The organism is Streptomyces sp. NPDC001941, from assembly GCF_040296945.1.
GTDB lineage: Bacteria > Actinomycetota > Actinomycetes > Streptomycetales > Streptomycetaceae > Streptomyces.
Genome location: NZ_JBEOYE010000050.1, coordinates 1 through 57535, shown reverse-complemented (window position 1 = coordinate 57535; position 57535 = coordinate 1). Strand labels below are relative to the sequence as shown.

Genomic DNA, 57535 nt, shown 5'->3' with positions numbered 1-57535 from the left:
ACCACCGGCAACCGTTACGCCATCGACCGCATCCTCCGGGCCGACCTCTGCGACTCCGACGGCAACCAGTGGTCCTGGCTCGTGGATCCCGGGCCCGAGCCCGATTCCGTGGCGGCCGAGAAGAACCACGGGATCTGCGTTCCCCACGCCAGGGAGCACGGAGTTCCCGCCGCCCGCGCCCTCGCGGAACTGGCGGACCTCCTCGCCGCACACCTCGCGGCCAAGGAGCCGCTCGTCGTCTGGCACGCGCCCTTCGTACTCACCACCCTGGAGGCCGAGTTGCGCCGACACCGGGTCGGCGCGTTGTCCGATCAGATGTCCGGCGGCCTCGCCCCCGTCTGCGATCCGCTCCTCCTCGACCGGCACGTCGACCCGTACCGCTCCGGCGGGCGCTCGCTGGAAGCCGTCACCGCGTGGTACGGCGTGCCGCACACCGACCCCCGGGACCCCAATGATCCGGGGGACGACGCCGTCGCCGCTCTCGTCCTCGCCCAGGTCATCGCCGCCTGTGAACCCTCCGTCGGGCGGCTCTCGCGGCCCGGGCTGCACCGTGAGCAGGTGAGCTGGCACGCCGAGCAGTGGGAGGAGGCCGAGAGGCGGAACCCTAGGCCGGGGCGTGATCGTCACTGGCCGGTGGAGACGGGGAAGGACCAGCCGTTGCCGTGGGAAGCCCACCGGGAGCGGTGAGCCCGTCCCCGTCCCGCACTACGCCGCGCAGAACTCGTTGCCCTCCGGGTCGCGCATCACCCACCAGTGGCCCGCCGGGCCCTTGTCGAACTCCTCCACGCGCGTGGCGCCCAGGCCCTCCAGGCGGGTCACCAAGGCGTCCAGGGTGCCCGGGGTGGCGTGGACGTCCAGGTGGAGGCGGTTCTTCGTCGTCTTGGGTTCCGGTACGTCCTGGAAGAGCAGGCGCCGGCCCCGGCCCACGCCGCTGGTCTCGTCGTAGGGGTCTTCCGGGTGTCGGATCGCCGCGTAGCCGCGGAAGTTCTTCGTGCCCCGGTGCTCGATGACCGCCGCCTCGGGCAGTTGGCCCGCCGCGAGCAGTTGTCCGATGAGTGCGCTGGGGTCCTCCACCTCGTACCCCAGGGCCTCGGCCCAGAAGTCCGCCAGGGCGGGGGCGTTCGTACTGTCGATGACCAGCTTCCAGCTCAGTGTCGTCATGCGACCAGTTATAGCCGCAGTCATAGCCGTACGCGGTCGGGGCCCCGGGGGGCATCGAGGACGTGCCGGGAGCAGGTGCGTGCCGTCATCACGCGCCTGCTCCCGGACCGGTCGGTTCCCACCCGTACGCCGTTCAGGCCCCCAGCACCACCGTCTGCGACGGTGCCGGTGCCGGCAGGACCTCGCGGGAGGTGTCGTGCGTGCGGAACTCCTGCGGGCTCATCCCGCGCACCCGTTTGAACGCCGTGCTCAGCGCGAACGCGCTGCTGTAGCCGACCCGCCGAGCCACCGTGCCCACCGTCGAGTCCGGCTCGCGCAGCAGGTCCGCCGCCAGGGTCAGCCGCCAGGTGGCGAGGTACGCCATCGGGGGTTCGCCGACCACCGCGGCGAACCGGCGGGCCAGGCCCGCGCGGGAGACGCCCACCTTGCGGGCCAGCGACTCCACCGTCCAGGCCTGGGCCGGGTTCTCGTGCAGCAGGCGGAGCGCCGGGCCGACCGTGGCGTCGGACTGGGCCCGGTACCAGGCGGGGGCGCCCGCACCGGGCTCGGCGAGCCAGGCGCGCAGGACGCTGACGAAGAGCAGGTCCAGGAGGCGGTCGAGGACCAGCTCCTGGCCCGGCTCGTCGCGGCCCATCTCCTCGGCGAGGAGCGGCACGAGCGGGTTGTCGTCCAGGTCCGCGCGGCGCACCAGGAGCGCGGGCAGCGCGTTGAGCAGGCGGCGGCCGACCTCGCTGGGCGCCTGGTAGGTGCCGCTGAGCATCACGTACGAGCCCTCGCCGACGGTGTCGCCCCAGGTGCGCACGCCCAGGGCCATCGAGTCGGTGACGTCCTCGCCGTCGTTGGTGTTGCAGCGCTGTTCGGGGCCGACCGTGATCTGCACCGGTGTCCCGGTGCTGTCGGCGATGGTGTACGCGTCGGGGCCCCGCAGCACCGCGACGTCGCCGGGGCGGAGCAACGCCGGGGTGCCGTGGTCGGGGATCACCCACGCGTCCCCGTGCACCATCGTGACCAGGGAGATCGGGGCGTGGTCCTCCACCCGCAGGGCCCAGGGCCCGTTGAAGACCGACTTGAGGAGGAACGCGCCGCGTGCCTTGGGGCCCTCCAGGAGCCCGGTGAGAACGTCCATGTGATGACCCGTCGGATATGCGGACATGGGGACGAACGCGCCCGCTCTCCGTGCGGGGGACTGACGGAGAGCGGGCGCGGCTGGTGGGGGTCAGTGACGCGAGGAGGCCAGGGCCCTGCCCAGGCAGATCAGGGCGGCGGTGCAGGCCACCGTCCTCGCCGCGTTCGACGGAACCCAGGTGTTCTTGAACTTGGCGCGCAGCTCGGCGAGTTCGGCCGCCGTGCGGCCGGCCGCGAGCCGCTTGTTGAGCGGTACGTTGATCTTCATCGTGAGCACCACCGCCGCGGTGTACAGCGCCAGTGCCGCCCAGGTCCAGCGCGCCGCGGTGCGCCGGCCGATGCGCTGGAGCTGGCCTCCGGCCACGCCGGTGGCCAGGAACGCCCCGAAGAAGACGAGTCCGAAGAAGCCGTTCTCGATGGCCTCGTTGATGTGGTTCATCGCGGACGCGTACGTCTCGTCGTCCGCGCGGTCGAGCCCCGGCATCACCGAGACGTCGAACGCGAAGTACAGCCCCGCGCTCAGTCCCATGGCGATGGTCGCCGCGGTCAGGGCGGGCTGGGCCGCCGTCGCTCTGGGTGCCTTCGACATGCCCAGTCCTCCCTCGGGTTCGATGGATCCGGTGCGATGGATCGGGTTCGATGGGTCGGGTTCGATGGATCGGCCCCGCTGCCGGTCAGACCGGGTTGGTGATCGCCGTCAGCGTGCGTTCGTACCTGCGCTTGAGCACGGTGCGCCCGAGCAGCCGCACCGGTGGCGGCATCGTCGCCGCCACCAGCGACACCGAGCGCTTGTCCGCGCCGTCGAACATCCACGGCGGCAGCGTGGTGAGCACCCCGGCCGGCGCGGTGCGCACCAGGCGCTGCTCCAGGTCGAGGTACTCGCGCGCGCCGAGCCGGTCGAAGACCGGGAACACGGTCTTCTCCTCGTCGGCGAGGTGGTCGTGCAGCACCCCGCTGAAGGTGGCCGCGGCGGGGGCGACCCTCGCCGGGTCGCCGCCGGGGCGCAGGGCGTCGGTGACGGCGTCCATGGCCCGGTCGAGTTCGGTGTGGTCGCCCGCGAGCTGCTGCGCCTGCCCCTTGAACTCGGGGAGCTTGCGCAGGAGTTCGGGCCAGAGGAAGTCGTCCTCGCTGTGGTGGTGCCAGTCGATCACGTCGCGCAGCTGGCGCCACCAGCGGCCGGCGGGGCCGAGGCCCGCGGCCGAGAGCCTGGGGGCGGCGGCCACCAGCCGCCGTGCGTCACGGCGCATCGCCACGTGCATCAGGGCGAAGCCGTGGAAGTGACCCGGCAGGGTGTCGAGCCGCTCGCTCGACATGCCCGGTGCTGTGCTCATGGCCGCCTCCTGGTCAGGCGCGGGGAGAGGGAGGGGTACGGTGGCGTGCGGCGGCGGGTGCGTCCGTGGACCACCGCCGCACGCCTCCGGTCGCGCGTGGTGCGTGGTGCTCACTGCCTGTTGCGTACTGCCTGTCGCGAACTAGGTGTTTCCTGAACTGCTCTGTGCTGTGCGCTGGCTGACAGGTTGTCAGACAGTCCAGACGCCGCTGGCGGCCGCCTCGCGGGCGAAGTCCGCGAAGCGCTTCGGCTTGCGGCCGAGGGCCTCCTCGACACCGCTGGTGACACTGGCGTTGCGGCCGTCCAGGATCAGCCGGAACAGGTCGGCGAACTCGAGCGGGAGCCCCAGCTTCGCCAGTTCCGCGCGGTACTCCTCGGTGGTGACCGGGATGTACTGGATCTCGCGCCCGGTGACCTCGGTGAGGATCTTGGAGACCTCGTGGAAGGTGAGCAGGTCCGGGCCCGACACCTCGTACGTCTTGCCGATGTGCTTGTCGTCGGTGAGCGCGGCGACCGCCACGTCGGCGATGTCGTCCGCGTCCACGAACGGCTCCACCGCGTCCGCCGTCGGCAGCGCGAGGACCCCCTCGCGGACCGGGTCGAGGAAGAAGCTCTCGTTGAAGTTCTGGTTGAACCAGTTGGCGCGGATGACGGTCCAGTCGGCTCCGGACGCCTTGAGCGCGTCCTCGCTGACGATGGCGCCCTCCTCACCGCGGCCGGAGAGCAGCACCAGGCGGCGCGCCCCCCGCTCGACGGCGAGCTTGGCGAAGGCGCCCACGGCCTCGGCGGCCCCCGGGAAGGCGAGGTCGGGGTAGTAGGTGACGTAGACGGCGCCGACACCCTCCAGGGCGGGACCCCAGGTCGCGGGATCCTCCCACACGAAGGGGGGCTGGCCGTTGCGTGAGCCGGCCCGCACCGGGAGGCCCTTGGCGGACAGCCTCTCGGCAACTCGGCGTCCGGTCTTGCCGGTTGCGCCGATGACCAGCGTCGTCTTCGTCTCGGTCGTCTGTACGTTCTGCGTGTTCGTCATGTGGATTAGTCAACTCCAGTGCGGTGAGACGAGCCATAGCCGCAGCGCTCAACTCCATAAGCGTGCGTCTACGGTTTCCGTAGAACGCGGCTGAACGGGAGGAGCGGGGCCGAAGCGAGAACACCGCCAGCGTGGCAGCTTTACCGAACCCTTGCCATCGCGGCGGGGGCCCGCTCCACCGCGACGCGAGCGGGACTCTAGCGGACCGGAGGTTTCCGGCCAAGCGTCGTGCGAGGGGGATTTCCGGGGGCCTCCGCGCCCTCGTCACGCTCCGCCTGGGCCGCGTACACGGCGAGGAACACCGCCAGGTCACGGACGGTGGGGCGGGTGAAGAGCGCCGTCAACGGCACCTCCCGGCCCAGTCCCGCGCAGAGCGCGCTGTGGGCGCGCAGGGCGGCCGCGGACGTGGCTCCCGACTCGAAGAGCCGGCGGTCCCCGTCGACGCCCGCGAGGCCCAGCGCCTCCGACCAGGCACGCGCCACGACCTCCGCGACCGGGGCGGCCCCGGCGACGGCGGCTGGTTCCGCGACGGGGACGGGAGCGGCCCCGGCGACGGGGGCTGGTTCCGCGACGGCGACGGGGGCGGGTTCCGCGACGGGCGGCGCGGTGGCGGCGGGTTCCGCGCGGTGCGCGGCTGGCTCCGTGCCCCGCGCGACAGGCTCCACGCAATCCCTGACGGGGTCCTGCTGAGAGTCCGGCATGGGCCCAGGATCCCGCTCTCCTCTCGTACCGGACTCGATCCCCTGCCCGCTCCGCATCCCGGCTGTGGCGGGGCTTGAGCGGCCCTCCAGGCCTTCGAGCGAATCTCAGGTCATTCACCGGTGGGTCTAAGGAGAAACGAGATGGATTGCACCACAGGACCGCTCCGGCACGAACTCTCCAGCTGGCGCGGAACCGGTGGCACCGGGGAATTCCCTTACGCGTCCGTGGTCGCGCACCTGCGTTCCGTCGGGAAGCACTTCCTCTCCGAGGAGGTGCTCGACGCGCTCGACGCGTGCCGTACCGCACTGGTCGGGCGCCATCCGGAAAAGGCCGCGGATTCCTTTCTCGGCCGTTTCCTCGACGTCGTGCTCGACAAGTTCGACGGGCGTTACGACTACCCCAGCTACACCGCCCTGCCGCTGCTCGGCACCGCGCCGGACGCGGACCCGGGGGGCCTGCTGCGGCGCCGTGACCGCACCGTGCTGCTGCTGCTCGCCGACCTGATCGCCTTCGAGCGCAAGGCCCTCGCGGGCACCCCCGAGGACCCCCGTGAGATGCCGCCGCCCGCCGCGCTCCAGCACAAGCGGCTGCGGCTGGCCGCGCGGGTCATGGAGCCCGCGGCGCTGCGCGAGCTGGACGGCGTCGTCGATCCGGCCGCGGTCGCCGCGACGCCCGGGCGCACGCCCGCCGGGACGCTGTCCGAGGCGGTGCTCGGCTCGGCCGGTACGGAGGAGCTGCTGCGGCTGCGCACCAGCGTCCAGCCGGTGTACGTGCTGCACGACGAGTACCTGTTCCTGCGGGTGCTGCAGTCCTTCGAGGCCACCTTCGCCTTCATGTCGGCGACCCTGGACCGCGCGGTGGGCGTGCTGCACGGCGAGGAGCCGGGCGACGCGGCCTCGCTGGTCGCGTCGGTGGCCGACGTGCTGCGCGAGTCGCTGCCGCTGTTCTCGCTGCTCGCGACCATGCAGCCGGCCTCGTTCCAGGACTTCCGGCAGTACACGGACGGTGCCAGCGCCATCCAGTCCGAGGGCTACAAGACCTTCGAGTCGTACTGCTCCACGCCCGCGCGCGCCCGGCTCGACGCACCCGCCTTCGCCTCGGTGCCGCGGGTGCGCGACGCCGTGCTCGCGGGCCGCGAGACCGTGCAGGGCACCTGGGAGGACGTCATCGCCAGCGGCTGGCTCACCGAGCCGGACGCGGCGGCGGTGCGGGCCGCGGCGCTCCAGCTGGAGGCCGTGCACCAGCGCTGGAAGCAGACGCACTACCGGCTGGCCGTGCGCATGATCGGCACCCGCACCGGCACCGGCTCCACCGAGGGCGTGCCGTACCTGGAGTCGGTCATCGCCAACCGGCTCTTCCCCGCGATGGCGGACGCCCTTGCGGGGCAGCCCGCCGCCGGCTGACCGCGTTCCACGACCGGAGGACACCGAGCTCATGAGCAAGCGAGCCAAGACCGGACGCCCGGGGGCCGCCCGCCGGGCCCTGAACCCGCAGGCCGCGGACCACCTGCTCGTCTTCGAGTACGACCGGGGCAGCAACTACGAGGCCGACACCCGGCTCACCACGGCACTCTCCGCGCTGCTCACGGAGGACGAACTCGTCCACCCCGACCAGCGGTTGTTCCAGTCCGTGCACCTGATCACCGAGTACGCCTGGGTGGCGATGCACTACGAGATGGGCCGGGCGGCCGGGCTCCTGGACGACGGGGACCCGCTGCTCGCCGCGCAGGTCCTGGAGCGCGCGGCGTCGCTGGGCGCGATCCCGGTGCAGGCGCTGCGCACGCTGACCGACTTCCTGCCGCAGACCGGGCTGCTCACCATGCGCGACACGTTCCCGGAGAACACCACCGGCCTGGACTCCCCCGGGGCCCGCAACCTGCGGCGCGCGGCGCAGCCGCTGTGGCGCTCCTTCACCCGCGCCCTGGAGCGCGCCCGGCTGGCGCCGGAGGACCTGATCACCGCCCAGGGGCGTACCTCCGTGCCCGGCGAGGACGACCGGGCGGCGGTCGAACTGGCCCTGGTGCGCCAGGGCCTGATGCGGCTCGACGGCGCGGTCGGCGACTGGAAGCAGCTCCACCTGCGCATGGTGTGGGGCCAGTTGGGCGGCCACCCGGAGGCGGAGCCGCACCCGACCGCGGCCGCGCCCGGCTGTCCGATGGGGCCGACCAGCCTGCGCGGCGAGTCGACGCTGAGCCTGGCCAAGATGGCGGAGCGGACGCTCTTCCCGCAGCTGTGGGACGCGGTCGACACCGTCTACCGGCGCATGGTGCGCCCCGCGCCCGCCACCGAACCGTCCGCCGTGCCCGTCGACGCGGCGTCCTGACCCCACGGCCACCCCTAGGAGCCCGCCATGACCTCTTCCCTCCCTCCCCAGCCGAGCACCGCGGACGTGGCCGGTCTGGTGCGCACCGCCTGGGCCGACGGCCTGGGCCACGCCGAGTTCCACGACGACGAGCACTTCTTCCAGGTGGGCGGGCACTCGATGTGCGCGGTGCGGATCGTCCGGGCGCTGAAGAAGGAGCTGGACATCCAACTGACGGTGCGTCAGTTCTTCGCGCACCCGACCGTCGCCGAACTGGCCCTCTTCCTGCACGAGCTGGTCTCGGTGCCGGACGCCCGCACGGAGGCCGGAGCGTGATACCCGCCTCCCCCGCCCAGCTGGAGATCTGGCTGGCGGACCGCTGCGAGCCCGAGTCGGGCCGCTACAACATCCCGCTCGCCCTGGAGTTCCGCGGCGCCCTGGACACCGGCGCGCTGCGCGCCGCCCTGGCCGACGTGCTGCTGCGCCACCCCGCGCTCGCGGGCCGCTTCGAGACCTCGGGCGGCACCCTGCACCAGGTCCCCGAGCCCACCGCGGTCGTCCCGCTGGGCGTGAGCGACCGGCCGGGCCCCTACGACCGGGAGGCCGCGCTGACGGCCGCCGCCGCGTCCGGCGCCCGCCCGCTCGACCCGGCGACGGCGCCGCTGCTGCGCGCCGAGGTGCTGCGGTACGAGGACGGGGCCCTGGTCGCCCTCACCGTGCACCACATCGTCGCGGACGGCCGGTCGGCGGAGGTCCTCGCCGAGGACCTGGTGACCGCCTACCGCGCCCGGCACCGGGGCGGCCTCCCCGGCTTCGCCCCGGTCACCGCGCCGCCCCCCGCTCCGGTGGCCGCGGGCCTGGACCCGTACTGGACGCGGCTGCTCGACGGCGACCCCGCGCTGCTCGCGCCGCTGGCCGACCGGGTGCGCCCCGACGACGGGCTGCGCGGCGCCGCCGGCTGGACCGAGCGGGCGCTGACCGCCGGGCGCCTGGCGGACCTGCGGGCCTTCGCCGTCCGCGAGGGCGTCAGCCCCGCCATGGCGCTGCTCTCGGTGTGGAGCCTGCTGCTGCACGCCTGGTCGGGCGAGGACGACGGACTGCTCGGCATGCCGTTCGCCGGGCGCGACGAGCCGGGCACGGAGGACGCCGTCGGCCTGTTCACGCGCGTCCTGCCGGTGCGTACGACCCTGGTGGCGGACCGGGTGTTCGCCGACTACGCGGGCGACCTCGGCGAGCAGGTCCTCGCCTCGATGGAGGCGCACGCCGAGGCGGGCGACCCGCCGCCGGGCAGCGTCCCCGCCGTGCAGGCCGTCTTCCTGCACCAGCCGCAGGCCGCCGCCGGGTGGCAGGTGCCGGGCGCCGAGGTGCGGGTGCTGCACCCGGAGGCCGCGTCGGCCAAGTACGACCTGGCGTTCGCGGCCGTCGAGGCCCCCGACCGGCTGGTCCTGCGCGTCGACTACGACCGCGCCCTGTACTCCCCGGCCACCGCCGCGCTGATGGCGGAGCAGATCGACGAGCTCCTCGCGGCGGCGGCGCAGCGGCCTGGGGCGACCTGCCGCGAGCTGCTCGCCGGCCTCGCCCGCCCCGCCCCGGCCGCCGGGGCGCCCTCGGAGCCCGCCGCGCCCACCGTCCCCGAGCTGGTGCTCGCCCAGGCCCGCCGCGACCCCGACGCGGTCGCGCTCACGCACAACGGCCACCGGGTGACCTACGGCCGGCTGGTGCGCGACGCCGTGCGGATCGCGCACTGGCTGCGCACCCGGGGCGTGCGCACCGACGACGTGGTCGCCCTGCTGCTGCGCCCGGGCCCGGACACCGTGGCCGTGATGCTGGGCGTGGGCCTGGCGGGCGCCGCGTACCTGCCGCTGGACCCCGCCTACCCGGACGCCCAGCTGGAGCTGGTCGTCACCGACGCCCGGCCGCGGCTGATGATCGCCGAGCAGGGCGAGGAGGAGCGGGTGCACGGGCTGCCGGTGCACGGCGTGCGCGCGGTGCTCGCCGGATCGGCGCCGATGCCGGTGGTCCCGCCGGTCACCTCGGCGGGCCCGGACACCGCGTTCAACGTGCTGTACACCTCCGGGTCCACCGGCCGCCCCAAGGGCGTCGTGCTCCACCACGGCGGCGTGCTGCGCATGATGCACCGCCCCGAGTTCCTGCCGCTGGGCCCCGACGACACGCTCTCGCACCTGTCCCCGCTGAACTTCGACGGCGCGACGTACGAGATCTGGGGCGCCCTGACCCACGGTGCCACGCTGGCGGTCCTGGACAAGGAACTCGTCCTCAGCCCCCGCGAACTACGCACCGCAGTGCGGGAGCTGGGCATCACCACGCTCTTGGTGACCACCCCGCTGCTCAACCGGATCATCGAGGACGCCCCGGACCTGCTCCAGTCGCTGCGACGGGTCTACTTCGGCGGCGAGATCATCTCGGTCCCGCACGTGCGCAAGGCGCTGCGCTGGGCCAGGCCCGGCACGCTGCTGCACAGCTACGGGCCCACCGAGAACTCCTTCACCTCCTCCTGGCACGCCATCGAGGAGGTCCCCGAGAGCGCCCGCACCGTGCCGATCGGGCGGGCCGTGCCGGACACCCGGCTGCACGTGGTCCTGGAGGGCACCCTGGTGCCCGCGCCGCCGTACGTGCCCGGCGAGCTGGTGCTCGGCGGGACCGGCGTGGCCCGCGGCTACCTGGGCGACCCGCGCCGCACGGCGGAGCGCTTCGTGCCGGACCCGTTCGGCGCGGAGCCGGGCGCCCGGCTCTACCGCACCGGCGACCGGGTGCGCTGGACGGCCGACGGGCAGCTGGAGTTCATCGGCCGCGCCGACAACCAGGTCAAGATCCGCAGCCAGCGGGTGGAGCTCGGCGAGGTCGAGTCCGCGCTGCGCGACCACGCCGAGGTGCGCGGCGCCTTCGTGACCGCGCGGGTCAACGCGCGCGGCGAGAAGGAGATCGTCGGCTACGCGGTCCTCGACCGGCCCGCCGCGCTGGACGCCGTCAGGGCCCATCTGCGCGCCGTGCTCCCGCAGTTCGCGGTGCCCTCCCACCTGATCACGGTCGGCGAGCTGCCGCTGACCGCCAACGGCAAGATCGACCGCAAGCGCCTCCCGGCCCCGCCGGACACCACCGCCACCACGACGGCGCCGTCGGCCGCCGCCCCGGCGCCCGCGCCGCGCGCGGCGGTGACCTCCGAGGCCGCCGGGGTCAGCGGCGCGGTCCTGCGCGCCTGGCAGGAGGTGCTGCCCGGGCGGGAGTTCGACCGGGACACCAACTTCTTCGAGGCGGGCGGGCACTCGCTGCTCCTGGTCAAGCTCCAGGACGCGCTGCGCGCGCACACCGGCACCGGGCCCGGCATCGCCGACCTGATGCGGCACACCTCCATCCGCGCCCAGGCCCGCCTGATCGGCGGGTCCGCCGCCGACCGGGAGCCCGAGGCGCCGGCCCGCGCGCCGCGCCCCGCCGTGCGCGCCGAGGACGACGCGATCGCGGTCGTCGGCATGGGCGCCCGGTTCGCCGGGGCGGGCGGCCTGGAGGAGTTCTGGGCCAACCTGGAGGCCGGCCGGGACTGCTTCACCGAGGGGACGGGCCCGCTGGTCACCCCGTACGAGGACGGCACCCGGCGGGTCGCCCGCTGGGGCATGCTCGAAGGGGGCCCGGCCTACGACGCGTCCCTGCTCGGCTTCAGCGGCGACGACGTGGCCTCCGGCGACCCCCAGCAGGGCGTCCTGCACGAGGTGTTGTGGGCGGCCGTGGAGGACGCCTCGCTGCGGCTCTCCGACATCGCGCACCGCACCAGCCTGTACGCGGGCTGCCCCAAGGTGGTGCGCACCGACGGCGAGGCCCGCGTGGACGACGTCGTCAACGCGGACCCCACCTTCGTCGCCTCCCGCTTCGCCTACCTGCACGACCTGTGGGGCGAGGCGCTGCTCCTGGACACGGCCTGCTCCACCGGCCTGTACGCGGTGCACCTGGCCTGCCGGGCGCTGCTGTCCGGCGAGAGCGACTACGCGCTGGCCGGGGCGGTCTCGCTGGACGGCGACTTCGACGGCGCGTACACCTTCAGGCCCGGCATGCTGTACGCGAACGACGGCGTCTGCCGCCCCTTCGACCGGCGGGCCACCGGCACCGTCGGCGGCTTCGGCGCCGGGGCGCTGCTGCTGCGCCGGCTCTCCGACGCCGAGCGCGACGGCGACCCGGTGCACGCGGTGATCCGCGGCAGCGCGGTCAACAACGACGGCCGCGCCCGGGTGGGCTACTCGGCGCCCGGCGTCGAGGGCCAGGCCCGGGTCATCCGGCGCGCCCTGGAGGCCGCGGGCGTGACCGGCACGGACGTCGGCTACGTGGAGGCGCACGGCACCGGCACCCGGCTCGGCGACGCCATCGAGGCGACCGCGCTGGGCGAGGCGCTCGGCACCACCGGACCCGACGTGGCGGTCGGCTCGGTGAAGGCCTCCATCGGCCACTGCAACACGGCCGCCGGGATCGCCGGACTGATCAAGGCGGTCCTCGCGGTACGGCACGGCGTACTGCCCGCGACCCCCAACGTGGGCGAGCCGATCGACGAACTCGCCCGGCTCGGCGGCCGGTTCGCGCTGCTCCCGGAGAGCAGGACCTGGCACGAGCCCACCGGCCGCCCGCGCACCGCGGGGGTCAGCTCATTCGGAGTAGGCGGCACCAACGCCCACGTGGTGGTGCAGGAACACGTACTGGAGAGGGTGTGAGCTTGCCATGGCGAAGCTGACCGACCCGGACGCCCCGCGCGTCCTGGCCGTCTCGGCCCGGGACCCGCAGGCGGCGGTGCAGGCGTGCGTGCGCCTGGCCGAGCGCCTGGAGCGCTCCCCGGGCCTCGACCCGGACGACGTCGCCGCGACCCTGGCGCACGGCCGCGAGCGGTTCGCCGTGCGGCACGCGGTGGTGGGGGCCGACAGCGGCCAGCTGGCCCGCGCGCTGCGCAGGTCGGCGCTCACCCCGCGCCCCCTGCCCGGTGCCGGGGCCGACCTGGTGATCGACCTCGGGGACGGCTCCGGGCTGCGCGGCACCCCCGACCTGCCGCAGGTCGCCGAGGCCATCGCCTACGCGGGCGACCTGGACTTCCCGGCCGGCGCCGACCGGCTGGCGGCGGGCGAGGCCGCAGTGCTGCACGGCACCGTCCAGTGGCTGGCGTCCCTGGGCGTGCGCCCGGTGACGGTACGGGGACGGGGCACCGCCGCCCCGGTCGCCGCCGCACTGCGCGGCGAACTTCCGTTGCGCGAGGCCCTGTTGGCGGCGGCAACGGAGACCCCGGCGCCGGCGGCCCCGTCGGTCGCGGCGGACGCCGTCGTGCTCCACCTGGGAGCCGGACCCGAGGAGGCACTCGTGCTCGACCCGCTGTCGCCCGCGTCCGTCGCCCACGCCTTCGCGGCGCTGTGGGAGCACGGCGCCGACGTGGACGCCTCGCTCGGCCGCGAGGGGCGGCGCGTACGGCTGCCCGGCTACCCCTTTCAGCGCGGGCGGGCCGTCGACGAGCCCGCCCACGGGCTGCGCCCGCTGACCGCGCACGAGCAGCGCTGGCTCTTCCACGACCTGGTGCGCTCCGGCAGCGCCGCCGAGCACACCCTCGCGGCGACCGCCTCCTTCCGGGGACCGGTGCCCACGGCCGCCGAGGCCGACGCCGCGCTCGCCGCGCTCCTTGAGCTCCATCCCCGGCTGCGTACCCGCTTCACCCGGCACGCCGGGCGCTGGTTCGCCCGGGACGCCGTCGAGGCGCTGGCCGTCACCGTCGTGCCGGACGCGCCCGGCTCCCCGGCCGGGGAGCGGGTGCGCGCCGCCGTCGTCGGGGCGTCGTTCGCCGGCGAGGACCTGCCGCTGGTGCGCTGCGCCCTGTCCCCGGCCGGGGACGGCTGGGCCGCGGCCCTCGCGCTGTACGCGCCCGTCGCCGGGGACGCGGCACCCCAGGAGCTGCTCGCCTCCTGGGCTGCGCTCGCCCGGGACGCCCACGCCGACGGCGCCGCGCCCGCCGCACTCGCCACCCTCTGACCCGCACCCGAAAAGGACCCGCCATGACCCTCATCCAGGACCACACCACCGTCCCCGCCGACTGGGCCGGGGCCGCGCCCGCCCCGGTCGGCGTCGACCAGGCGTACAACGGCTACGTCGCGGCCACCGTCATCAACGCCCTCGACCGGCTGGGCATCTGGGAGCGCCTCGCCCGCACCCCGCTGCTCGACCTGCGCGCGTACGCCGCCGAGGCGGGCCCCGGGGTGCGCGAGCGGATGCTGCGCGAGCTGGTGCGCGCCGCCGCCACCTGCGGCTGGGTGCGCCTGCAGGACGACGGCGCGAGCGTGCTGCTCACCAGCGCGGGCGCCGAGGTCATCCGGATGCGCGGCTACTTCACCTGGGGCGTCGGCGGCTACCACGACGTCTTCGGCCAGGCCCACCAACTGGTGTCCGGGCAGGCCGACTTCGGCACCGGGGTGCTGCGCGACGAGGCGATGGTGGCGCTCGGCTCGGGACAGAACGACCGCTCCTTCATGGCCGGCACCCTCGACGCGGTCCTGGCCGACGTCGACTTCTCCGTCCTGGCCGACCTGGGCAGCGGCATCTCGGCCCGGGTGAGCCGTGTCGTCGGGCAGCGCCCCGGCACCAAGGGCCTGGGCCTGGACATCAGCGGCCCGGCCACCGAGCTCGGCCACCGCACCATCGCCGACGCGGGCCTGAGCGACCGCGTGCAGGCGATCAGGACCGACGTGCTCGACGTCTGCCACCGCGACGCCCACCGCGACAAGCTCGCCGAGGTCGACACGGTGATGAGCTTCTTCCTGCTGCACGACCTGCTGGCCGACCCCGAGACCCGGCCGCACACCTTCACCCGGCTGCGCGAGGCGTTCCCCTCGGCCACCACCTTCGTGCTCGCCGACACCATGCTGCGCCCGGACGCGGAGGACTCCGAGACGCTGCCCGTCTTCTCGCTGGGCTTCGAGCTGGCGCACGCCCTGATGGGCGTACCGCTGCACACCAAGGAGACGTACGAGGAGCTGTTCGCCGCCGCCGGTCTGGTGCCGCGCCGCACCGTCGCCTTCGGCACCCCCCACTCGTGGCTGTACGTACTGGAGGCACGCTGATGGCCAACCCCCTCGCCCTGTGGCGGGAGTTCACCCCCCGCACCCGCACCGTGCTGGCCGTCAACGCGGTCAGCTCCTTCGGCGGCGGCCTGGTGCTGCCGTTCCTGTGGATCTACCTGAGCGACGTGCGCGGGCTGCCCGCCTGGGTGCCCGCCGCCACGCTCGCCCTGCAGGCCGCGACCGCCGTCGTCGGCGGGCTGCTGTGGGGCGCGGTCCTCGACCGCTTCCCGCCGCGCACCACGGTGCCGCTGGTGATGGCCGTCGCGGGCGCGGGCACCGCCCTGTACGCCCAGGCCACCGGCGCGCCGTCGGCGATGGTCGCGGCGCTGGTGTACGGCTTCGGCATCAGCGGGGTCGGCACGGTGCTGCGCTTCCTGTACGCGGGCGCCGCCACCTCGCGCGAGCGGGGCCTTGCCTACTCGGCCGACTACGCCGTGTTCAACGCGATGACCGGCCTCGGCGTGCTCGCCGGCGGCGTGGTGGCCGCCCTGGACGTCGGCTCGCGCGCCACCCGCTTCGCCGCGCTGTACCTGGCGGACGGCGCCACGTTCCTGATCGCGGGGGCGGCGCTGTTCTGGCTGCTGCCCCGGGTGGTGCAGCAGACGTCCGCCCCGGCGAAGGAGGCTCGGGCGAGCTACCGCGAGGTCCTGAAGCAGCGTCACATTGCGGCGCTCCTCGGCGCGTTGGTCATCTGCTCGCTGGTCTCCTACGGCCAGTTCCGCTCCGGCCTGCCCGGCTACCTCACCCAGGGCGGCGCGCTCGGCCCCGAGGGCATCTCGGGCGCCTTCGCCGTCAACATCGTGGTCGCGGTGGGCGCCCAGTTCCTGCTGGCCGACCGCATCCAGCGGGTGCGCCGCAGCACCGTCCTGGCCGTGTCGGGCGCCGTCTGGGCGGTGGCCTGGGGCCTGGTCCTGGTGGCCGGCACCCAGCGCGGCACCTCCGCGCTCGCCTGGGCCGTCGCGGGCGTGGTGCTGCTCTCCGTCGGCGAGGCGCTGGTCTTCCCGGTGGTGACCTCGCTCCTGAACGACCTGGCGGCCGAGCGGGTACGCGGGCGGGTCAACGCCCTGCTCTCGGTGGCCGTCTCCACCGGCTCGGTGGCGGGCCCCGCGCTCGCGGGCGCCACCCTGCCGTGGGCCGACGGCATCGCCCTGATGATCGTCCTGCTCGCGGGCTGCCTGCTCGTGGTGGGCGTGGCGCTGCGCCTGCGGGCCTCGCTGACCGCGTCGGCGGACGTGCCCCCGGCCGAGGAGCCCGGACCGGTGACCGCCACCGCCGCCGCCACGGCCCCGGAGCCGGTGGCCGCGTGACCCCGGGACCCGAGCGGTCCCTCCCGAACCCGACGAGGTGCGACCCGATGATGAACAACTGGCCCCAGACCCGCGTCCGTGTCCGGACCGACCGGATCGAACTGCGCTTCCCCACCCCGCAGGACCTGGACGCGCTCGCCGACCGCGCGGTGGAGGGGGTGCACGCGCCCGGCTTCATGCCGTTCTTCTCCCAGTGGACGGACGGCACGCCCCAGGAGGTGGCGCGGCGCGTGCTCCAGCGGCACTGGAACGCGATGGCCAACTGGACGCCCGAGGACTGGACGCTCTACCTGGTGGTCGTCCACGACGGCGAGGTCATCGGCTCGCAGAGCCTGGGCGCCCGGGACTTCGCGGCGACCCGGGAGGTCCTGCTGACGTCCTGGCTCTCGCTCGGCAGGCAGGGCGGCGGGCTCGGCGGGCACGCCAGGGCGGCCGCCCTGGAGCTGGCGTTCACCGGTCTCGGCGCCGAGCAGGCGTTCTCCGTGGTCCGGCAGGGCAACGAGGCCTCCCAGGGGGTGTGCCGCAAGTTCGGGTTCGAGCACGACGGCGTGCAGGTGAACGCGGTGCGCGGGGAGCGCGTGGTCAGCGACCGCTTCCGGCTCGGCCGCGCCCGCTGGGCGGCCCACCGCACGATCGACGCGCACGTCTCCGGGGTGTCCGGCGCCCTGGCCGAGTTCGGCGCCCCCGCGGCCGCCCGCGCCCCGCTGACGGTGCCGGTGGTGCCGCTCTCCAGCAGGCTCTCGGGCGTGCACTACGCGGAGGAGTCCGACCAGCCGGCCGCCTGACGGGCACGACCGCGCCCGACCCGACGCACGGTCCGCCTCCCGACCCGACGCACGTACCGCCTCCCGCACCGTCGCACGGCCCGTCGCCCGCGCCCGGCCCGCGGCCCGCCCCCGGCGCCGTCGCACGTACCGCCGCCCGACCCGACGCACGTACCGCCGCCCGCGCCCGATGCCCGGCCCGCCGCGCCGCCCCACCCCGCGCACCGCCTCCACGTCCGCCCGGCAGTTCACCTCCAAGGACCCGACATGCCCGCACGCCCCGTCATCCTCGTCGTCTACGACCGCGGCTCCGCCTCCCTCCTCGACATCGTCGACGGCCTGGAGCCGCTGGGGACGCCCGTCCTCGCCCTCTGGCCCTCCCCGCACACCGAGGAGATCGCCCCGTTCGCCGAGGAGCTGGCCCGGGTCGTGCACCTCGATCCGTACGACCACGACGCCTCCGCCGAGCGGCTGCGCGCCTGCGCGCCGGACGCGATCGTGACCTTCTGCGAGTCCCGCCAGCCCGAGACGGCCGCGCTGGCCGAGCGGCTCGGGCTGCGCTACCACACCCCGGCCACCGTGGAGCTGCTGCGCGACAAGTACGCCCAGCGGCGCCGGCTGCGGGAGCGGGGCGCCGACTCGGTCCGTACGCACCTGCTGGCCTCGCCCGCCGACTGGGCGCCCGCGCTCGCCGCCGTCGGGCTGCCCGCCGTCCTCAAGCCCGCGCGCGGCGAGGGCAGCCGCAGCACCCACCTCGTACAGACGCCCGCGCAAGGGGCCGCGCTGGCGCGGGAGCTGCTCGGCGACCCGGCCGAGGGGCCGCTGGTCCTGGAGGAGTTCCTGGTCGGGCAGGACCGCCTGCCGTTCGGCGACCACGTCTCGGTGGAGTCCGCCGTCACCGCGGGACGGGTCCACCACTGGGCCGTCACCGGCAAGTTCCCGCTCGCCCCGCCCTTCCGCGAGGTCGGCCACCTGCGCCCGGCGCCGCTGGCCGACGACGAGCGGGCCGCGTGCCTGGACGTGGTGACCGCCGCGCTGACCGCCCTGGGCATCACCACCGGCATCACGCACACCGAGCTGAAGCTGACCGCCGACGGGCCGCGCCTGATCGAGGTGAACGGCCGACTCGGCGGGTTCCAGACCCAACTGGCAGCACTGGAAGGCGACTTCGACGCCATCACGCTGGCGGGCCGGGTCGCGCTCGGCGAGGACGTCTCGGACGTACGGGCCCGGGACGAGCGGGTCGTCTTCGCCCGCGCCGTGCCCTCGCCCGCCGAGGGCGGCACCTACGGCGGCGTGCGCGGGCTGCGCGAGGCGCTCGCCGTGGAGGGCGTCACCAACGTCATCACGCCCTACTCCCCCGGCGCCCCGCTCCCCCCGGGCGTGCACACGGGCGAACTGGCCTGGATCGAGGGCGCCGTCACCGACCACGCCACGATGTTCGCGGTGATCGAACGGACCCTGGGGGCCCTGTCGTTCCTGGTCGAGGGCCCCGACGGCGCGTACGTCGTCGAGGCGGCGCCCGCGCCCGCCGCCTGAGACCCGGTCCACACCGGTGGCACGGACCGGTCGGCTCCCGGCGGAGCGGGACCGTGCTCCAGTGCCGCTCTAGCGAGATCGTCCACGCTCTCCAGTGAACGCCACGCTCTCCGGGAACCGGGAGTGCCGTAGCCGGAAGGGAAGTGCCCCCGTGGCCACCGCGCAGATCCGTACCGACGTACCCCAGTTCCTGCCCGTCGCGGGCCACCACGACCCGGCCCCCTTCTACCTGACGTCGGACATGTTCGGCGGCGTCCCGGTGCAGCTCGCGGGCGGTCCGATCGACCACCTGGTGGGCAGGCCCGTCGCGGACCCGCACCGCCACGACGTCGACGAGATCTACTTCCTGGTCTCGCCCCGCCCGGGCGGCGCGCGCATCGAGGTCACCGTCGACGGCGTGGTCCACGAACTGTCCTCCCCCGCCCTGCTGAACGTGCCCGCGGGCGCCGAGCACCGCTTCCTCACCCTGGAGGCGGAGCCGGGCAGCTACTGCTTCGGCATCCTGCTGGGGGACGCCGCATGACCACCGCCGCCGTCCGCACCGGGCCCGCCCGGCTGCACCTGAGCGAGAACCCCTACGGCCCCAGCCCGCGCGCCCTGCGGGCCGCCCAGGAGGCCCTGGACCCGGCCGTCTACCCCGACCCGGCCCGCTCCGCCCCGCTGGCGGCGATCGCCGACCGGCTCGGGGTGGCCGAGGACCAGGTCGCGGTGGCCAACGGCAGCGACGAACTGGTGCTGCTGACCGCGCTGTCCCTGGGCGACCGCACCCGCCCCGGCGCCACCACCGCGGGCACCTTCCCCGGCTACCGGGTCTGCCTGGAGACGGCGGGCCGCGGCTGCGAGGAGGTCCCGCTGGACGGCGCGCACACCGACGTACGGGCCGTGTGCGCCGCGATGGAGCGCGCGGGCGTCGTCTACCTGTGCCACCCGCACAACCCCACCGGCGCCGCCCTGGACCGCGAGCAGCTCGACCTGCTCGTGGAGCGGGCGGCGGTCACCGGGACGCCGCTGGTGGTCGACGAGGCGTACGCCGAGTTCGCCCCGGCCGGCACCCCGCAGCTGCGCGACTACCTGGGCAGCGGCGCGCCGCTGCTGTCCCTGCGGACCTTCTCCAAGGCGTACGGCCTCGCCTCGCTGCGCGTCGGGTACGCCGTCGGCAGCGCGGAGCTGGTCGCCCGGGTCCGCGCGGCCCAGGGCGCCGTGCCGTTCAGCGTCAACTCGGCCGGCCAGGCCGCCGCGGTGGCCGCGCTGGCCGACCGCGAGCACCTGGACGAGGTGCGGCGGCAGAACGCGCTGCGCCGGGCCTGGTTCCGTACCGAACTCACCGTGCGCGGACGGCGGTCGCTGCCCTCCACCACCAACTTCGTCGCGGTGCCCGTCACCGACTCCGCGCACGCCGAGGCGCTGCTCGCCCGCGACCACGACATCCTCGTGCGCGACGCGGGCCGCTTCGGCTTCACCGGACACCTGCGGGTCTCGCTCGGCCCCGTCGAGGACCTGATACGGCTGCTCGACGCCCTCGACGTGATCGACCCGGTCCGGTGACGGACCCCACCCCAGGAGACCCCGTGTCACACGCAGTCATCGTCAACACCCGCCAGCAGTACGCCCTGTGGCCCACCGGCAGCGAACTTCCCGACGGCTGGGCCAGCACCGGCTGGACCGGCGCCGAGCAGGCCTGCCTGGACCGGATCGCCGGCCTGTGGAACGACGGCAGGCCCGCCTCGGTGCGCCGCGCCGCCCAGGAGGACGCGGCCCGCGCCGCCGTGCGGCTGCACGCCACCGCGCGGCTCTGGCTGCGCGAGGTGCTGCCCGAGGAGGCCCGGGAGATCCGCGAGGGCGGCACCGCCGGGCTGCAGTGGCTGGGCGACGAGCCCAGCGCCGAGAGCCGGGTGGCCGCCCGGATGCTGGTCAAGGGCGCCGACGCCGGACTGCACGCGCCGGGCTGGGGCATGTACCTGCTCTTCCGCGCCTCCGACGCGCGGGTGGTCGGCGCGATGGGCTTCCACGGCCCGCCCTCCGAGGGCTCCGTGGAGATCGGCTTCGACCTCAACGAGGCGGCGCGCGGCAAGGGTTACGCCACCGAGGCGCTGGCCGAGCTGGCGCACTGGTCGCTGCGCCAGGACGGCGTGGGCACGGTCGTGGCCACCACCACCGAGGACAACACCGCCTCCCAGCACGTGATGGAGCGGGCCGGCTTCGCACTGCTGCCCGAGCGGGACCCCGAGGGCCTGCTCGTGTACCGGCTCACGCACTGAGATCCGTACGAACGCCACCCACGGAAGACCACGAGGAGCATGGTGTCCCGTTCCCTGCGCGCCGAGACCCGTTCCGAGGACACGGCCGCCGAGCCCCTCCCCCAGCCGTACGCCTACCGCCGCCACGAGGCCGTGGAGCCGGAGTGGCGGCGGTTCCCCGGCTGGCGGGACGTGACCGAGGCCCAGTGGCGCGACGCCCAGTGGCAGCGCGCCCACTGCGTCAAGAACGTCCGCCAGCTGCACGAGGTGACCGGCGGCGCGCTCGGCGAGGTGTTCTACGCCGACCTGGAGTCCGACCAGCGCGACCACGCCACCATGTCCATCCTGCTGCCGCCGCACGTCCTCAACACCATCGCGCCGTACGGCGAGTTGGAGACGACCGCCTGGTACGACGACCCGGTGCGGCGCTACATGCTGCCGGTCGCCTCCGACCGGCACCCGCTCTGGCCCGACCACCCGATGGCCTCGCGCGACTCGCTGCACGAGGCGGAGATGTGGGCGGTGGAGGGCCTCACCCACCGCTACCCCACCAAGGTGCTGGCCGAGCTGGTCACCACCTGCCCGCAGTACTGCGGCCACTGCACCCGGATGGACCTGGTCGGCACCTCGACGGCGCAGGTCACCAAGTACCGCTTCGTGCTCCGCCCGGCGGACCGGCTCGACCGCATGATCGACTACCTGCGGGCCACCCCGGCCGTGCGGGACGTGGTGGTCTCCGGCGGCGACGTGGCCAACGTGCCCTGGCCGCGCCTGGCCTCCTTCGTCGACCGGCTCCTGGAGCTGGACTCGGTGCGCGACATCCGGCTCGCCTCCAAGGGCCTGGTCGGACTGCCCCAGCACTGGCTCGCGCCCCAAGTCCTCGACGGCATAGCGGACTTGTCGGCCAAGGCGCGCGCCCGCGGGGTGTCGCTCGCCCTGCACACCCACGCCAACGCCGCCCAGCAGGTCACCCCGCTGGTCGCCGAGGCGTCCCGGGCGCTGCTCGCGGCGGGCCTGCGCGACGTGCGCAACCAGGGCGTCCTGCTCGACGGCGTGAACTCCACCCCCGAGGCCCTGCTCGACCTGTGCTTCGCACTGCTCGACTCAGCCGGCGTCATGCCGTACTACTTCTACCTCTGCGACATGATCCCCGGCGCCGAGCACTGGCGGCTCCCGCTGCACCGCGCCCAGGCGCTGCAGCGCTCCATCATGGGCTACCTGCCCGGCTTCGCCACCCCGCGCCTGGTGTGCGACGTGCCCTACGTCGGCAAGCGCTGGGTGGACCAGGTGGACGGCTACGACCGCACCCGCGGCATCTCGTCGTGGACCAAGAACTACCGCACCACCGTCGACCACACCGACCCCGCCGCCCTGGACCAGGTGCACCACTACTACGACCCGGTCCACACCCTGCCCGAGCAGGGCCAGAAGTGGTGGACCAGCGCCCGCACCCTGATCGGCGGCCCGGCGTGAGCACCACCACCGCCTCCCCGCTGGGGCTGCACCGGGTGCGCGCCCCGCACGGGGTGCTGCCGCAGGCCGCGCTGCGCCTGGACACCGACCCGCGCCTGGCGCCGGACGAGGTGCGGGTGGACGTCAGCCGCCTCAACCTGGACGCCGCGTCCTTCCGCCAGCTGCGCGAGGCGCACGACGGGGACGGCGCGGCGGTACGGGACGCGGTCCTCGCGCTCGTACGCGAACGGGGCAAGGTCCACAACCCGGTGACCGGCTCCGGCGGCATGCTCATCGGCACCGTCGCCGAAGCCGGACCCGACTCCCCGCTCGGGCTGCGCGCGGGGATGCGCGTCGCCACCCTGGTGTCGCTCACCCTGACCCCGCTGGAGATCACCGACGGGCTGCGCGACTGGGACGGCCGGTCCGAGCGGGTCCCCGCGCGCGGCCACGCGATCCTCTTCGGGCGCTCCATCGCGGCCGTGCTGCCCGAGGACCTGCCGGAGGAGCTGGCCCTCTCGGTGTTCGACGTGTGCGGCGCCCCGGCGCTGACCACCCGGGTCGTCTCCTCCTACGCCTCCCCGTCCGTCCTGGTCCTGGGCGCCTCCGGCAAGTCCGGCTCGCTGTCGCTGGCCGCCGCCCGCCGCGCGGGCGCCGCCCGGCTGACCGGCGTGGTGCCCGACGCGGCCGAGGAGGCCGCCCTGGCCGCCGCCGGCCTCGCGGACGAGGTCGTGCGGGCCGACGCGCGCGACGCGGTCGCCCTGGCCGCCCTGGTGGACGAGGCGGACGTCACCGTGGTCTGCACCGACGTGGCCGGCTGCGAGCACGCGGCGATCCTGGCGACCCGGGACGGCGGCACGGTGGTGTTCTTCTCCATGGCGACCTCCTTCAGCGCCGCGGCCCTGGGCGCCGAGGGCCTCGCCCGCGACGTGACCATGCTGATCGGCAACGGCTACCAGCCGGGGCACAGCGCGGCGGCCCTGGAGCTGGTGCGCGGGGTCCCGGGCGTGCGCGCCCTGTTCGAGCGCGCCGGAGCGCACCGGGGGGCCCGATGACACCGCTGCTCGCCGGGGCGCCCGCCACGGCCTCGCCCGTACCGCGCCCGGAGCCCAAGCTGGGCCTGGACCCGCGCACCGTCGCCCGCGCCCGCGCCCTCGCCGCCCGCGCCGGGCGGCCCGTCGTGGACCTGGCCCGCTCGCACACCACGGTCGCGGTGGAGCGGGCCACGCTGCGCCTCGCCGGGCTCGACGGCGCTGACAGCGAGGGCATCCCCTGGGTCAACCGGCTCGTCGACGCGGTCGCCGACACCGTGGGCCTGGAGCACGGGGTGTGCCTGCCCGTGTGGGACGCGCTCGGCAGCGGGGAGTACCGCGGCCTCACCGACCTGGCCGCCCGGGCCGCGGCGCGCACCGTGCCGTTCCGGGTCCCCGCCGGGTCCGAGGCGCGCACGGCCCTGGGCGCGGCCCGCGCCGCGGTGGCCGGGGGCATCGCGACGATCGACGCGCGCCGGGCCGAACGGGACCGCCTCGCGGGCCTGTTGGGCGATCCACCCGCGCCCTGGATCTACCTGATCGTGGCCACCGGCGACATCTACGAGGACATCCGCCAGGCCCAGGCCGCGGCGCGCGGCGGCGCCGACGTGATCGCCGTCATCCGCTCCACGGGCCAGTCGCTGCTCGACTACGTGCCCGAGGGCGCCACCCGCGAGGGGTACGCGGGGACGTACGCGACCCGCGAGAACTTCCGCCTGATGCGCGCCGCCCTCGACGAGGTCTCCGCCGAACTCGGCCGCTACGTACGCCTGACCAACTACGCGTCCGGACTGTGCATGCCCGAGATCGCCGCGCTCGCGGGCCTGGAACGGCTCGACATGATGCTCAACGACTCGATGTACGGGATCCTCTTCCGCGACATCAACCCGGTGCGCACCTTCGTCGACCAGCGCTTCTCCCGCCAGCTGCACGCCCGCGCGGGCATCCTCATCAACACCGGCGAGGACAACTACCTCACCACCGCCGACGCCGTCGACGCCGCGCACACGGTGACCGCGAGCCAGCTGCTCAACGAGTACTTCGCCAAGGAGGCCGGGCTGCCCGACGGGCAGCTGGGCCTGGGCCACGCCTTCGAGATCGACCCGGACCGCCCCGAGTCGTTCCGCATGGAGCTCGCGCACGCGCTGCTGGCCCGCGAGGTGTTCCCGGACGCGCCGCTGAAGTGGATGCCGCCGACCCGGCACATGACCGGCGACGTCTTCCGCGGCTACCTGCTCAACGGGTTCTTCAACCTGGCGGGCGCGCTCACCGGCCAGTCCATCCTGCTGGTCGGCATGATGACCGAGGCCGTCGTCACCCCCTTCCTGTCCGACCGCGACCTGGCCCTGCAGAACGTGCGCTACGTCCTGGGCGCCGCCGGCTCGCTGGCCGAGGACTTCCGCCCGGCCCCCGACGGCTTCATCGTCCGCCGCGCCCACCAGGTCCTCGACGAGGCCGTCGACCTGCTCGGACAGCTCTGCGACGAGGGCCTCCTGGAGGCCATCGGACGCGGCACCTTCGGCGGGATGAAGCGTCCCGCCGACGGCGGGCGCGGGGCCGACGGCGTCGTGGCCCGCGCCCCCGGTTACCGCAACCCGGCCGCCGACATCCTGGAAGGAGACCAGGCCGATGAGCAGCACTGAACCCACCACGGGGACCGTCCGCCCGTACGGCGACACCACCGGCGACGGCATGGTGCAGCTGTCCTTCACGCTCCCCCTGCCGCTCGGCCCGCGCGCCGAGGGCGCGGCCCTCCAGCTCGCCCGCCGCATGGGCATGGACCGCCCCCTCCTGGTGCACAGCAAGGCCGTCGGGGGCACCGACTTCAGCTTCTTCGTCGTGTACGGCGCGGTGACCCACGCCGTGGAGCTGTCCGAGGTCGAGGTGGCCGAGCGGGACTACCCCCTGCTGTCGGCCAAGGAGTGCGACGCGGCCATCGACGTGCGGCTCGGCCGTCCGCTGGTCGTCCTGGGCGCCTGCATCGGCACCGACGCGCACACCGTCGGCATCGACGCGATCCTCAACATCAAGGGCTTCGCGGGCGAGAAGGGCCTGGAGTACTACAAGAAGATGCGCGTGCTCAACCTGGGCGCGCAGGTCGCGGTCGGCGACCTGGTGCGCCGGGCGCGCGCCGAACGGGCGGACGCGGTGCTGGTCTCCCAGGCGGTGACCCAGCGCGACGCGCACCTGACCAACGTACGAGAACTGAGCGCCGAGTTGCGTGCCGAGTTCGCCGAGGACGAGCGTCCGCTGCTCGTCGTCGGCGGCCCACGGTTCGACGCTTCTACGGCGGCGTCCCTGGGCGCCGACCGGATCTTCGGCCGAGGTACCACGCCCGGGGACGTGGCCAGCTACCTGGTCCACGCCCTGGCGTCCGAGGCCGCGGCGGTGCCGGCGGCCGTACTGGAGGGCGTCGCGTGAACAGCGTGGACGGGACGCCCGCCAGCACTCCGAGAGGGACCCGAGGGAGGACCCGATGAACGCCCACATCGGCACCGGCGACGACCGGCTGCCAGAACTGGACCGGCTGGCCGGCGAGGTCGACGCGCTGCTCGGCGCGATCGGCCTGGCCCGCCCCGCCGACCGCATCGACACCCGGTTCGCGGCCACGGCGTCCCGCAACGCGGCGCGCACCGCCACCTGGGACGCCGAGGGGAAGGTGACGTACCTCGAACTGGAGTGGATGGCCGACGAGATAGCCCGCCGCCTGGAGGGCCGCACGGGCCCGGGCCGGCTCGTGGCGCTGCGCGCGTCCCGCGGCCGGTACGCGCCGGGCGGCGTCCTGGGCATCCTGCGCTCCGGCGCGGCCTACCTGCCGGTGGACCCGCACTACCCGGCGGCGCGCCAGGAGTTCCTGCTCTCCGACTCGGGCGCGGACCTGGTGCTCTCCGACTCGGGGCTGCTCGCGGACGAGGTGCCGATCGCGAAGGCGGGCCCGTTCGTCCTGGCGACGCGGCCGACGGCGACGGCGACCGTGGTGCTGCCGGAGGACGCGGCGTACGTGATCTACACCTCGGGCTCCACGGGGTTGCCGAAGGGCTGCGTGGTCGGCCACTCCCAGGTCCTCGCCCTGCTCGACTCCACGATCCCGATCCTGGACACCGGGCCCGAGGACGTCTGGACGCTGTTCCACTCGCTGAGCTTCGACTTCAGCGTGTGGGAGCTGTGGGGCCCGCTGCTGTACGGCGGGCAGCTGACGGTGGTCGACCGGGAGGCGGCGACCGACCCGCTGGAGTTCGCGCGGCTGGTCGCGGAGCGCGGGGTGACGGTGCTCAACCAGGTGCCGTCGGCCTTCAGCAACCTCACGGCCGAGGCGGTGGCGGAGCGGATGCGCTTCCCGGCGCTGCGCCGGGTGGTGTTCGGCGGGGAGGCCCTGGTCCCCGACGACATCCGCACCTGGTGGGAGCGGCAACTGGCGCCGAACGCGGCGCTGGTGAACATGTACGGGATCACCGAGACGACGGTCCACGTGACGTTCTGCGAGCTCACGCCCGAGACGCTGGCCTCCCCGCACACCCCCGTCGGCCGTCCGCTGCCGCACCTCACGCTCACGCTGCGGGACGAGGACGGCACCGAGGTGGGCCCGGGCGAGCCGGGCGAGGTCTGGGTGGGCGGCGCGGGGGTCGCGTACGGCTACCTGAACCGCCCGGAGCTGACCGCGGCGCGCTTCGTGGACGGGGAGTACCGCAGCGGCGACTGGGCGGTGGCGGACGAGGACGGCGCCCTGCACTACATCGGCCGCCGGGACGGCCAGGTGAAGGTGCGGGGCTTCCGCATCGAGCTGGGCGAGGTGGAGTCCGTACTGCGCACCCTGCCGGGCGTCAGCGCGGCGGCCTGCGCGGTGCCCGCGGAGACGGGCGCGCTGACGGCGTACGTGGTGGGCGACCCGGAGACGGCGTCGTCCCGCGAGATCCGCGCGTCCCTCTCGGCGGAGCTCCCGCCGCACATGGTCCCCCAGGTGATCCACCACCTGCCCCGCCTCCCCCTGACCCCGCACGGAAAGCTGGACAGGGCGTCGCTGCCGGTGTGACGGCGCACCGGACGGCGGCGGGGCCCGGACCTCCTGGTCCGGGCCCCGCCGCCGTCCAGCGCCAGGAGTCAACGCCGCTGCAGCAGTAGGCAGAGCACGCTGACCACCGCGATCCCCACGAGCAGCGCGACTCCGAAGGCGGGGTGGAGGAAGGCCACGTAGGTGGCACCGGCTCCTGTCAACAACAACACCAGGGCACTGACGTCCATACGACCGTCCACGGTCCGTCCTCCTCGATTCCGGTGCCCATCGGCACTTTCCGGCGGACCTTCAGGGTCGAGGTGGGTAAGAGTGTTGCCAGAGGGCAACACCGCGAGCCGGTGTTGCCGACCCGTGCAACACGTCGTGGGGGGGCGCGTGAACGACGGAAGCGATCGTCCCGGAGCGGAAGTCGAACGGCGGGCTGCCGCAGTCCAGCAGACACGTGCCCGGGCCGATTCCGAACGACTGCGCCGGCAGCAGCACCGGCGGGAAGTCGAAGCCGCTTGCGATGCACTGGCTGTCGAACTACGCACGCTCGTGGGTGGTTTGGAGATCAGCCAGAACAGGCTGGCCCAGCGCCTTCACATGAACAAGGGCACTCTCTCCAGGTATCTGAGCGCCAGTCAGGTACCCGACTGGAACGTCGTGCTCGGGATCTTCGAGGAAGTGGCGCACGAGCGCGGCGTCCCGATCACCCGCGAATCATGGCAGCGGATTCACGACGCCCACCGGGTCGCGCTGATGCTGAAGCACCCCATGGCCTACGAGGTCCACGTCGCTCGCGATGAACTTGCGGCCGGAGAAAGAGAGCTGCGGTCACTAAAACTACGCGAAACTGCACTGAACGCCCACATCGGCGACCAGGTCGAGAGGATCGGCCAGCTGGAGGCCGACAAGCAGGCGCTCATCATGGAGAACGTCCAGGACCACGGCCGTACACGTGAGGAACGCCGCCGTCTGCAGGAGCAGATCGACGCCCTCCAAGCGGCTTACGCGGAACAACAGGACGAGCTTCGAGTCCTGCAGGAGGACCTGCGAAGGACTCAGGAAGAGAAGCGGATCGCAGAACGACGCTGCGAGGAACTGGACCAAAGGCTCGCCGAGGCGGAGGAACGCGGGGCGGACGAGTCCGCGGAGGACACCCCGGCCGACCGAGCCCTGGAGGACCCGACCACACGACGGATCAGGATCGGTCTCAGCTGGCAGTACGGACGAGCCGGGCAAGCTCTTGAGTACCTCACCGGCGGCTGCCGGCCCGACGAGATCGATGGGGAGATGCTGTGGGCCCTGGCCTCCTCCCTGAACGCCAATGAGCTGGCCCACTTGTTCCTCCTGCTGCACGAGGACCACGAGTTCGACCCGATGTTCCAGACGCTCTCCCGGGAGATCGTCAACGTCTACGACCACGTTCAGGATCGCTATCTCGGGATCTATGCGAAAGCGCAGGAAGTCGCGAACGCCCTGCAAGCGATCAGCGCCCCCCAGGTCGCGGAGAGAATCGCGGTGATCGTCACCGGCATCACCGACCCGGACGCGGCCGTGGAGCACATGAACGAGCGGGTCACTCCGTGAACAGGCGGATCGCCGGAGCCCGCAGCGGGCCTGGCGCCCGCCCCGGTGTCGCCGTGGGAAAACCGAGTACCGAACGCACGACGCGCCTAGTAACCTCCCCCGCCATGACCACCCGACGCCGCCGCAAGAAGCTCGACCACCGCCTCTACGGGGCCGTCCTCGGCGGCAGCGTCCCCGCCGTGCGCGCCGCGCTGCGGGCCGGAGCCGACCCGCACGGCCCCTACGCCGACGGCACCACACCGCTGTACCAGGCCGCCGTGCAGGGCAACGGCGGAGTCGTACGCCTGCTCCTGGAGCTCGGGGCCGCCCCCGACACCGAGAGCCACGGCCTCGGCGCCGAGGGCACGCCGCTGTGCGCGGCGGCCTGCTGGGGCCACGAGAGCGCGGTCCGCGCCCTGCTGTCCCACGGCGCCGACCCCAACCTCCCCGAGGACGCCGGCACGGGCCTCACCCCCCTCCAGTGGGCCGCCCGCGGCCCACACGACGGGACGGTGGAGCTGCTGGTGGCGGCGGGGGCGGTCGACGCCGCCGGCTGAGCGGCGGCGCGGCTACCCCAGGGCCCGCGATTCCGCGCGGACCAGGTCCTCCGCCTCCACGCCGTACACGGCCGAGCGCGCGAGGAGGCTGAACGCCTTCTCGTACGAGGCCAGTTGCCCGGGGTCCGTCTGCGTTGGGTAGTCGCCGAACAGCTCCACTTCCACCCGCTGACCGTCGAAGACCGAGAACGAGTTGCCCGGGTAGATCCACCGCTCCGACCGGTCCGGGATGATGCCCAGCCGCAGGCCCTCCAGGTCGAAGGAGTTCAGCAGGTGGTCGAGCTGGGCGCGCATCACCGCCCTGCCACCGATGTTCGTGCGCAGCGCCTGCTGGCCCAGCAGCACGTGGTAAGTGCGGCCTCCGGTACCGATGTACCGGGCCCTCGCCGTGCGCGCGGCGACGCCCGCCTCGATGTCCCTCGGGGTGTCGAGGAAGTCGACCACCAGGCGCAGCATCGCGCGTACGTAGTCCGGGGTCTGGAGGTTGCCCCAGATCACCTCGGGACAGTAGTGGCGGGAGTGCGTCGTCGCCCTGACCAGGTCCAGGAATGCCTCCTGCGTCGGCCCCATTCCCTCGCGGTGCAGCTCTTCCCACGGCTTCTCGGTCACTGTTCCTCCTCCGGTGCGCGTCCCGCCATGCCTGCCCACGCAACCCGCCGCCCAACGCGCCCGCACGCGGAAAGCCGGAACCCGTCGGGGTTCCGGCCTTCCGTGCGATGTGGGGCGGGTGGCGGTCAGTAGCGGTAGTGGTCCGGCTTGTACGGGCCGTTGACGTCCACGCCGATGTACGACGCCTGTTCCGGGCGCAGTTCCGTCAGCTTGACGCCCAGGGCCGACAGGTGGAGGCGGGCGACCTTCTCGTCCAGGTGCTTGGGGAGCACGTAGACGTCCGTCGGGTACTCCTCGGGCTTGGTGAAGAGCTCGATCTGGGCCAGGGTCTGGTCCGCGAAGGAGTTCGACATCACGAAGGACGGGTGGCCCGTCGCGTTGCCCAGGTTCAGCAGCCGGCCCTCGGACAGGACGATCAGGACCTTGCCGTCCGGGTACGTCCAGGTGTGGACCTGCGGCTTGACCTCGTCCTTGACGATCCCCGGCGTCTTGGCCAGGCCCGCCATGTCGATCTCGTTGTCGAAGTGGCCGATGTTGCCCACGATCGCCTGGTGCTTCATCCTGGCCATGTCGCTCGCCATGATGATGTCCTTGTTGCCCGTCGTGGTGATGAAGATGTCGGCCGTCTCGACGACCTCCTCCAGCGTCGTGACCTGGTAGCCGTCCATCGCCGCCTGCAGGGCGCAGATGGGGTCGATCTCCGTCACGATCACCCGCGCGCCCTGGCCGCGCAGCGACTCCGCCGAGCCCTTGCCCACGTCCCCGTAACCGCAGATGACGACGGTCTTGCCGCCGATCAGGACGTCGGTGGCGCGGTTGATGCCGTCGACGAGGGAGTGGCGGCAGCCGTACTTGTTGTCGAACTTCGACTTCGTCACCGCGTCGTTCACGTTGATCGCCGGGAAGAGGAGCGCCCCCTCCTTGTGCATCTCGTACAGGCGGTGCACGCCCGTCGTGGTCTCCTCGGTCACGCCGCGGATCCCGGACGCCACCTCCGACCACTTCAGCCCGGTGCGGCCGAGCAGTTCGAGGATGACCTGGAACTCCTCGTTGTCCGCGGTCGACGGGTCAGGGACCGCGCCCGCCTTCTCGTACTCGACGCCCTTGTGGACGAGGAGCGTGGCGTCACCGCCGTCGTCCAGGATCATGTTCGGGCCCGGCTGGCCGGGCCACGACAGGGCCTGCTCGGTGCACCACCAGTACTCCTCCAGCGTCTCGCCCTTCCAGGCGAAGACCGGGATCCCGGCGGCCGCGATCGCCGCCGCCGCGTGGTCCTGGGTGGAGAAGATGTTGCAGGACACCCAGCGGACCTCGGCGCCCAGCGCCACCAGGGTCTCGATCAGGACCGCCGTCTGGACCGTCATGTGCAGGGAGCCGGTGATCCGCGCGCCGGCCAGCGGCTGCCGCTCCGCGTACTCCTTGCGGATCGACATCAGGCCGGGCATCTCGTGCTCGGCGAGGGTGATCTCCTTGCGGCCGAAGGCGGCCAGCGAGATGTCCGCGACCTTGTAGTCCGTGAAGTCAGCTGCTGGCTGCGAGGACATGTGCGCTCCTTGTCGATGTGCTCGGGGAAGTGGTGCCCAGCGGTCCGCGCGTGGGGCCCACGATGTTCTCGTGGATCTCCAGCGTCGCCGTCGAGCGGTTCAGCGTGATGTAGTGCAGGCCCGGCGCCCCTTCCGCGAGCAGCCGGTCCGCCATCTCCGTCGCGTACGCCACCCCGATGCGCCGGCCCTCCGCCGCGTCCTCGCGCGCCGCCTCCAGGCGGGCGGCGAGCTCGGCGGGGAAGGTCGCGTGGGACAGCTCGGCGAACCGGGCGATCTGGCGCACGTCGGTGGCCGGCATGATCTCGGGGATGACCGGGGTGGCGCAGCCCGCGGCCGCGACCCGGTCCCGCAGCCGCAGGTAGTCCTCCACCCGGAAGAACATCTGCGTGACCGCGTAGTCCGCGCCCGCCCGGCACTTGGCGACGAAGTGCCGGATGTCGCTGTCCCAGTCCGGGGAGCGCGGGTGCTTCTCGGGGAAGGCCGCCACGCCCACGCTGAAGTCGCCCAGCTCACGTACCAGGGTGACCAGTTCATGGGCGTGGGTGAAGCCCTCGGGGTGCTTCTCCCAGGGGGCGTTGGGGTCGCCCGGCGGGTCGCCCCGCAGGGCCAGGACGTCCCGGACGCCCGCGTCCGCGTACTGGCCGACGATGTGGCGCAGTTCCGCGACCGTGTGGCCGACGGCGGTCAGGTGCGCCACCGGGCGCAGGGTGGTCTCGGCGGCGATCCGCTTGGTCACCTCGACGGTGCGGTCGCGGGACGAGCCGCCCGCGCCGTACGTCACCGACACGAAGGTCGGGGCCAGCGGCTCGATGCGGCGGATCGCGTTCCACAGCGTCCGGGTCCCGGCCTCCGTCTTCGGCGGGAAGAACTCGAAGGAGTACGTCGGGGCGCCCGTCGCCAGGACCTCGCGCAGGGTGCTCATGAGCGGCCTCCGGCGTTGAAGTAGCTGGCCTCCGGGTGGTGCAACACGATCGCGTCCGTGGACTGCTCCGGGTGCAGCTGGAACTCCTCGGACAGTACGACCCCGATCCGCTCGGGCCGCAGCAGCTCGGCGATCTTCGCCCGGTCCTCCAGGTCGGGGCAGGCCGGGTAGCCCAGCGAATAGCGGCAGCCCTGGTACTCGGTGCGGAACATCGCCTCCAGGTCGGCCGGGTCGGCCGCCGCGATGCCCAGCTCGGAGCGGACCCGGGCGTGCCAGTACTCGGCCAGGGCCTCGGCCAACTGCACGGAGAGGCCGTGCAGTTCGAGGTAGTCGCGGTAGGCGTCGGCCTCGAAGAGCTTCGCCGTGGCCTCGCCGATCCGCGACCCGGCGGTGACCACCTGCAGGCCCACCACGTCCGTCTCGCCGGACTCCTCCGGGCGGAAGAAGTCCGCCAGGCACAGGAACCGGCCGCGGCGCTGGCGCGGGAAGGTGAAGCGGGTCAGTTCCGAGCCGTCCTCGTCGAGCAGGATCAGGTCATCGCCCTTGGACACGCACCGGAAGTAGCCGTGCACCACGGCCGCCTCCAGCAGGTTGTCCGTCTGCAGGCGGTCCAGCCAGCCGCGCAGCCGGGGCCGGCCCTCCGTCTCCACCAGCTCCTCGTAGCTCGGCCCGCCGCGCGACTGCTTCAGTCCCCACTGGCCCTTGAAGAGCGCGCCCTCGTCGAGCCAGGACGCGTAGTCCTTGAGCGGAATGCCCTTGATCACGCGGGTGCCCCAGAACGGCGGCTCCGGGACCGGGTTGTCCACGGCGACGTCGGAGCGGGCCGGGACGTCCTCGTCGCGCTCCTGGACCTGCACCGTGGCGGCCGTGACCCGGCGCCGCTTGAGTTCGGGCAGGGTCGCCCCGGGCACGCCGCGCTTGACCGCGATCAGGGCATCCATCAGGCGCAGCCCCTCGAACGCGTCGCGGGCGTAGCGCACCTCGCCCTCGTAGATCTCGTGCAGGTCCTGCTCGACGTAGGCCCGGGTCAGGGCCGCGCCACCGAGGATGACCGGGTAGTCCGCGGCCATCTTGCGCTGGTTCAGCTCCTGGAGGTTCTCCTTCATGATGACCGTGGACTTCACCAGCAGGCCCGACATGCCGATCACGTCGGCCCTGTGCTCCTCGGCGGCCTCCAGGATCGCCGAGACGGGCTGCTTGATCCCCAGGTTCACCACGTTGTAGCCGTTGTTGGACAGGATGATGTCCACCAGGTTCTTGCCGATGTCGTGCACGTCGCCGCGGACCGTCGCCAGCACGATGGTGCCCTTGCCCTCCGCGTCCGACTTCTCCATGTGCGGTTCGAGGAACGCCACGGCGTTCTTCATGACCTCGGCGGACTGGAGCACGAACGGCAGCTGCATCTGGCCCGAGCCGAACAGCTCGCCCACGACCTTCATGCCTTCGAGCAGGACGTCGTTGACGATCTCCAGGGCCGGACGTCCGTCCAGCGCCTCCTGGAGGTCGGCCTCCAGGCCGTTGCGCTCGCCGTCGATGATCCGGCGCTGCAGCCGCTCCTCGAGCGGCAGCGCGGCCAGTTCCTCCGCCTTGCCCGCCTTCAGCGACTTCGCGGTGGCGCCCTCGAAGAGCTGGAGGAACTTCTGGAGCGGGTCGTATCCCTCGGCCCTGCGGTCGTAGATCAGGTCGAGCGCGACCTGGACGTGCTCTTCCTCCAGGCGTGCGATGGGCAGGATCTTGGAGGCGTGCACGATGGCCGAGTCCAGGCCCGCCTTGACGCACTCGTCCAGGAAGACCGAGTTCAGGACGATGCGGGCGGCCGGGTTGAGGCCGAAGGAGATGTTCGACAGGCCCAGCGTGGTCTGCACATCCGGGTGGCGGCGCTTCAACTCCCGTATCGCTTCTATGGTGTTGATGCCGTCCTTGCGGGACTCCTCCTGCCCCGTGCAGATGGTGAACGTCAGGGTGTCGATGAGGATGTCGGACTCGCGGATGCCCCAGTGGGTCGTCAGGTCGCCGATCAGGCGCTGCGCGATGGCCACCTTGTTCTCGACGGTGCGGGCCTGGCCCTCCTCGTCGATGGTGAGGGCCATCAGGGCGGCGCCGTGCTCGCGGGCGAGCGCCGAGACCTTGGCGAACCGCGATTCCGGCCCGTCGCCGTCCTCGAAGTTGACCGAGTTGATGACGGCGCGCCCGCCGAGCTTCTCCAGACCGGCCTGCAGGACCTCGACCTCGGTGGAGTCCAGCACGATCGGCAGCGTGGAGGCGGTGGCGAACCGGCCGGCCAGCTCGGCCATGTCGGCCACGCCGTCACGGCCCACGTAGTCCACGCACAGGTCCAGCATGTGCGCGCCCTCGCGGATCTGGTCCCGCACCATCTCCACGCAGTCGTCCCAGCGGGCCTCCAGCATCGCCTCGCGGAACTTCTTCGACCCGTTCGCGTTCGTCCGCTCACCGATCGCCATGTACGCCGTGTCCTGCCGGAACGGCACCGTCTGGTACAGCGACGCCGCACCCGCCTCGGGGCGCGGCTCACGCGCGGGCGGGGTCAGGCCCCTGACCCGCTGGACGACCTGCCCGAGGTGTTCCGGGGTCGTACCGCAGCAGCCGCCCACCAGGGATAGGCCGTACTCCTGGACGAAGCTCTCCTGCGCGTCCGCCAGCTCCCCCGCCGAGAGCGGATAGTGCGCACCGTCCTTGCCGAGCACCGGCAGACCGGCGTTGGGCATGCACGAGAGCTGTACGCGCGCGTTCCTGGCCAGGTAGCGCAGGTGCTCGCTCATCTCGGCAGGTCCGGTGGCGCAGTTGAGGCCGATCATGTCGATGTCCAGCGGCTCCAGGGCCGTCAGCGCCGCACCGATTTCCGAGCCGAGCAGCATGGTGCCGGTCGTCTCGACCGTCACGGACACGATGACCGGCACCCGGAACCCGACGGCCGCGAGGCCCCGGTGGGCGCCGAGCACCGCCGCCTTGGTCTGCAGGAGGTCCTGGGTGGTCTCGATCAGCAGCGCGTCGGCGCCGCCCGCGATCAGGCCCTCGGCGTTCTGCTGGTAGGCGTCGCGCAGCGCCCGGTACGGGGCGTGCCCCAGGGTCGGCAGCTTGGTGCCCGGCCCCATCGAGCCCAGCACCCACCGCTGCTGCCCCGTCGAGGCGGTGAACTCGTCCGCCACCTCACGAGCGACCCGCGCACCGGACTCGGAGAGTTCGAAGACCCGCTCGGGGATGTCGTACTCCCCCAGCGCCGCCAGGTTCGCCCCGAAGGTGTTGGTCTCCACGCAGTCCACGCCGACGGCGAAGTACGCCTCGTGCACCGAGCGCACGATGTCCGGACGGGTGACGTTGAGGATCTCGTTGCAGCCTTCGAGCTGCTCGAAGTCGTCCAGGGAGGGGTCCTGCGCCTGGAGCATCGTGCCCATCGCGCCGTCGGCCACCACCACCCGGGTGGCGAACGCCTCGCGCAGCGCCGCGATCCGGGCTTCCGCCGCGGTCACGACAGGTGCTCCAGGCACGGGGCGAGGACGGCCGCGGCCTCCGCGCCGTAGGCCCGTACCGCCGCGTCGGTGAGGCGGGTGCGGTCGGCCGTGTAGGACTGCGAGCCGACCGCGGCGAGCGCCTGCGAGGCGACGACGCAGCCGAGCCGGGCGGCGGCCTCCAGGGGCAGCCCGTGGGCGACGGCGGCCAGGAACCCGGAGCGGAAGGCGTCGCCGACGCCGGTGGGGTCGGCGACCGGGGAGTCGGGCACGGCGGGCACGGTGACCGTCGCGTGGCCCTCGCGGTCGACGCGTACGCCCGCCTCGCCCAGGGTGGTGACCCAGGTGCCGACCTTGGCCAGCACGTCGGCGCGGTCCCAGCCGGTCTTCTCCTGGAGCAGCGCGGCCTCGTACTCGTTGGTGAACAGCCAGCGGGCGCCGTCCACCAGGTCGCGGGCCTCGGCGCCGTCCAGGCGGGCGAGCTGCTGGGAGGGGTCGGCCGCGAAGGGCAGGCCCAGTTCGCGGCACTCGGCGGTGTGGCGCAGCATCGCGGCCGGGTCGTTGGGACAGACCAGGACGAGGTCGGGGCGCTCGTCGGCGGGGCCGACCAGCTGCCAGAGGTCGATGTTCCTGGCCTCCTGCATGGCGCCGGCGTAGAAGGAGGCGATCTGGTTGGAGTCGGCGTCGGTGATGCACATGAAGCGGGCGGTCTGGCGCTCGGTGGAGACGAGCACGTGGCCGGTGTCGACGCCGTGCTCCTTGAGCCAGACCTCGTACTCGGCGAAGTCGCTGCCCACCGCGCCGACGAGCAGCGGGCGGAGCCCGAGGCCGCCGAGGCCGAAGGCGACGTTGGCCGCCACCCCGCCCCGGCGGACCTCGAGTTCGTCGACGAGGAAGGAGAGCGAGACATGAGCGAGCTGGTCGGGGATCAGCTGATCCGCGAACCGGCCGGGGAAGACCATCAGGTGGTCGGTGGCGATGGAACCGGTGACAGCGATGCGCACGTCGGGATCTCCTCGGATGTACGAGTACGCCGACCGGTCAGACGCCGGCAGCGGCCTTGAGCTGCTGGGCGCGGTCGGTCCGCTCCCAGGTGAAGTCGGGCAGTTCGCGGCCGAAGTGGCCGTAGGCGGCGGTCTGCGCGTAGATGGGCCGCAGCAGGTCGAGGTCGCGGATGATGGCGGCCGGGCGCAGGTCGAAGACCTCGGAGATGGCCTTCTCGATGCGGTCCTGGGCGATGGCGCCGGTGCCGAAGGTCTCGACGAACAGGCCGACGGGCTCGGCCTTGCCGATCGCGTAGGCGACCTGGACCTCGCAGCGCTCGGCGAGCCCGGCGGCGACCACGTTCTTGGCGACCCAGCGCATGGCGTACGCGGCCGAACGGTCCACCTTGGACGGGTCCTTGCCGGAGAAGGCGCCGCCGCCGTGGCGGGCCATGCCGCCGTAGGTGTCGATGATGATCTTGCGGCCGGTCAGTCCGGCGTCGCCCATCGGGCCGCCGATCTCGAAGCGGCCGGTCGGGTTGACCAGCAGACGGTAGCCGTCGGTCTCCAGGTTGATGCCGTCCTCGGCGAGCTGCTTCAGGACGTGCTCGACGACCTGCTGGCGGATGTCCGGCACCAGCAGCGAGTCCAGGTCGATGTCGGCGGCGTGCTGCGAGGAGACGACCACGGTGTCCAGGCGGACCGGGCGGCTGCCCTGGTACTCGATGGTGACCTGGGTCTTGCCGTCGGGGCGCAGGTAGGGGACGGTGCCGTCCTTGCGGACCTCGGTGAGGCGGCGGGACAGCCGGTGGGCCAGCTCGATGGGCAGCGGCATCAGGGTGGGCGTCTCGTTGGTGGCGTACCCGAACATCAGGCCCTGGTCGCCCGCGCCCTGCTTGTCGAGCTCGTCGTCATCGCCCTCGACACGGTTCTCGTACGCGGTGTCGACGCCCTGGGCGATGTCCGGCGACTGCGCGCCGATGGAGACGGAGACGCCGCAGGACGCGCCGTCGAACCCCTTGGTGGAGGAGTCGTAGCCGATGGCGAGGATGGTGTCGCGCACCAGCTGCGCGATCGGGGCGTACGCGGCGGTGGTGACCTCGCCCGCGATGTGGACCTGGCCGGTGGTGATCAGCGTCTCCACGGCCACGCGCGAGGTGGGGTCCTCGCTCAGCAGCGCGTCGAGGATGGTGTCACTGATCTGGTCGGCGATCTTGTCGGGGTGGCCCTCGGTGACGGACTCCGAAGTGAACAGGCGACGGGACATGACTCTCCAGTGGTGTGGGTGCGCGGGAAGGTCGGGTGGCCGGGCGGGACGCCCGACGGGTCAGCCGGCGCGCTCGGCGGCGGCTTCGAGCATCCGGGCGAGGTCGGCCGCGGCCGTGCCGGTGCCCGTGAGCACGATCAGCGGGGGTCGTCCGCCGTGCGCGGCGACCAGCCTCGCGGTCTCGTACGCGGCGACGCCGCCGCCGGAGAGCGCGCCGAGCACCAGCGGTCCGCCGGTGCCGGCCAGCGCCCGCAGCACGGCCGCGCCCACGGGGGCCCCGTCGGCGGCCGGGCGCAGCAGCGCCAGCGCCTCGGGCCCCGGGTAGCCGTGCACCAGGGTCGCGTAGAACTCGGGGGGCGTCCCGGGCGCGTGGACGAGGCAGACGGTGCCCGCGCCGGGGCGGGCGGCGGGGCGCAGCACGGACAGCCGCGGCTCCTCCGCCGGGGCCGTGCGGGCGGGTCCGGTGGGCGCGGGGGTGCGCACGCACACCCGGTCCGGGGAGGTGCGGACCGCGCCGAGCAGGTCGAGGGCCTCGCCCACGGTGGTGGAGTCGCCCGCCAGATACGGGAGTTCGCGCAGCAGCAGGGCGCACGGCGCCAGGACGTCGGAGCCGTCGGCGAGGTGGGCCCGGTCGTGCGAGAGGGTCAGCACCAGCCGGCCCTCGTCGTCGTGGTGGGCGACCAGGCCGACGGGGAACGCGGTGCGGGCCCCCAGGGTCTCGGCGGCTTCCGCCCTGACGCCGTGCGCGGCCAGCGCGGGGCGCAGGCGCGCGTCGGCGGGCAGGCGGTGCTCGAAGGCGACCACGCTCCGGCCGGGGCCCACCCGCCCGCCGGTCCACTCCTGGATCTGCCCGGCCGTGACCCACTCGTACGCCGAGGCGTCCACCGCGTGCTCGCGCAGGACGGCGAGCAGTTCGGGCAGGGGGGTGTCGGGGGCGATCTCGACGGTGACGGGCTGCGGGTTGCGCAGCGGCGCGGGCAGCCGCTCGACGCCGTCGAAGAGGACGCCGCGCCCGGAGACGGCGGCGCTGAACCGCACGGCGCCGGGTCCTCGGGTGCCCTGGGCGTGGTGCAGCAGCAGGGCCCAGACGGCCTGGAGCACTCCGCTCTCGGTGCTGCCCCAGCGGGCGGCCCAGGCGGCGAGCCGGGCGGTCTGCTCGACGGTGAGCCGCAGGCGCATGTGCCCGGTGCCGTGCGAGGTCGCGGCGGGAGCGTCCGGCGCACTCGCGCGCCCGAACTCCTCCGCTGCATAAGGGAGTTCGGGCAGGGAACTCCAGAAGTCCCGGGCGCCAGAGGTGTCCTGCTGGTGCAGCCAGCGCCGGTAGTCGGCCAGGTCGGGGCGGCGCTCGCCACCGGGCAGCAGGCCCTCGGCGAGGTAGGCGTGCCAGAACTCGCGCAGCAGCAGCCGGACGCTGTGGCCGTCGAGCAGGGCGTGGTGGTGGGTCAGCAGCACCTTCGTCACCGGTCCGGTGCCGGGCGCGGAGGCGCCGCCGCCCAGGACGGTGACGCGCAGCGGGCCGGTGCGGCGCGGGTCGAGGCCGCGGCGCCGGTCGGCCTCGACGAGGGCGTACCAGTCGACGCTGCCGTGCGGCAGGCGCACCACGTCGGCGGTGGCGTGCTCGTGCAGGACGACGCGCGGCTCGGGGCCGTCCTCGAAGCGGGCGCGCAGCACGCTCTCGCGGTCGTGGACGGACTGCCAGGCGGCGGTGAAGCGCTCGGGGTCGAGCGGCCCGTGCCAGCCGAAGGCCAGCTGCTCGACGTGCCGGCCGGGGCCCGCGGTCGCCAGCAACTCGCCCTGGAGCGGCGTGGGTTCGAGGAAGCGTACGGGCGGACCCGCGGGCTCCTCGTGGGTGAGCAGGTCGGCGAGCAACCCGGCGGGGAAGTCCTCGCCGCCGCCGGCGCCGGTGGTCAGCCGCAGCGTGTGGTGGCCGGGGCCGTGGTGCTGGAGCCTGGGGTGCCAGGCCGGTGCGTGCGGGTAGCGGGCGGCGATCCGGTCGAGGGCGGCCTCCAGGCGGAGGGTGTCGAGCGGGCCGCGCAGCTCCAGGGCCGGTGGGCCGTCGGCACCCGGTGCCCCCAGGTCGACGACCACGGTCATCGGCTCGGGTGGCACGGGTGAGGAGTCCTTGGCGGTCATCGTGTGTCGGGGCGCGCACGTCCGCGTGGGCAGTGGGCCGGCGCGTACGGGTGTCGTGCGCGGCCTCCGCGTGCGGATGCGGAGATACCCCTGCCTCCCCTCTCCTCTTCTGCGAGCGCGGAACGAGTATGCGGAGGACCGCCCATACGGGGCTGATACGGCGCTGACACGGGCCTAGGTCGTGTCTTCAAGGTCCCTGGGTCGTCCACCCGGCCCGTGCGGCGGTCACCGCGGGGCGCGCAGTCCGGTCTCGAAGGCGTAGATCGCCGCGTGGACCCGGTTGCGCAGGCGCAGCTTCGCGAGCAGGTTCTGCACGTGCGTCTTGACGGTGTGCTCGGAGAGCGTGAGGGCGAGCGCGATCTCCGTGTTGGACAGGCCGTGCGCGAGCAGGGCGAGCACTTCGCGCTCCCGCTCGGTGAGCTGGTCCGGGCCGACCTCGGACAGGGCCGGGGCAGGGGCGGCGGGTCCCGGCGCCTCGTCGTGGGTGACGCGGTACCCGGCGGCGGCCAGCACGACGGCCGCGGCGAGCTGGGCGGGCGTCGCGGTGGCGGGCAGCTGACCCCGGCCCCCGATGGTGAGCACCCGGCAGTCCGGGGCGCCCGGCCCGGGCGCGGCCCCGTCGTGGGCCACGACCACGTCGGGGGCGAGTCCGGCGAGCTCGGCGGTGGCCCCGGGCCCGGGCGCGCCGTCGCCGACGACCTGCGCGGCGGGCTGCCCTGCGAGCAGCGCCCTGATGCCGCCGCGCGCCAGGGCGTCGGCCCCGAGCACGTACACGCGCACGGCGGCCCCGGCCGAGCCGCCACCCGGCAGGAGCAGCAGGGGCGCACGGCGGACCGGGGCCGGGAAGGTGGTCTCCGGCTCTCCCACGACGGCCTCCTCGTCCTCGCGTACGAACCGTCAGGGGCAGGGTAGGTTCCCGCGCCCCCGGGGGTCCGGTTCCTGTAGCGGAGCTGGACGGGGGGTCGAGCGGTGCCGGGGTGGTGGGTCAGCCCCGGGGCGCCCAGTTCGCCACCAGGGCGAGCAGCCCGGGGAAGCGCGCTTCGAGGTCGGCGACGCGGACGTGGCTGCGGCGCTCCAGGCCGTACTGGCGCTGGCGGGTGACGCCCGCCTCGCGCAGCGCCTTGAAGTGGTGGGTGAGCGTGGACTTGGGGCGGTCGAGGCCCAGCCAGCCGCAGCTGTGGTCGAAGTCCTCGGACTCCAGGAGCAGTTTGCGCACGATCGTCAGGCGCAGCGGGTCGCTGAGCGCGCCGAGCACGGTTTCCAGGCGCAGTTCGTCGCGCGCGGGCTCCGGCAGCGGGTCGGGCAGCCCGGGGGGCTCGGTGGGCACCCGGAAGGCGGGTGCGGCGGCCGCGGTCGCGGACATAGGCGACTCCTTATAACGCGATTCCTATGTACGACTCTGATCGTACTGCATGCTAAGTTCGACTCGACTCGTACTGCCGGGGCGCCGAGGTGCCGGCAGGCAAGATCGAGAGGAGCAGTCATGTCCGAGACCCGGACCTCAACCGTCCAGGCCGTCGACGAAAGGACACCCACCGGCGCCGAGAAGCCGGACCACCGCGCCGTCGCACCCCTGTGGTGGATCTGGCTGGCGGCGTGGCCCGTCACCGCGGTCTTCGTGCTCTCGAACGCGGCGACACCCCTGTACGTCCTGTGGCAGCGCGACATCGGCTTCTCCAAGGGCATGCTCACCGTGGTGTTCGCGTTCTACATCGTCGGCCTGATCGGCTCGCTCCTGGTCTCCGGCGTGGTCTCCGATCGCGTCGGCCGCAAGCCGGTCCTGCTGCCCGCCCTGGCCCTCGCGCTGGCCGCCTGCCTGATCTTCGCCACGGCCACCGGCGTGGTCGCGCTGATCGTGGCGCGGCTCTTCACCGGCATCGCGGTCGGCGCCGTCGTCTCCGCCGGGATGGCCGCGGTGACCGACGTCGCGGGCCCCGAGCGCAAGCGGATCGCCGCCCTGCTCGCCTCCTGCGCCATGGTGTTCGGAGCCGGCCTCGGCCCGCTCCTGGCCGGGGTGCTCTCCGAGACGGCGCCCGCGCCGACCGTCACCGTCTTCGCCGTCGAGGCCGTACTCCTGGTCACCGCGCTGGTCGTCGTGCTGCGCATGCCGGTCCGCCGCCCCCAGGTGCGCGCCGAGGGCGCCTGGGTCCGGGTGCCCGGGGTCCCGCGCGGCAACGGGCGTCAGCTCCTGCTGGGCGTCGCGGTGTTCGCGCCCGGCATCACCGCCACGTCCTTCGTGCTCTCGCTCGGCCCGTCCCTGCTCTCCGGCCTGCTCGGCACCACCAGCCGCATCGTCGCCGGGGCCATGGCCTTCGTGATGTTCCTGGCCGCCACCGGCGTCCAGTTCGCCGTGCAGCGGCTGCGCCGCAGGACCATCCTCACGGCCGGCGCGATCAGCACCACGCTGAGCATGGTCACCCTGATCGTCGCCGTGCACACCTCGGCGGTGGCCGTCCTCATCCTGTCCGCCCTGCTGGCCGGCGCGGGCCAGGGCATGGGACAGCTCGGCGGCCTGTCGCTGCTCAACTCCAGCGTCCCGCCGCAGCGCCTCGCCGAGGCCAACGCCGCGCTCAACGTGGGCGGTTACGTCCCGGCCGGCATCCTGCCCGTGTCGGCCGGCTACCTGAGCGACGCGGTCGGCCTGACCAGCGGCGCCACTACCTTCGGTGTCGTCCTGATGGCGCTCGCCGTCATCGGCGGCCTGGTCGTCCTCTCGACCCGGCGCCAGGTGACGGACCCGGCCTGAGGAGCGGGCCGGGTCGGCCGGGAGCCGTCAGGCGGCCCGGATCGCGCGGAACAGCAGGTCGCCCAGGTCCCCCCAGCGCGGCACCACGTCCGCACGACCACTGAGGACGTCGGAGACGTGCTGGGAACCGAAGAACGCCGAGACCAGGGCGTGCGCGGTACGGGCCGGGTCGACACCGGGACGCAGTTCGCCGTCCTGGCGGGCGGCGTTCAGCAGCGACTCGATGAGGGCGATCCAGTCGACGTAGGGGGTGGGCAGCTCGGCGTCGATGTGCGGGCGCTCGATCTGGAGCCGGGCGCCGGCCTGGACGATGACGTCGTTCTGGAAGGCGTCGGCCGCCCGCTCCAGCAGCCGGGCCGCCGTCTCCAGGGCGCCGAGCTGCTCCGACGTGACCTCGTCGAGCAGTTTCGGCCAGCGTGCGTAGTGCTCGCGCACGACGGCGACGGCCAGGTCCTCCTTGGTCGGGTAGTGGAAGTACACGGCCCCCTTGGTCATCTCGACCCGGTCGGCCACGTCCTTGACCGAGGTGTGGCGGAACCCCCGCTCGGTGAAGAGCTCGGCGGCCCCGGCCAGAACCCGTAGACGGGTCCTGGCCGAACGCTCCTGCTTGGGGTCCGGGCCCTGCTTGGCCGGGATTGCTCTGGTGGTGAACGTGGCCGCCTGCGGCTCTGACATGGGCACTCTCCGTTGTGCGATCGCGCGGAGCAGCGACGTGGCTGAAAATGATCCTTCAAATATACCTTCCCGAAGGTATATTTCTGCGTGTCGTCACGTGCTGCGTCGGGACCATACCGGCGTATTGCCGCTACGTCGACGGGGGAGGATCAACTCGTGCGTGCCATGTCTGGACCGGAGATACGTACCGGACGGCCTGGACCTGATCGACCACGGACACGGCTGGACTTCGACAGATGCGTTCCGGCCACGTCCGTCCACAAGACGTCCGATGCGGAGGTCCTGCTGACCGACGCGGAGCGGCTCGGCGACGAGCGCTTCGCGGTCGCGGCGCTGTGGAGCCGCGACCACTACCTCGCCCACCACGGCCATCGCGCCGCGGACCCGGTCCTGCTCGCGGAAACCGCGCGGCAGGCCGCCATCCACTTGTCCCACCGCTTCCTCGACGTCCCGCACGGCCTGCCGTTCGTGCTCAGCGAGATCGGCGTCGACCTGTGCGAAGAGCTCCCGCAGGTGGGCCCGGAACCGCTGCGCGTCGAACTCGACGTCCACTGCCGCCCGCCGGCCGCGGGCAGCCGCAGGCTGCGCCTCGCGCTCGACGCCGAAGTCCTGGTGGGGCAGCGTTCCTTCGGACGGGCCCGGGTGTGCTGGGAACCCATGGAAGCCCGGCGCTACGCGCTGGTGCGCCGGCGCGGGGGCGACGGGGCCCCGCGGGCCCTGCCCGTCGGCGAACCGCGCTCCGTCGCCCTCGCGCCGGCCGACGTCGGCCAGCTCGCCGAGCGCGACACCCTCATCGCCGGCGATCCGCTGCGCGCGAACAGCTGGTGGCTCAGGCTCGACCGGCGCCACCCGGTGCTGTTCGACCACGAGTCCGACCACGTGCCCGGCATGGCACTCGTCGAAGCGTTCCGGCAGGCCGGTCACGTCACCGCGGGCGGCCGCCCCGGCGAGGGCGACGCGACGCTGCTCGCCGTGGAGTTCACCGCCTTCGGCGAACTCCACCTCCCGGTGTCCATCACCGCACGACCCACCGGCTGCCCCTCGGAGCTGTCGTTCACCGCCCGGCAGGGCGAGCGCGAGATCGCCCGGGCCACGGTCCGCTGCGGCGCGCCGGCCCTGCACTGGACCCAGCTGGGCGCGGCATGCTGACCGCGCGGGAAGACGTCGGCGCACTGCCGTACGGGGTCCGGGACGTGGCGGACGGCCCGGACCGGCTCGGCCCCCTCCTCGACGCCGCGCGGCGGGACGCCCGGGACGCCGAGGACCGGCGCAGGCTCGACGGGCGGGTCGCACGAGCCGTCGTCGAAGCGGGGTTCCCCCGTCATTTCGTACCGACGCGGTGGGGCGGTGCCGCCGGAAGCTTCGCGCGTCTGCTGGCCGACGCCTCGGCCGTGGCCGAGGCGTGCGCCTCCACCGGGTGGTGCGCCGCCCTGTACGCCGCGCACGGGCGGCTGGCCGCCTACCTGCCCGAACAGGGCCAGCGGGACCTGTGGGCAGACGGCCCGGACGTGCGCGTCGCCGCCTCGATCGTCCCCGCCCAGGGCCGCGCGTCCGCCGTGCCCGGGGGCTGGCGGCTCGACGGCGAGTGGCGCACGGCCAGCGGGGTCGACCACGCGGAGTGGGTGCTGCTCGCCTCCTGGACGCCGGGTCCCGAAGGCGTCCGGGAGCACCGGGTGTTCGCCGTGCCGCGCGCGGACGTCGCCGTCCGGGACTCCTGGGACTCCGTCGGGCTGCGGGGCAGCGGCAGCAACAGCGTCGGCGCGGACGGCGTGTTCGCGCCCGCCCACCGCTCGTTCACGCTGGGCACGCTGCTGCGCCCCCGGCCCGACGCGGCCCGCTGCCACCGCGTCCCCTACCCGATGGTCGCCGGGCCGATCTTCGCGGCGCCCGTGCTCGGCGCGGCCCGCGCCGGGCTGCGGGCCTGGAGCGCGGAGCACGCGGCCGGATCACCGGCGCAGCCCGGCCAGGCGCTACTGCTCGCCCGGGCCTCCGCCGGGATCCACGCGGCGGGCCTGCTGCTCGACGGCACCGCCGTCCGCGCGGACCGGGGCGACATCACCCCCCTCGCCGTGGCGGAGAACCGTCGGGACGCGGCGACCGCGGCCGCCATGTGCCGCGAGGCGGTCGACGAGTTGTTCCACGCCTCCGGCATGCGGGGCCAGTCCCCCGGCAGCCCCGTCCAGCGGGCCTGGCGCGACGTCACGACGGCGGCGGGGCACGGCGCCCTGGGGCTCGACGCGGCGGCGACCGCCTACGCGCAGGCGGCGCTGGCGGACGGGGGCGCCCGGTGACGACCGCGTCGCAGCGGGTCCGTCCGCGAGCCGGGCGCGAGGGGGTGGCGGTCGCGTTCTTCGACGTGGACGAGACCGTGATCGCGGGGAAGAGCATGCTCGACTTCTGGGCGTACTGGGAGGCGGAGCACCCGTCCGCGGCCGTCACCGGGCCCCCGCCGGCGTCCGGACCGGCGGCCGCCCCGAACCGCGAGGCCCTGAACCGCTGGTACTACCGGCGCTACGCCGGTGTGCCCCTCGCCGCGCTCGAAGCGGCGGGCAGGAGCTGGTACGAGACGTACCGGCGCGGTGGTACGGCGTTCGTCCTGCCGGTGCTCGACACCCTGGCCGCGCACCGCGCCGAAGGACGGGAGGTCGTCCTGGTCTCCGGCTCGATGCGTCCGCTCCTGGACCCGCTGGCCGCGGAGCTCGGCGTGGCCACCGTGCTCTGCACCGAACTGGTGGTGCGGCCCGACGGCGTGCTGACAGGGGAGGTCCACCGCCCGATGATCGGCGAGGCCAAGGCGGCCGCCGCGACCGGGATCATGCGGGAGCGCGGCGCGCACCCGCCGGACTGCTTCGCCTACGGCGACCACGAGAGCGACCTCGCCCTGTTGCGCGCGGTGGGCAGGCCGGTCGTGGTGGGGTCCTCCGCCGTACTCAACGAGGAGGCACGGCGCCACGGTTGGCCGCTGGTCCCGGCGCACTACGGTCCGCTGGGAACGGAAGTGCCTTGAGAAGCCTGCCCTGTTGGGGTATTTCACGGTCTTCCTCACCAATGGTATTCATATGCTCTCTTTGAAGATGGAGGGCGCGACATGGCACAGCAGGAACGGGCACGGCGCACGAGGCAGAAGGTCCTGACGGCCGCCGCCGAGGTGTTCGCCGCGGAGGGCTACAACCGGGCGACGCTCGGCGCGGTGGCGGAGCGGATCGGCATGACGAAGGGCGCCCTCTACGGGCACTTCCCTTCGAAGCGATCGCTGGCCGGAGCACTGATCAGTGAGTCCCGGCACGCCTGGACGGGGCTGTGCGCGGAGTACGACGCGCCGGGCGCCGGGGCCGGCGCCGTCCTGGAGGGCGTCGTCGTGGACTTCGCCGGCCGCCTCCAGTCCGACGTACGGCTACAGGCGATGGTCCGCCTCGCGTCGGACTGCCCGAACCTGGAACGGGCGCTGTCCGACGTCCTGGTGGAGGTGCAGGGGGTACTGGTGGAACTGATCCGCCGGGCGCAGCGCGAGGGCGGCTTCCCCGCGCACTCGCCACGGCTGGTCGCCGAGCTCCTGATGGCCGTGATGTACGGGCTGCTGTACCGGCCCGTCGGTCCCCGCGAGGAGGAGGGGCCCCGCGGCGAACCACTGTGGCGACTGCTGTTCACGGCGCTGTCGGCCGCTGAACGCCCGGAGTATGAGGGCGGCGGGAACAGTGCCGTTTCAGGCCCGTAAAAAATACCTTCGAGAACGAATTTTTCTGCCAAGCTGCACCTGGGCCCGTTGTGCGCGGGCCCGGGCGGGCGCGGGCCCGGGCGGGCGGGAGCCCGGGCGGGCGGGAGCCCGGGCGGGCGGGAGCCCGGGCGGGGCAGGGGCGACGAGACGCGGGAGGAAACAGATGAGCGTGCTGGACGAATGGTCAGGGCGGCGCGCCACCGGGAGTGCGGACCACAACGGACTCGACGGACAGGCGCCGGACCCCCGGGGCGACGTCGTCCTGCGGGCGGCGTCCGACGCCCGGGACGTCGACGACTTCGACATGCGGCACCTGCGCTATTTCCTGACCGTGGTGCGCGCAGGAACGGTTTCCGCCGCCGCACAGGAATTGCGGATATCGCAGCCGAGCCTCAGCCAGCAAATCAGAAGACTTGAGCAACGCGTCGGCGCCGCATTGTTCATCCGCAGTTCACGGGGAGTCGAACTCACCGTCGGTGGAAAGGCATTCCTCCGAGAAATGCAGGGAATTCCGGGACAGTTGCGCTCCGCCATAGCGGCCGTCGCCCCCGCGCCCCGCATCTGGCCGGTGGGGGTGTGCGGCGGAGTGCCGGCCGACGTCCTGACGGAGGTCCAGAACGGGCTGTCCAACGTACGGGCGCACGACGGCCGCGACGGCGCCGCGAAGCTGCGGATGCGCTCCGTGGGCACCGCGGACCAGGGTGAACTCCTGCGGCACGGCGAGATCGCCTTCGGCATCGTCCGGCTGCCCGTGGTCACGTCCGAACTGGTGCGTGCCGTCGTCTGGGACGAGCCGCTCGGCGTCGTCCTGGCACACGAGCACCCGCTCGCCCACCGCACCGAGCTGACCTGGGAGGACCTCACCCGGCAGCGGTTGCTCTGGTACGAGGACGGGTGCGCCCCGGGGTTCGCCGAGACGGTACCCGCCGACCTGGCCAGGCTCGGCTGGACCTCGGTGCTGCACCCCGTCGACCAGGACCAGCACGCCCTGTTCCTGCACGCGCTGCAGACCACCGCCGACCTCGTCGCGCTCCGCCCCCGGCGCGCCGTGGAGCGCGAGCACCACCTGGTCTGGCGCCCGCTGCCCACCGGTCGGCCGCCCCGCGAGCGCCTCGCCGTGACCGCGGTCCGGGGCAGCCGTGCCGCCCGCCTCCTCCAGCAGGTGTCCGCAGTGCGCGGATGGGCCTTCTCGGCCGAATAACCCTCCGCGCCACCAGCCGGCGTGCGACCCGGGCCCTCCCCCGCCCGGGTCGCACGCCTTTCCTTTTTTCCCGCCCGGGTACGGACGGACGGGGGTATAGGCACACGGCTGTGCACAGGGGTATAGGCGTGCGGCTATGACGGTCACGCCGTTTGCGTCTTGGACGCGGAACGAAACCCTTGGCTAATGTCGTCGACGTCAAGCGGGGCAACACCGGACGGGAATCCGATCCCCGGAAGTACCCCGCTTTCCCAGGCGCGTAATTCAATGCGGAATTCAGCGCGCCACTCCCCCGTCCCGGCCTCCCGGGCCGGGTCATGCAGGGCGAACGATCTGGACCAAGGGAGCATCGTGATCTCGACCAAGCTGACCGAACTGCTGGGCATCGACCACCCGGTCGTCTGCGCCCCGATGGGCGGAGTGTCGGGCGGCCGGCTCACCAGCGCGGTGACCCGGGCGGGCGGCCTCGGCCTCGTGGGCGTCAGCTACGGCGACCCGGCGTTCATCGACGAGCACGTGGGCCGGGCCGCCGAGTCCGGCGGCGTCTGGGGCGTCGGCTGCGTGATGTTCACCTTCGACGAGCGGCCCGGCCTGTGGGACAAGGTGCTCGGCTACGCCCCGCCGGTCATCGCGCTCTCCTTCGGCAACGCGGACCAGGTCCGCAGGTACGTGGCGGCCGCGGCCGACGCCGGGTCCCACGTCGTCGTCCAGGTCCACGACCCCGAGCAGGCGTCCGTCGCGGCGGCGGCCGGGGCCTCCGTACTCGTCGCCCAGGGCGCCGAGGCCGGCGGTCACCACCGGTCCCAGTCCACCCTGCCGCTGATCCCGGCCGTGCTGGAGGCCACCGGCGGCGAGCTGCCGGTCGTCGCCGCCGGCGGGTTCGCGGACGGCCGCGGCCTCGCGGCGGCCCTCGCCCTGGGCGCCGACGGGGTGATGATGGGGACCCGGTTCGCCGCGACCGAGGAGTCGCTGGCCACCGCCGGGTTCAAGTCCCACCTGGTGTCCGGGCGCACCGCGGACACCGTCAACACGCACGCCTTCGACGTCGTGCGCGGCATCGGGTGGCCCGCGGGCCACCCGGCCCGCTCCATCGCCAACGACTTCACCCGCGCCTGGACCGGCAAGGACGCCGAACTCGCCGCACGGCGCGCCACCGTGGAACCCGAGTGGGCCGCCGCGGTCGCCCGCGACGACACCACCCAGCGCGCCATGTTCGCGGGCGAGGTCCTCGACCTGATCCAGGACATCCGGCCCGCCGCCCAGGTCGTCCACGAGGTCGTCGCCGACGCCGAGCGGACGCTCGCCTCGCTCGCCGGCCGCGTCAGCACCCCGGCCGCCTGAACCGGCCGCCCCCGCTTCCCCCTTCCCACCCGCGACACCCTTGCAGAGGACCCGATGATCCACGTACTGACGCTCACCTACCTCACCCCGCGCGAGACCGTCGTGGCGCACATGGCCGAGCACAAGGCATGGCTGCGCGAGCACGGCGACCAGGGCCGCATCCTGCTCAGCGGCCCCCGGCCCGAGGGCGGTGCCGTCATCGTGACCGCCGACCTCGACGAGGCCCAGGTGCGCGAGCTCATCGAGAGCGACCCGTGGCACAAGCTCGGCATCGCCGCCTACGACCAGCTCGCCTTCGAGGGCCGCAACGCCAGCCCCGGCGTGGTCACCGCTGCCGAGCCGGACGACAGCGTGCTGCTCATCAACGTGGCCACCACCGACGACGCGCCCGCCAGCGTGGCCGCGCTGGCCTCCGCCGTCGAGCACGTCTCCGCCACCGCCGAGGGCTTCCGCGGTTCGCGCCTGCTGACGAGCGTCGACGGCGACGCCATCGTCAACCTCGCCGCGTGGTCCGGCCAGGACGCCTTCGACGCGATCTTCCAGGACCCCGAGTTCACCCGTCGCTACGGCGAGTTCGCCAAGACCACGACGGGCGCCAAGTACCGGCTCTACCGCACCAGCCGCGTCATCACCCCCGGGCGCTGAGCCGCCGGCCCCGTCCCTCCCCCACTCCCCTCCGCCCCTGCTTCCGCTTCCGACTCCCGAGGAGAAACCATGTCCGCCACCGACGCGCAGTACGACCTCATCGTCATCGGCTTCGGCGCCGCCGGCCTGTCCGCCGCGCTGACCTACGCCGAGGCGACCGAGGGCCGCGAGACGCCCGCCAGGATCGCCGTACTGGAGCGTGCCACCAAGGAGGACCGCGGCGGCGCGACCCGCTGGACCGGCGCGTTCCTGCGCATCAACCAGGACCGCGAACTGGACACGGACTGGGCCGACCACGTCGGCCGGGTCTCCGGCGGCCTCGCCGACGTCGAGTACTGCCGCACCGTGGAGCGCGAGACGTCCCGGACGCTCGCCTTCGTGGAGAAGCACGGCGTCCAGATCGCCTTCGAGGACTTCCCCCTGCCGCACACCTTCGACGGCGGCACCCCCTCCATGGCCGCCCCGGCCAGCCCCCGCGGCGGCGGCGCCTCGATCGTCGAGCACCTGGGCGCGGCCCTGGAGAACGACCCCCGCGTCGAGATCCGCTACGAGACGGAGGCGCTGCGCCTGTCGACCACCGAGGACGGCGTGGTCGACGGCGTCCTGGTCCGCACCGCGGACGGCCGCACCCAGCGGCTGCACGGCCGCAGCGTCGTCCTGGCCTGCGGCGGCTTCGAGGGCAACACCGAGATGCTCACCCGCTACGTCGGCGACAAGGCCTGCGACCTGCCGCTGATCGCCCCCGGCATCGCCAACAACCGCGGCGACGGGCTGCGCATGGCGCTGGAGCTCGGTGCCGACACCGCGGGCCAGTTCGACGGCATCCACGCCGAGCCCGTCGACACCCGTACGCAGAAGGCCGACGCGGTCCTCTACGGCTTCAGCACGGGCATCTTCGTCAACGGCCGCCTGCAGCGCTTCTTCGACGAGGGCCGGGACACCTGGGACAACACCTTCGAGCACGTCGGCTACGAGATCTGGAAGAACCAGGACCAGGAGGCGTACTGGATCGCCGACGCCAAGACGCTCGCCATCCCCGGCATCCTCAACGCACTGCTCAGCGACGTCCCGCCGGAGCAGGCCGACTCCCTGGAGGAGCTGGCCGGCAAGCTGGGCATCGACGCGGAGGGCCTGGAGAAGACCGTCGCGGAGTTCAACGCGGGCGTCGGACCGGGCGAGTTCGACCCGACCCGCCTGGATGGCAAGTCCACCGTCGGCCTCACCCCGCAGAAGTCCAACTGGGCCGTGCCGCTGGACACCGCGCCGTTCATCGGCGTGCCGCTGACCGCCGCCATCTGCTTCACCTACGGCGGCATCCGCACCGACCTCGACGGCCGTGTCGTGACCCCGTCGGGCACCGCCATTCCCGGTCTCTACGCGGCGGGCGAGGCCACCGGCCTCTTCTACCACGCCTACCCGCCGGCCACGTCCGTGCTGCGCTCCCTGATCTTCGGCCGGCTCGCCGCCCACCACGCCGCCGCGCAGCACTCCGCCTGAGCCCCGGGGCCTGCCGTGTGGACCAGGCCCGAACCGACACCGCACCAGCCACCTGGAGGAACCATGAGCATCGTCAACATCGACGTCACCCTCCGCGACGGCGGATACCGCAACGGCTTCAACTTCCCCCTGGACTACGCGATCAAGCACGCCCGCCTCAGCGTCGAGGCCGGTTTCGACTGGGTCGAGATCGCGTACCGCAAGGGCTCGCTCGTGCCCGTCCCGAACCTCGGCCTCACCGGCCGCGGCGACGACGACTTCATCTCGGCCGTCGCCGACGAGGTCGGCCCGGACAAGGTCGCGCTCATCCTGCACCCGAAGAACATCACCGAGGACGACCTGCCCGCGATGTACGCGGCCGGGGCACGCCTGGTCCGCATCATCCTGCCGTCACAGGGATACGAACGGGGCCTCGAGTACATACGCCAGGCGAAGGAGACCGGCTTCGCCGTCGGCGTCAACTTCGCCCGGATCAGCCAGTGGGAAGGACGCGACGTGGTCACCGCGGCCACCGCCGCCACCGACGCCGGGGCGGAGTTCGTCTACCTGGCCGACTCCAACGGCAGCCTCTCCCCCGTCGACACCGCCGACCTCACCACCCTCACCAAGTCGGTCACCGGCGGCCCGATCGGCCTGCACGCCCACAACAACCTGGGCCTGGCCCTCTCCAACGCGATCAGCGCGGTCGCGGCGGGCGCCACCTGGATGGACTCCTCGGTCCAGGGCATGGGCAAGGGCCCGGGCAACCTCATCGCCGAGCAGTGGCTGGCCCACCTGGACCGCACCGACCCCGAGAGCGCCGCCCGCCTGCACCTGGGCCCGCTCCTGGAGCTGGCGGACCTGCTGCTGGCCACCGTCCCGGAGGGCACCCCCTCCCTGCCGCTGCCGGACCTGGTCCTGGGCCGCTACGACCTGCCGGTCGAGCACCGCAAGGACCTGCTCGGCGGCACCCACCGCGAGGGCATCACCACCGCGCGCACCCTCGCCACCGTCCGGTGACCCACGCCGGATTCGCCGTGCCCGCGGCGGTCTTCACACCCCGGACCGCCGCGGGCACGGCCCGCGCCCACGCCCTGGTCCTCGCGCCCGTCACGCCGCGCTGGGACGAAGGAGCCTTCTTCGCCCCCGTCACCCGGACCCTGACCGACGCCGGATTGCGCGTGACCGTCGTCGACACGCTCTCGGCGTGGGATGAGAGGGTCGACTCGATGGACGCCTTCGTCGCCCGCTGGCGCGCGCTGATCGGCACGTTCGGCCCCGTCGACCTGCTGTGCGGGAACGCCCTCGGCGGCGCGGTCGCCCAGGCCCTGCTGCCCGATGTCCCGCCCACCACGGCAGCCCTGCTGGTCTCGGGCCCGGCCCGGACCGACGCGCTGCTGGAGTCCCGGCTGACGGAGATCGCCGAACTCGCCGCGGACGGAAGCTCGGACCTCGCCCTGGCCCTGCTCGACCGGCGCGTCCGGCCCCAGGGCCACCCGGCGGGCTCCGGCGCCGCCCCGTCCGCGCCGCACGACCCCGAGGCCGGCCGTCGGCTGGCCGCCGGGATGCGGCTGCTGTGCGGCATCGACGTCAGCGCATCCGTACGGGCCCACCCCGGGCCGCTGCTCCAGGTCGTCGGCGGCCACTCCCAGCTCGTCACCGACCGCCACACCGCGGCGGCACCCCACCACGAGGTGCACGTCATCCCGGGGGCCGGCATGCGCCCCCACTTCGAACGCTCCGCGGAAGTGTCCGCCCTCGTCGGGCGGTTCCTGCGGGAGAAGGGACTCTCATGAAGAGCATCGCTGTCCTTCCGGGCGACGGCATCGGCCCGGAGGTCGTCTCCGCCGCCCTGGACGTCGTGGAACGCCTGGCGCTCCCGCTCGACCTGCGCTTCGGCGACATCGGCTGGAAGTACTGGCGCGAGGAGGGCACCGTCGTGCCCGAGCGCACCTGGAAGCTGATCGAGGAGACCGACACCGCCCTCCTCGGCGCCATCACCAGCAAGCCCCTGCGCGAGGCGGAGGCGGAGCTCGCCCCGGCGCTGCGCGGCACGGGCCTGACGTACGTGTCCCCGGTCATCCAGCTCCGCCAGCGGCTGAGCCTGTACGCGAACGTCCGGCCGGTCACCGACCTCGACGGCGAGCGCTTCGACTTCACCGTCATCCGCGAGAACACCGAGGGCCTGTACGCCGGTTACGACTTCCACGGCCCCGACGACGCGCTCTGGGACGTCGTCCGCGACCACCCCAACGCGGCCGCCTCGGGTCCCGCGGGCACCAGCGTCTCGCTGCGGCTCCAGACCGAGTTCGGCATGGACCGCCTGCTGCGCTACGGGTTCGCGTACGCCGAGCGCCACGGCCACCGGCGGCTCACCGTCGTCGACAAGCCCAACGTCCTGCGCCACAGCGGAAACCACCTGCGCGAGCGCCTCGAACTGATCGCCCGGGAGCACCCGGACGTCGAGACCGAGATCCTCAACGTCGACGCGGTCGCCCTGTGGATGGTCCGCCGGCCCGAGCGCTTCGGCGTGCTCGTCGCCGAGAACATGTTCGGCGACATCCTCTCCGACCTCGGAGCCGGTGTCATGGGCGGCCTCGGCCTCGCCACCAGCGGCAACATCGGCGACCACGGCAGCTACTTCGAGCCGGTGCACGGGAGCGCCCCGGGCATGGCGGGCCAGGGCAGGGCCAACCCCATGGCGATGCTGCTCACCGTCGCGCAGATGCTCGACCACCTCGGCATGCCGGTCCCCGGCCAGGAGCTGCGCGCCGCCGTGCGCGAGGTGGTGCGGGCCCGCACCACCGTCACCTACGACCTGGGCGGCACCGCCCGCACGGAGCAGGTGGCCCGGGCGGTCGCCGGACGGCTCGCCGTGCCCGCCACGCGGCCGGGCGGATCCTCCGCCGCCGAGGACGTGGTGGACCGGCTCGCCCGCCTCGACACCGCCTCCGTCTCGGACGCGCTCGACAGCCTCGGCGTCGGCGGCGTCCTCGCCGGGGTCGCCGCGCGCGTCCCGGGGACGCGGGCCGCGGGACGCGCGTTCACCGTCTCGTACCAGCCCGTCGGTGACGTCGCCGGGCAGCCGTTCCGCAACGCGGCCAACTACCTCGACGACGTGCCCGAGGGCGCGTTCGTGGTCGTCGACAACGGCGGCAGCACCGCCTGCACCAACTGGGGCTCGCTGCTCACCGCGCTGGCGCGGCGGCGCGGCGTGCGCGGCACCGCACTGCACGGCTCGGCCCGCGACGTCGCCGAGATCCGCGCCGCCGGGTACCCGTTGTTCAGCACCGGCGTCACCATGGTCAGCGGCAAGAACCGGGTGGAGCTCGCGGCCACCGGCCGGGACGTCGTCGTCGGCGACGTCACCGTACGCCCCGGTGACATCGTCGTGGGCGACGACAACGGCGTCCTGGTGGTCCCCGCCGACCGGGCCGAGGAGGTCGCCGACCGGGCCGAGCGCGTCGAGCGGACCGAGGCCTCCATCGCCGGGGCCGTCGCGGGCGGCCTGCGCCTCGACGAGGCCCGCCGCCGGTACGGCTACGCCAAGCCCTGGGCGGGGACCGACGGCACGGCCGACCGTGCCTGACCTGACGGGCCGCGTGGTGGTGGACCTCCACTACCACGCGGGCCCGGACCTCTACCGGCGGCGCCTGACCTCCGCGGGCGCGGGCCGCGCCTACGCCGAGGCCGGCGGCTGGGTGGTCCTCAAGAGCCACCTCACGTCCACCGCGGCCCGCGCCTGGGAGGCCCGCGAGGAGGGGCTCCCCGTCTCCGGCACGCTCGTCCTCAACGAACTGTCCGGCGGCGTCCACCCCCGCGCCGTCGAGCAGGCCGTCTTCGCCCACGGCGGCGACGCCCCCGCCCGCCTGGTCGTGCACCTGCCCACCCTGGTGGGCCCCGGCCACCCCTCCGCCCTGCGCCGCACCCCCTTCCACCCCCGGCTCGACCCCGACCAGTGGCGCACCGCACCGGTCGCCGGCCCCGACGGCGCGCTGCGCCCCGGAGTGACCGAGGTGCTCCGCGCGGCCCGCGACCTGCCCGTCGTCCTGGCCACCGGGCACAGCGACCGGGAGGCGGCGCTGCGCGTCGTCGACGAGGCCGTCCGGATCGGCGTACCGCGTCTGCTCCTGACCCACGCCACCCACCCCATGTCGGGCTTCACCCCCGCCGACCTGGCGGACCTGGCCCAGGTGCCCGGCCTGTACGTCGAGTTCACCGCGCTGACCCTGCTGCTGGGCCAGGCGGAACCCGGACAACTCGCCGAGGTCGTGCGCGCACACCCACGGGTGGCGTTCAGTTCCGACCTCGGACAGCCCGACCAGCCGGACGTGCGGGAGTGGCTGGACCTGAGCCGGGGCTGGTTCCGTGCCGCGGGCCTCACGAGCGCCGAGGCCGACGCCGTGACCCGGACGAACCCCGCGGCCCTGCTGGCCCCGTGATCCGGCAGCCACCCGGTCCGCCCGGACCGCCTCACCTTCCTAGGGAAACAGCCATGACCGACCGTCCGTCCGGCAGCTCCGGCCCCTCGCGGCGCGGCGTGCTGCGCACCGCGTTCGCCTCCACCGCGGCACTGGCCGTCCCCTTCGCGGGCCCGCTCCCCACCGCCCACGCAGCCCGCCCGCGCACCGGGAGGCTCGCCGACCAGTCGGCGGTGCGCACCCTCACCGTCGGGGACGTCCGGCTGACCTACGTCGTCGACGCGGCCATGGAGCTGGACCGCGCCGGGTTCCTGCCGGCGGTGCCCGCCTCGTACTGGAGGGCCCACCCCGAGGCACTGGCCCTCTCGGGGCGCATCGCCGCCTCGGCGGGCGGCCTCCTCGTGCAGCGGGGACGGCGCCGGCTGTTGATCGACGCGGGCCTCGGCGCCAACGTCCTGGCGCCCTCCCTCGGGGTCTCCCGGGGAGGCGCGCTGCTGCGCACCCTGGGCGCCCTGGGCGTACCGCGCGGGTCCATCGACACGGTGGCCTTCACCCACCTGCACACGGACCACACCGGTCTCGGCTTCCTCACGGGGCACGGCACCCGTCCGCGCAAGGCCTTCCCGGGCGCCGACTACCTGGTGGCGCGCTCGGAGTGGGAGCCCTTCTGGAACCGGGAGGTGGAGGTGGGGGCGCCCTCCTGGGAGGGGTTCATGGTGCCGATGTCCCGTGTGCTGCACCGGTTCGACGACGGTGACGAGATCTGGCCCGGCGTCACCGCGCTGGTCACCCCGGGCCACAGCCCCGGCCACACCACGTACGTGATCACGGCCCGGGGCGGGCGGCGGATCGTGGTGTTCGGCGACGCCTTCCACACCCCGGCCCAGCTCGCCCACCCCGAGTGGCCCTCAGGACCCGACGTGGACGTCGAGGGCGTGCTCAGGGCGCGTACCGCCCTGCTGGGGGTCATGAGGACCCCGCGCACCCACGCCTTCGCCTTCCACTTCGGCGACCAGGCGTTCGGCCGGGTCACGGCAGGGGGCCGCTGGCAGCCGTCCCCGGCCCGCGCCCTGCTGCCACCACCGGTACGGGGGTTCGGCGAGGACTAGGGCGTGTCTGATGGCTCTTGTCCGGAGGGTGGATCTGCTGCTGTTCCGGGCAGGGGCCTGGCATGGTGCGTCGGCATGAACTGAGCAATGC

At 73.8% G+C, this 57535-nt stretch carries 51 protein-coding genes (1 of these 51 cut by a window edge); 34 read left to right on the top strand and 17 right to left on the bottom strand.

The annotated features are described in order from the left end of the window. Positions 1 to 687, top strand: the 3' portion of a protein-coding gene (locus ABT160_RS28920; RefSeq protein ID WP_351650805.1) for a 3'-5' exonuclease family protein. It extends 369 nt beyond the left edge of the window; 687 of the gene's 1056 nt are visible here — the last part of the coding sequence; the start codon falls outside the window, past its left edge; the stop codon is at positions 685 to 687. Between the two features lie 18 nt (positions 688 to 705). Here the strand turns inward: ABT160_RS28920 and ABT160_RS28915 are convergent, their stop codons facing one another. The 6 genes from ABT160_RS28915 to ABT160_RS28890 all read right to left on the bottom strand — a co-directional run bounded on the left by ABT160_RS28915 (position 706) and on the right by ABT160_RS28890 (position 5347). Next, on the bottom strand, positions 706 to 1161 hold the full coding sequence (locus ABT160_RS28915) for a VOC family protein (RefSeq protein WP_351650804.1): 456 nt from the start codon (positions 1159 to 1161) through the stop codon (positions 706 to 708). Positions 1162 to 1294: 133 nt separating this feature from the next. Next, positions 1295 to 2287: an AraC family transcriptional regulator gene (locus tag ABT160_RS28910; protein WP_351650803.1), complete on the bottom strand. Its 993-nt coding sequence runs from the start codon at positions 2285 to 2287 to the stop codon at positions 1295 to 1297. A 90-nt stretch (positions 2288 to 2377) separates the two neighbouring features. Next, positions 2378 to 2875 carry an anthrone oxygenase family protein gene (locus ABT160_RS28905; RefSeq protein ID WP_351650801.1) on the bottom strand — a complete coding sequence of 166 codons (498 nt, stop codon included), beginning with the start codon at positions 2873 to 2875 and terminating at the stop codon, positions 2378 to 2380. A gap of 85 nt (positions 2876 to 2960) precedes the next feature. Beyond that, positions 2961 to 3617, bottom strand: a complete 657-nt coding sequence (locus ABT160_RS28900) for a hemerythrin domain-containing protein (protein WP_351650800.1) — start codon at positions 3615 to 3617, stop codon at positions 2961 to 2963. Positions 3618 to 3806: 189 nt separating this feature from the next. Continuing rightward, positions 3807 to 4646, bottom strand: coding sequence for an NmrA family NAD(P)-binding protein (locus tag ABT160_RS28895; RefSeq protein ID WP_351650799.1), 840 nt, complete (start codon positions 4644 to 4646; stop codon positions 3807 to 3809). Between the two features lie 197 nt (positions 4647 to 4843). After that, positions 4844 to 5347 (bottom strand): acyl carrier protein, encoded by a 504-nt coding sequence (locus tag ABT160_RS28890; protein ID WP_351650798.1) that lies wholly within the window; start codon positions 5345 to 5347, stop codon positions 4844 to 4846. A gap of 141 nt (positions 5348 to 5488) precedes the next feature. On the opposite strand from ABT160_RS28890, the gene ABT160_RS28885 reads away from it, so the two are divergent. The 17 genes from ABT160_RS28885 (at position 5489) to ABT160_RS28805 (ending at position 27100) form a co-directional block, all read left to right on the top strand. Beyond that, the gene (locus ABT160_RS28885) at positions 5489 to 6751 is read left to right on the top strand and encodes a tryptophan 2,3-dioxygenase (RefSeq protein ID WP_351650797.1); all 1263 of its coding nucleotides are present in this window, start codon (positions 5489 to 5491) and stop codon (positions 6749 to 6751) included. Positions 6752 to 6782: 31 nt separating this feature from the next. Then, on the top strand, positions 6783 to 7670 hold the full coding sequence (locus tag ABT160_RS28880; protein ID WP_351650796.1) for a hypothetical protein: 888 nt from the start codon (positions 6783 to 6785) through the stop codon (positions 7668 to 7670). Positions 7671 to 7697: 27 nt separating this feature from the next. Next, a complete protein-coding gene (locus tag ABT160_RS28875; RefSeq protein WP_351650795.1) occupies positions 7698 to 7985 on the top strand; it encodes an acyl carrier protein in 288 nt (95 codons plus the stop codon). Further along, a complete protein-coding gene (locus ABT160_RS28870) occupies positions 7982 to 12361 on the top strand; it encodes a non-ribosomal peptide synthetase (protein WP_351650794.1) in 4380 nt (1459 codons plus the stop codon). The genes ABT160_RS28875 and ABT160_RS28870 overlap by 4 nt, the downstream gene beginning before the upstream one ends. Before the next feature lie 7 nt (positions 12362 to 12368). Further along, positions 12369 to 13655: a CurL C-terminal domain-containing protein gene (locus tag ABT160_RS28865; RefSeq protein WP_351650793.1), complete on the top strand. Its 1287-nt coding sequence runs from the start codon at positions 12369 to 12371 to the stop codon at positions 13653 to 13655. Between the two features lie 23 nt (positions 13656 to 13678). Beyond that, positions 13679 to 14740, top strand: a complete 1062-nt coding sequence (locus tag ABT160_RS28860; RefSeq protein WP_351650792.1) for a class I SAM-dependent methyltransferase — start codon at positions 13679 to 13681, stop codon at positions 14738 to 14740. Continuing rightward, positions 14740 to 16047 (top strand): MFS transporter, encoded by a 1308-nt coding sequence (locus ABT160_RS28855; protein WP_351650791.1) that lies wholly within the window; start codon positions 14740 to 14742, stop codon positions 16045 to 16047. Before ABT160_RS28860 ends, ABT160_RS28855 begins: the two co-directional genes overlap by 1 nt. Positions 16048 to 16094: 47 nt before the next feature. Further along, positions 16095 to 16832 carry a GNAT family N-acetyltransferase gene (locus tag ABT160_RS28850; protein WP_351650790.1) on the top strand — a complete coding sequence of 246 codons (738 nt, stop codon included), beginning with the start codon at positions 16095 to 16097 and terminating at the stop codon, positions 16830 to 16832. 246 nt (positions 16833 to 17078) lie between these two features. After that, positions 17079 to 18350, top strand: a complete 1272-nt coding sequence (locus ABT160_RS28845; RefSeq protein ID WP_351650789.1) for an ATP-grasp domain-containing protein — start codon at positions 17079 to 17081, stop codon at positions 18348 to 18350. Positions 18351 to 18501: 151 nt separating this feature from the next. Next, a complete protein-coding gene (locus ABT160_RS28840) occupies positions 18502 to 18873 on the top strand; it encodes a cupin domain-containing protein (RefSeq protein ID WP_351650787.1) in 372 nt (123 codons plus the stop codon). Further along, the gene (locus ABT160_RS28835) at positions 18870 to 19895 is read left to right on the top strand and encodes a pyridoxal phosphate-dependent aminotransferase (RefSeq protein ID WP_351650786.1); all 1026 of its coding nucleotides are present in this window, start codon (positions 18870 to 18872) and stop codon (positions 19893 to 19895) included. Before ABT160_RS28840 ends, ABT160_RS28835 begins: the two co-directional genes overlap by 4 nt. A gap of 23 nt (positions 19896 to 19918) precedes the next feature. Next, positions 19919 to 20608, top strand: a complete 690-nt coding sequence (locus ABT160_RS28830) for a GNAT family N-acetyltransferase (RefSeq protein WP_351650785.1) — start codon at positions 19919 to 19921, stop codon at positions 20606 to 20608. A gap of 39 nt (positions 20609 to 20647) precedes the next feature. Next, complete coding sequence (locus ABT160_RS28825) at positions 20648 to 22060, top strand: KamA family radical SAM protein (protein ID WP_351650784.1); 1413 nt, start codon at positions 20648 to 20650, stop codon at positions 22058 to 22060. Beyond that, on the top strand, positions 22057 to 23094 hold the full coding sequence (kdd, locus tag ABT160_RS28820; protein ID WP_351650783.1) for an L-erythro-3,5-diaminohexanoate dehydrogenase: 1038 nt from the start codon (positions 22057 to 22059) through the stop codon (positions 23092 to 23094). The genes ABT160_RS28825 and kdd overlap by 4 nt, the downstream gene beginning before the upstream one ends. Next, positions 23091 to 24713 carry a lysine 5,6-aminomutase subunit alpha gene (gene kamD / locus ABT160_RS28815; RefSeq protein WP_351650782.1) on the top strand — a complete coding sequence of 541 codons (1623 nt, stop codon included), beginning with the start codon at positions 23091 to 23093 and terminating at the stop codon, positions 24711 to 24713. Before kdd ends, kamD begins: the two co-directional genes overlap by 4 nt. After that, complete coding sequence (gene kamE, locus ABT160_RS28810; protein WP_351650781.1) at positions 24700 to 25491, top strand: lysine 5,6-aminomutase subunit beta; 792 nt, start codon at positions 24700 to 24702, stop codon at positions 25489 to 25491. Before kamD ends, kamE begins: the two co-directional genes overlap by 14 nt. A 55-nt stretch (positions 25492 to 25546) precedes the next feature. Then, on the top strand, positions 25547 to 27100 hold the full coding sequence (locus ABT160_RS28805; RefSeq protein ID WP_351650780.1) for an amino acid adenylation domain-containing protein: 1554 nt from the start codon (positions 25547 to 25549) through the stop codon (positions 27098 to 27100). 68 nt (positions 27101 to 27168) lie between these two features. Here ABT160_RS28805 and ABT160_RS28800 read toward each other — a convergent pair whose 3' ends face one another. Then, complete coding sequence (locus tag ABT160_RS28800) at positions 27169 to 27321, bottom strand: hypothetical protein (RefSeq protein ID WP_351650779.1); 153 nt, start codon at positions 27319 to 27321, stop codon at positions 27169 to 27171. A gap of 136 nt (positions 27322 to 27457) precedes the next feature. Here ABT160_RS28800 and ABT160_RS28795 point away from each other — a divergent pair, with 136 nt between their 5' ends. Further along, a complete protein-coding gene (locus ABT160_RS28795) occupies positions 27458 to 28654 on the top strand; it encodes a helix-turn-helix domain-containing protein (protein WP_351650778.1) in 1197 nt (398 codons plus the stop codon). Between the two features lie 104 nt (positions 28655 to 28758). Then, a complete protein-coding gene (locus tag ABT160_RS28790; RefSeq protein WP_351650777.1) occupies positions 28759 to 29190 on the top strand; it encodes an ankyrin repeat domain-containing protein in 432 nt (143 codons plus the stop codon). A 12-nt stretch (positions 29191 to 29202) separates the two neighbouring features. Here the strand turns inward: ABT160_RS28790 and ABT160_RS28785 are convergent, their stop codons facing one another. From ABT160_RS28785 to ABT160_RS28745, 9 genes are all read right to left on the bottom strand, one after another. Further along, entirely contained in the window at positions 29203 to 29799 is a 597-nt protein-coding gene (locus tag ABT160_RS28785) for a DUF5753 domain-containing protein (protein ID WP_351650776.1), read from the bottom strand. A 125-nt stretch (positions 29800 to 29924) separates the two neighbouring features. Further along, positions 29925 to 31343 carry an adenosylhomocysteinase gene (gene ahcY, locus ABT160_RS28780; RefSeq protein ID WP_351650775.1) on the bottom strand — a complete coding sequence of 473 codons (1419 nt, stop codon included), beginning with the start codon at positions 31341 to 31343 and terminating at the stop codon, positions 29925 to 29927. Then, positions 31321 to 32265, bottom strand: a complete 945-nt coding sequence (metF, locus tag ABT160_RS28775; protein WP_351650774.1) for a methylenetetrahydrofolate reductase [NAD(P)H] — start codon at positions 32263 to 32265, stop codon at positions 31321 to 31323. The genes ahcY and metF overlap by 23 nt, the downstream gene beginning before the upstream one ends. Then, positions 32262 to 35753, bottom strand: coding sequence for a methionine synthase (metH, locus tag ABT160_RS28770; protein WP_351650772.1), 3492 nt, complete (start codon positions 35751 to 35753; stop codon positions 32262 to 32264). Before metH ends, metF begins: the two co-directional genes overlap by 4 nt. Continuing rightward, positions 35750 to 36736 (bottom strand): carbohydrate kinase family protein, encoded by a 987-nt coding sequence (locus tag ABT160_RS28765; protein WP_351650771.1) that lies wholly within the window; start codon positions 36734 to 36736, stop codon positions 35750 to 35752. Before ABT160_RS28765 ends, metH begins: the two co-directional genes overlap by 4 nt. Positions 36737 to 36773: 37 nt before the next feature. Continuing rightward, entirely contained in the window at positions 36774 to 37982 is a 1209-nt protein-coding gene (metK, locus tag ABT160_RS28760; RefSeq protein ID WP_351650770.1) for a methionine adenosyltransferase, read from the bottom strand. Positions 37983 to 38042: 60 nt separating this feature from the next. Next, positions 38043 to 40091 (bottom strand): condensation domain-containing protein, encoded by a 2049-nt coding sequence (locus ABT160_RS28755; protein ID WP_351650769.1) that lies wholly within the window; start codon positions 40089 to 40091, stop codon positions 38043 to 38045. A gap of 249 nt (positions 40092 to 40340) precedes the next feature. Next, positions 40341 to 40982 carry a response regulator transcription factor gene (locus ABT160_RS28750; protein WP_351650768.1) on the bottom strand — a complete coding sequence of 214 codons (642 nt, stop codon included), beginning with the start codon at positions 40980 to 40982 and terminating at the stop codon, positions 40341 to 40343. A 118-nt stretch (positions 40983 to 41100) separates the two neighbouring features. Beyond that, positions 41101 to 41478, bottom strand: coding sequence for an ArsR/SmtB family transcription factor (locus ABT160_RS28745; protein ID WP_351650766.1), 378 nt, complete (start codon positions 41476 to 41478; stop codon positions 41101 to 41103). A gap of 120 nt (positions 41479 to 41598) precedes the next feature. Between ABT160_RS28745 and ABT160_RS28740 the strand changes: the two genes are divergently transcribed. After that, positions 41599 to 42861: an MFS transporter gene (locus ABT160_RS28740; RefSeq protein WP_351650765.1), complete on the top strand. Its 1263-nt coding sequence runs from the start codon at positions 41599 to 41601 to the stop codon at positions 42859 to 42861. A gap of 27 nt (positions 42862 to 42888) precedes the next feature. Here ABT160_RS28740 and ABT160_RS28735 read toward each other — a convergent pair whose 3' ends face one another. After that, positions 42889 to 43536 (bottom strand): ScbR family autoregulator-binding transcription factor, encoded by a 648-nt coding sequence (locus tag ABT160_RS28735; RefSeq protein ID WP_351650764.1) that lies wholly within the window; start codon positions 43534 to 43536, stop codon positions 42889 to 42891. 165 nt (positions 43537 to 43701) lie between these two features. On the opposite strand from ABT160_RS28735, the gene ABT160_RS28730 reads away from it, so the two are divergent. The 13 genes from ABT160_RS28730 to ABT160_RS28670 all read left to right on the top strand — a co-directional run bounded on the left by ABT160_RS28730 (position 43702) and on the right by ABT160_RS28670 (position 57444). Continuing rightward, the gene (locus ABT160_RS28730) at positions 43702 to 44685 is read left to right on the top strand and encodes a ScbA/BarX family gamma-butyrolactone biosynthesis protein (protein ID WP_351650824.1); all 984 of its coding nucleotides are present in this window, start codon (positions 43702 to 43704) and stop codon (positions 44683 to 44685) included. Next, on the top strand, positions 44679 to 45827 hold the full coding sequence (locus ABT160_RS28725; RefSeq protein WP_351650763.1) for an acyl-CoA dehydrogenase family protein: 1149 nt from the start codon (positions 44679 to 44681) through the stop codon (positions 45825 to 45827). The genes ABT160_RS28730 and ABT160_RS28725 overlap by 7 nt, the downstream gene beginning before the upstream one ends. After that, complete coding sequence (locus tag ABT160_RS28720; RefSeq protein ID WP_351650762.1) at positions 45824 to 46543, top strand: HAD family hydrolase; 720 nt, start codon at positions 45824 to 45826, stop codon at positions 46541 to 46543. Before ABT160_RS28725 ends, ABT160_RS28720 begins: the two co-directional genes overlap by 4 nt. Positions 46544 to 46624: 81 nt before the next feature. Then, positions 46625 to 47251 (top strand): TetR family transcriptional regulator, encoded by a 627-nt coding sequence (locus ABT160_RS28715; RefSeq protein WP_351650761.1) that lies wholly within the window; start codon positions 46625 to 46627, stop codon positions 47249 to 47251. Between the two features lie 163 nt (positions 47252 to 47414). Then, on the top strand, positions 47415 to 48452 hold the full coding sequence (locus ABT160_RS28710) for a LysR family transcriptional regulator (protein WP_351650760.1): 1038 nt from the start codon (positions 47415 to 47417) through the stop codon (positions 48450 to 48452). 351 nt (positions 48453 to 48803) lie between these two features. Then, the gene (locus ABT160_RS28705; RefSeq protein WP_351650759.1) at positions 48804 to 49793 is read left to right on the top strand and encodes an NAD(P)H-dependent flavin oxidoreductase; all 990 of its coding nucleotides are present in this window, start codon (positions 48804 to 48806) and stop codon (positions 49791 to 49793) included. A 54-nt stretch (positions 49794 to 49847) separates the two neighbouring features. Further along, positions 49848 to 50438, top strand: a complete 591-nt coding sequence (locus ABT160_RS28700; protein ID WP_351650758.1) for a YciI family protein — start codon at positions 49848 to 49850, stop codon at positions 50436 to 50438. Positions 50439 to 50507: 69 nt separating this feature from the next. Continuing rightward, entirely contained in the window at positions 50508 to 51935 is a 1428-nt protein-coding gene (locus ABT160_RS28695) for an FAD-binding protein (protein WP_351650757.1), read from the top strand. Between the two features lie 63 nt (positions 51936 to 51998). Then, a complete protein-coding gene (locus tag ABT160_RS28690; RefSeq protein ID WP_351650756.1) occupies positions 51999 to 52934 on the top strand; it encodes a hydroxymethylglutaryl-CoA lyase-like TIM-barrel protein in 936 nt (311 codons plus the stop codon). Then, positions 52931 to 53710 (top strand): alpha/beta fold hydrolase, encoded by a 780-nt coding sequence (locus tag ABT160_RS28685; RefSeq protein ID WP_351650755.1) that lies wholly within the window; start codon positions 52931 to 52933, stop codon positions 53708 to 53710. The genes ABT160_RS28690 and ABT160_RS28685 overlap by 4 nt, the downstream gene beginning before the upstream one ends. Continuing rightward, positions 53707 to 55503, top strand: coding sequence for an isocitrate/isopropylmalate family dehydrogenase (locus ABT160_RS28680; protein WP_351650754.1), 1797 nt, complete (start codon positions 53707 to 53709; stop codon positions 55501 to 55503). The genes ABT160_RS28685 and ABT160_RS28680 overlap by 4 nt, the downstream gene beginning before the upstream one ends. Continuing rightward, a complete protein-coding gene (locus tag ABT160_RS28675; RefSeq protein ID WP_351650753.1) occupies positions 55496 to 56356 on the top strand; it encodes a DUF6282 family protein in 861 nt (286 codons plus the stop codon). Before ABT160_RS28680 ends, ABT160_RS28675 begins: the two co-directional genes overlap by 8 nt. 53 nt (positions 56357 to 56409) lie before the next feature. After that, positions 56410 to 57444: an MBL fold metallo-hydrolase gene (locus ABT160_RS28670; RefSeq protein ID WP_351650752.1), complete on the top strand. Its 1035-nt coding sequence runs from the start codon at positions 56410 to 56412 to the stop codon at positions 57442 to 57444. Positions 57445 to 57535: the final 91 nt, after the last annotated feature.

Bases quoted from the DNA above. Each gene is read 5' to 3' on its own strand.
- ABT160_RS28735 (WP_351650764.1), bottom strand. From the start codon at position 43,536: ATGTCAGAGCCGCAGGCGGCCACGTTCACCACCAGAGCAATCCCGGCC.
- ABT160_RS28905 (WP_351650801.1), bottom strand. From the start codon at position 2,875: ATGTCGAAGGCACCCAGAGCGACGGCGGCCCAGCCCGCCCTGACCGCG.
- metF (WP_351650774.1), bottom strand. From the start codon at position 32,265: ATGAGCACCCTGCGCGAGGTCCTGGCGACGGGCGCCCCGACGTACTCC.
- ABT160_RS28880 (WP_351650796.1), top strand. From the start codon at position 6,783: ATGAGCAAGCGAGCCAAGACCGGACGCCCGGGGGCCGCCCGCCGGGCC.
- ABT160_RS28715 (WP_351650761.1), top strand. From the start codon at position 46,625: ATGGCACAGCAGGAACGGGCACGGCGCACGAGGCAGAAGGTCCTGACG.
- ABT160_RS28900 (WP_351650800.1), bottom strand. From the start codon at position 3,617: ATGAGCACAGCACCGGGCATGTCGAGCGAGCGGCTCGACACCCTGCCG.
- metK (WP_351650770.1), bottom strand. From the start codon at position 37,982: ATGTCCCGTCGCCTGTTCACTTCGGAGTCCGTCACCGAGGGCCACCCC.
- ABT160_RS28865 (WP_351650793.1), top strand. From the start codon at position 12,369: ATGGCGAAGCTGACCGACCCGGACGCCCCGCGCGTCCTGGCCGTCTCG.
- kamE (WP_351650781.1), top strand. From the start codon at position 24,700: ATGAGCAGCACTGAACCCACCACGGGGACCGTCCGCCCGTACGGCGAC.
- ABT160_RS28855 (WP_351650791.1), top strand. From the start codon at position 14,740: ATGGCCAACCCCCTCGCCCTGTGGCGGGAGTTCACCCCCCGCACCCGC.
- ABT160_RS28910 (WP_351650803.1), bottom strand. From the start codon at position 2,287: ATGGACGTTCTCACCGGGCTCCTGGAGGGCCCCAAGGCACGCGGCGCG.
- ABT160_RS28745 (WP_351650766.1), bottom strand. From the start codon at position 41,478: ATGTCCGCGACCGCGGCCGCCGCACCCGCCTTCCGGGTGCCCACCGAG.
- ABT160_RS28700 (WP_351650758.1), top strand. From the start codon at position 49,848: ATGATCCACGTACTGACGCTCACCTACCTCACCCCGCGCGAGACCGTC.
- ABT160_RS28710 (WP_351650760.1), top strand. From the start codon at position 47,415: ATGAGCGTGCTGGACGAATGGTCAGGGCGGCGCGCCACCGGGAGTGCG.
- ABT160_RS28725 (WP_351650763.1), top strand. From the start codon at position 44,679: ATGCTGACCGCGCGGGAAGACGTCGGCGCACTGCCGTACGGGGTCCGG.
- ahcY (WP_351650775.1), bottom strand. From the start codon at position 31,343: ATGTCCTCGCAGCCAGCAGCTGACTTCACGGACTACAAGGTCGCGGAC.
- ABT160_RS28850 (WP_351650790.1), top strand. From the start codon at position 16,095: ATGATGAACAACTGGCCCCAGACCCGCGTCCGTGTCCGGACCGACCGG.
- ABT160_RS28845 (WP_351650789.1), top strand. From the start codon at position 17,079: ATGCCCGCACGCCCCGTCATCCTCGTCGTCTACGACCGCGGCTCCGCC.
- ABT160_RS28680 (WP_351650754.1), top strand. From the start codon at position 53,707: ATGAAGAGCATCGCTGTCCTTCCGGGCGACGGCATCGGCCCGGAGGTC.
- ABT160_RS28915 (WP_351650804.1), bottom strand. From the start codon at position 1,161: ATGACGACACTGAGCTGGAAGCTGGTCATCGACAGTACGAACGCCCCC.
- ABT160_RS28875 (WP_351650795.1), top strand. From the start codon at position 7,698: ATGACCTCTTCCCTCCCTCCCCAGCCGAGCACCGCGGACGTGGCCGGT.
- ABT160_RS28885 (WP_351650797.1), top strand. From the start codon at position 5,489: ATGGATTGCACCACAGGACCGCTCCGGCACGAACTCTCCAGCTGGCGC.
- ABT160_RS28790 (WP_351650777.1), top strand. From the start codon at position 28,759: ATGACCACCCGACGCCGCCGCAAGAAGCTCGACCACCGCCTCTACGGG.
- ABT160_RS28835 (WP_351650786.1), top strand. From the start codon at position 18,870: ATGACCACCGCCGCCGTCCGCACCGGGCCCGCCCGGCTGCACCTGAGC.
- ABT160_RS28895 (WP_351650799.1), bottom strand. From the start codon at position 4,646: ATGACGAACACGCAGAACGTACAGACGACCGAGACGAAGACGACGCTG.
- ABT160_RS28860 (WP_351650792.1), top strand. From the start codon at position 13,679: ATGACCCTCATCCAGGACCACACCACCGTCCCCGCCGACTGGGCCGGG.
- ABT160_RS28890 (WP_351650798.1), bottom strand. From the start codon at position 5,347: ATGCCGGACTCTCAGCAGGACCCCGTCAGGGATTGCGTGGAGCCTGTC.
- ABT160_RS28805 (WP_351650780.1), top strand. From the start codon at position 25,547: ATGAACGCCCACATCGGCACCGGCGACGACCGGCTGCCAGAACTGGAC.
- ABT160_RS28690 (WP_351650756.1), top strand. From the start codon at position 51,999: ATGAGCATCGTCAACATCGACGTCACCCTCCGCGACGGCGGATACCGC.
- ABT160_RS28825 (WP_351650784.1), top strand. From the start codon at position 20,648: ATGGTGTCCCGTTCCCTGCGCGCCGAGACCCGTTCCGAGGACACGGCC.
- ABT160_RS28695 (WP_351650757.1), top strand. From the start codon at position 50,508: ATGTCCGCCACCGACGCGCAGTACGACCTCATCGTCATCGGCTTCGGC.
- kamD (WP_351650782.1), top strand. From the start codon at position 23,091: ATGACACCGCTGCTCGCCGGGGCGCCCGCCACGGCCTCGCCCGTACCG.
- ABT160_RS28740 (WP_351650765.1), top strand. From the start codon at position 41,599: ATGTCCGAGACCCGGACCTCAACCGTCCAGGCCGTCGACGAAAGGACA.
- ABT160_RS28670 (WP_351650752.1), top strand. From the start codon at position 56,410: ATGACCGACCGTCCGTCCGGCAGCTCCGGCCCCTCGCGGCGCGGCGTG.
- ABT160_RS28730 (WP_351650824.1), top strand. From the start codon at position 43,702: ATGTCTGGACCGGAGATACGTACCGGACGGCCTGGACCTGATCGACCA.